Source organism: Rothia mucilaginosa ATCC 25296, assembly GCF_000175615.1.
Taxonomy (GTDB): domain Bacteria; phylum Actinomycetota; class Actinomycetes; order Actinomycetales; family Micrococcaceae; genus Rothia; species Rothia mucilaginosa.
Genome location: NZ_ACVO01000015.1, coordinates 115344 through 173014 on the forward strand (window position 1 = coordinate 115344; position 57671 = coordinate 173014).

Genomic DNA, 57671 nt, shown 5'->3' on the forward strand with positions numbered 1-57671 from the left:
ACCCGCGGCAATAGCCGACGTGACCGGGTGCGCGGGGGTGCCGGTCTGGGCGGTAATACCCGCGCCGGTGGCAGGACTGAGCAGAACGTACATTCTTCCATTATCGGTGACTGGGTGCGAAGGCGTGCGGTTTGCGGTCGCGGGCGGGCGGTTTGCGGAAGGGGTGGGTTCGGGGCGCGTGCGAAAAGTACGGCGGGAGGGGGCTGAATGCGCCGCGGTTTGTCATAAAAGCGCCGGATGCGTGCGTTTTGTTCGTTTGAGGTGCGTGCATCGCGGATATATCGGGGTGCGCGAGGAGTTATCCACAGAACGATCATTCTCTTAAGCATTTGGGGCGGGCGCAATGCTCTCCTAGAGCCATGAACCCCGCCATGAACCCCTCCAGCAATCCCGCCGGGCACCCTGCCAACAATCCCGCCGGGCACCCTGCCAACAATCCCGCCGGGCACCCTGCCAACAATCCCGGCAGCCCCAACGGTTGCCCGCTGCGTGCCGCACAGGGCGTGAATCAGCCGGGCGCACAGAATACGGGCGTCCAGAACACCGGCGCGCACTCGCTACCCGCCCTGCTCATTCCCGAAGACTATCGCGCCCGCGCCGTCGCCCTGCACGCCCGCGAGCTGATTCTGCGCTCGCCGCAGATGAGCGCTATCGCCCTGGGCGGTTTTAGTGGCGGGTTCAGCGCCGGGTTTGAGAAGGCAGAGGAGCGACCGCCCGCAGAGGGTGTAGCTGCCGCGGGCAGTGCAAACGCTGCGAGTGCCGCGGGTGGTGGGTTACTCCAAGAATCCCAGCCCCTCCGCGAGATTCTCGAAAACGCCGTGGACGAGGCAATCTGCGCCATCGACGGTGGACACCTGGGGAACACGAACGCAGAAGGAACGGGCGCAGGCGGAACTAATGTGATGAAGCCCCGAAAATTCCGCACCAAAACGGTGCAACCCGCGCCCGCCTCCTGGAGTTACCCCAGCGTGGAATACGTGCCCGTCAACCGGCAGACCGCGCTGCGCTACCTCGCCGCGGAACTCTACGGTCTCGGCGCCCTCGACCTGCTCCTTGACGAGGGGCAACGCGCCGGAACCATCACCGATATCTACGTGAACTCACCCTGTGATATCTGGGTGGGCATCAACGGAACCACCCGCCCCGTGGCGCTGAGCCTCGGCAATGAGCGGCGCGTGCGTGACCTCGCCGAGCGGCTCATCCGCAGGCACGGCGGGCAGCTGGATGCCGCGCATCCGGCGGCTGACATTAGCGATGAGCACGGCAGGCGTATCCATGCGATTATCCCGCCGCTGAGCGAACGCACCCGGCTCTCCGTGCGCCTACCCGCCCGCGAGCGCCCCACCCTGGCGCAGCTGCAGGCTGCGGGGCTGTGCGATGAGGCGACCGCCGCCTACCTGCGCCGCATGATTGCCGAACGCCGCGGATTCCTCATTAGCGGGGGCACCGGCACTGGCAAAACCACCCTGCTCAATGCCCTGCTGGGGCTGTGCACGCCGCAGGAGCGCCTCATTTTGCTCGAAGACACCCCGGAACTTGCACCGCAGCATGAGCAGGTTATTGCCCTCAAAACCCGCGCCGCCAACTCCGAAGGCGCCGGCGAAATCGGGCTGGGTGAGCTCATTGTGCAGGCGCTACGCATGGGCCCGGATCGGCTCGTGGTCGGTGAGTGCCGCGGCGCGGAGGTGGTGCACCTGCTGACCGCCATGAACACCGGTCACCGCGGTGCTGGAACGACCCTGCATGCCAATAGCGCGCAGGCGGTGCCCCTGCGTTTGTGCGCCCTGGGTGCACTCGCCGGGCTGGATAGTAGAACGGTTGCTCTACATACGGCGACTGCTTTTGAACGCATTATCCACCTGGAACACCGGGATGGTCGCCGCCGCATCGAGGGTATCTACAGTCTGCACCCCGCCACACAGGGGAGTGAAGAGTACCTGCAGGTCAGGCGTATTTCTACTGGCTCTGAAGTTGGGTACTAGCCACCCCGAAATGGGGAAGCAGAAAACGTGAAAGGAGGAAGTAATGCAGCAGAACGAGAAGAGCAACGGAAGCCTTCGCGAACGCTGGGCTGAGCGTCTAGCTGGGCGCATCGCCGGAGCAGCCAGCGCCGAGGAAATGCGCATGTGGCCGCTCATGCTACGCACCCTCGCCCTGAACCTACGCGCCGGTATCCCCCTGCAGGAGGCGGTGCACGCCGACCCGGGCTCCGGGCAACTCAGGGAGTCCGGGCAGTTCGGGGAGGGCGAGCTGGTGCCGGGTACGGGGAAAACGCGCGCGAAGAAAACAGCCGCCCGGAAAAGCGCCCGACCCCGACGGGCACGAGGGTCCCTTTCCGAAGACTACGGGCACAAGCGGTGCGCCGAAGATATCCGCCGCTTCACGCAGGCTCTCGCCACGGTTACCTCCTGGGGTGCCCCCGCGCACCTCGCCTGCGTCCAGCTACTCGAAAACAGTGCCCGGATGCGCCCGCACAGCCGCGAGCGCCTGCACGACCTGCAGCTGAGCCTGCGCATGAGCGAGAGCGCCGGTGCGCCGCTCGCCACGAGCCTGGAACGCGCCGCCGAACACGCCGAAGAACGCATTGACGCGCTCCTGGGTAGGCAGAGCGCCCTCGCCGCACCGCGCGCCACCGGCAGGATTCTCTCCTGGCTACCGTTGCTCGGCCTCGGGCTGGGTGTGCTCATGGGAAGCGACCCCGTGGGCGTGCTGACCGGATCCATTCTCGGGGCGCTCACCGGTTTGCTCGGGCTGGGGCTTGCCTTCGCCGGGCGCCGCTGGACCGCCGCGCTCGTGCATCGGGCGGAGGTGGAGAGCGCGGCAAGTAATGGAGCCGAACAAACCTCGAATATGCCGCCCGTTGATACCGCCCTCGTGCTGGAACTACTCGCCGCGCAGTTGAGAGCCGGGCTCGCACCGCTCGCCGCACTGGGCACCCTCGCCGAGGCGCTCAACAGCCGACCCTTGCACACGGTCTGCCAGCGCCTACAGATGGGTAGCAATTGGGGGAGTGCCTGGTCGGGGTCCGCGGCGGGAACCTTCGGTGAGCTGCGGGATGCACTCGCCCCCGCCTACACGGGCGGCGCACCCAGCACGGCGCTACTGCTCTCCCTAGCCGATGCCCACCGCCTCAACGAACGCCGCGCGGCAGAACGCGCCGCCGGAAAGCTCTCTGTAGCGCTCGTAGTACCCCTCGGGTTGTGCTCGCTACCCGCCTTTATCTGCCTGGGCATTGTGCCCATCCTCATCTCGCTACTACCCACGCTGACCGGCTAAAGAACCAAGCCCATAAGCACTGTCGACTAGCCGAAATGCTGAAAAGTTTAGACCTTCGCTTTAGACCTTCGTCCATCTGCAGCGAACGCGGATGGGCACCCACCCCGCCCCGAATGAACGGGGCACAACGAAAGGAAAACCAATGACGAACACCCTCTGCGAAGCAATCCGCCACGACCTGCACACTGTCGACGCTCCGGTCAACGCCCCGGTCGGTGCTCCGCGTGAAATTCAGCCCGCCGCGCTCGGTGCCGTGCAGGGCGCTGAAACGCAGACCATTCTGGGCCCCGTGCCGCTGTCCGTTGCCATCGCAACCACCATGAAGCAGCTGCGCGAAGAATGCCCCGAGCTCTTCACTGATACCGAACTTTCCACCGGCGCTGAGCAGAAGCATGCCGGCCCCAGGATTGACCCTTGCGAAATGGAGATTGATATGAACACGGACCGCCTGAACCCCGAGCAGGCATTGACCATCGCCCGCGCGCTCGCCGAGGGCTGCACCCTGGACGAATGTGGCGCCACCTGCCGCAGCCTGGGCGAGCACGCGCCCGGCTGCACCGAATATGTACCCGCTGAGGGGCACGAAAAGGCGCTCGAAGGCTACGCCCCGGCGGGTGACCCGGAGGAGGGTGCCTCCACCGCGGAGTACGGCATTGTGATGCTCGCGGCGGTCGGTTTCGCGGGCCTGCTGGTACTGATTCTTAAGTCGGATGAGGTGCGTTCTATGCTCCTGGATATTGTGCGTAACGCCCTGTCGATTGCGGGTAACACGGGGTTGCTCTAGAACCTTTGGGGAATCCATCGTAGGGTTTGATTCTAGGTTTTGGGAACCTCGGAAAATCAAGTCAGAAAGGAGGAATAAAGAATGAACGCTCATGTGAATTTGGGTTCTTTGTGGCATACTCACCCCGCAGGAAAAGCTGGGGCGGAACCGGCACCCTCGACCCCGCACAGGAGCCCAGCAGAAGAGGGTGTGATTACCGCCGAATTTGCGGTCGCCCTACCCGCCGTGACGGTGGTGCTCGCCCTCTGCCTGGGCGCCGCCTCCACGGGGGTTGCACAGCTGAAAGTGGAGGAGTCCGCGCGAACGGCCGCACGAGCCGCCGCCCGCGGGGATTCCGAGGCGCAGATTCGCTCCACCGTCAGCCGCATCGACCCGGCGCAGAGCGTGCAGATTTCCGTTTCTCCTGATGCTGTCGCTTCTGATGGTGCGGTCGCCGCGGATGCGGGGCGCGCCCGGGAAGTGCACGTGCGGGTGAGCCGTCCCGCCCCCGGTGTAATCGGCTCGGCAACCGGCTGGGTGCTGCGGGCGGACGCCCACGCCCGCGTTGAAGGCGGTGGCAAAAACAATGCTGAAAACGGTGCGGGACATGAGAGCGAGTAGAGCCGCTATGTGCCCCGCCCTGAAAACAGCCTCCGAGAATCAACGCCCCGAAGAGGGTAGCGGCACCGTCCTTGCCCTCACCATTATTGCCGCACTACTGGTGCTGACCGTGGTGATTGCCGGGCTCATCGGGGTGGTGTCCGCGAACCGCCGGGCTTCCGCAGCCGCCGATTTGAGTGCGCTCGCGGCGGCGGATGCCTACCGCGGGCTCACCGAGGGCGACCCGTGTGCGGTCGCGGCGGATCTTGCCGCCCGCCACGGTGCGCACCTGGAATCCTGCACGTTTCCGGATCGACCTGAAACGGTGGAGGTGACGGTCGCCGTCCCCGTCGCAGGGCCCATGGGGATGCTGGGCCCGGCGAGGGTGCGTGCCCGCGCCGGGGCTGAGCACCCTGAAGAAGAGTACGCCGAAGAAGAGCATGACGCGGTGGGCAACGCGGAGGAGCTGAGCCCCGATGAGGTCGCCGAGCTGGAGGAGGAGCTGGAAGCTGGGCAGGATTCGGTGCCCGAACCTCCTGAGCCGGAAAGCCCTGCCGAGCCGGAAAAACCCGCCGACTAGGTTATTTGCGCTCGCCGGGAGTTGTTATCTCAGCCTGCACAGCTTATCTCCCTGCGCCTCCTGCAGTAACCTACGCCTCCGCCATGCTCCGCAGCATTGCCTGCAGTAGCGCCCGCGCGCCGTGCTTGCTGAGCGGCTCGTTGCGGTTGCCGCACTTGGGTGAGTGCACGCAGGAGGGGCAGCCGTTGTCGCATCCGCAGCTTTCGATGGCTTCGAGGGTGGCGCTCAGCCACTGCGCAACCGCGTTGAAGCCGCGCTCGCTAATGCCCGCGCCGCCGGGTGCGGCGTCGTAGACGAAAATGGTGGGCCTTCCGGTGTCCACATGAAGTAGCGTGGAGAGCCCGCCCAAGTCCCAGCGGTCGCTGGTGGCGATGAGGGGTAGCAGTCCGATGGCGGCGTGCTCGGCGGCGTGCAGGGTGCCGGGGCCGTCCTCTTCGGTCACGCCCGCGCCGAATAGGTAGCTGGGTTCGAAGGTGAACCAGACCGCCTCGGTCATGAGTACTTCCGGTGGCATGGGTTGTGCCTCTTCGCCCAGGTATTCGCCGCCGTAGACGGAGAATCGCTGGTAGCCGGTGACCTGGTCGGTGACCTGAACCTGCCCGCGGTGCATGGTGAGCGGGGCGAGCTGCTGCGCGTCGGTTTCGGGTGCAGACTCTCCGGGAGTAGGCTCGCCAGGAATAGCAGCTCCAGCTGGCGCACCGTAACTGACCCGCGCACGCTCCGCCAGAATACGCACCTCAGTGCTCTCAATGGCGCGCGTGTAGTAGTCCGGGTAGACGCGGCTGAGCAGAATCACGCGCTCGCCCTCGCTGAGGGACTCGACCACATACTGCGCGTTCTGGTGAATATAGATTGCGCCCGGGTGCCCCTGGCTCATGGCGTGCGCGGCGTCCATGGTGCCAACCAGGGTGCCGTCTTCGGCGTCGATGAGCTGGTAGGGTCCGCCGCCGGTGCCGCGGATATCGACCAGCTCGGCGGCTGATTCGGCATGCGTCCAGTACCAGCCGTCCGGGCGGCGACGCAGGTACCCCTGCTGTACCAGTCGATCCAGCAGGGTGGCGGTGTGCGGACCGAAGAGGCTCAGCTCTTCGGCACGGATGGGTGCCTCCTGCGCGGCGGCGCACAGCTGCGGTGAGAGAACGTACGGGTTCGTTGGGTCGAAAACGGTCGCCTCAACCTCCCGCCCGAAAATCGCCTCCGGGTGGTGCACCAGGTAGGTGTCGAGCGGGTTGTCGTCGGCAATGAGTACGGCGAGCGCGTCCTGACCGCTTCGACCCGCGCGGCCCACGCGCTGCATGAAGGAGGCGCGGGTACCCGGCCAGCCCGCCACGAGTACGGCGTCCAGTCCGGAGATGTCGATGCCCAGCTCCAGTGCGGAGGTGCTCGCCAAGCCGAGCAGTTCGCCGTTGCGGAGTTTGCGTTCGAGTTCGCGGCGCTCTTCGGGGGTGTACCCGGCGCGGTATGCGGCGACGCGGTGGGAGAGGCCCGCCTCCACCTCGTCGAGGTAGCGTTGGGTCTTCTGCGAGAGGATTTCTACGCTGCGGCGCGAACCGGCGAAAACCAGGGAGCGGGTGCGGGAAAGCACCAGGTCGGTGAGCATTTGCGCGCCCTGCTCCACGGGGGAGACGCGGCGTGGCGCCTCCTGCTCAGCCTTCGACTGAACCGCTTGCTGCTGGGTGCTGCGGGCGCCCTTGGCGAGCTGATCGTGCGCCTTGGGCGGCATGAATTCGGGCTCCCAGCGCGCGACGGTGGTTTCACCGCGTGCGGAGGTGGACTCGGTAATGGCGGTGACCGCCTGCTGCGGCACGCCAATGAGCTTGGAGAAAGACTCGACCGGGTTGGAACTGGTCGCGGAGGCACCGTAGAACACGGGCACGGTGCGGTAGAGCGCGCAGACGCGGCGCAGGCGGCGCAGCAGGTTGGCGATATGCGCACCGAAAACGCCGCGGTAGCTGTGTGCTTCGTCGAGCACCACGTAGCGCAGCCCGCGCAGGAAGGATGCCCACTGCCGGTGGTTGCTCAGGATTGAGTAGTTGAGCATGTCCGGGGTGGTGAGGATGAAGTTGGCGTGTTCGCGGATCCAACGGCGTTCGCCGGTGGGGGTGTCGCCGTCGTAGCTTGCCGCGTGGAGTCCTGGCAGGTTGTAGGAAGTGAGGGCGGTGAGCTGGTCGGCGGAGAGCGCCTTCGCCGGTGAAATGTAGAGAACGTTCGCTCTATTATTGAGGTTTTTTGCCCCGGAATACGCGGAAGTTGAGCTCACCGGCTCGCCGCAGGATGCACGATAAATAGCGTCCAGGGTGGGCATCAGGTAGCTCAGGGTCTTGCCCGAGGCGGTACCAGTCGCCACGATCACGTGCCCGCCGCTACCGATGCTCTTCGCGTCTTCGGCGCGCGCGGGGACCGCCTCCTCAACCCGCCCAGCCTCAATCCGCCCCGCCTGCCAGCCGTAGCGTGCCGCACTCGCCGCCAGTGCCGCATCAAGACCCGCGTGGGCGGCGTTCGCCGCCTGCACCTGGTGGGCGTAGGGCTCGGCAATGCCGAGCGATTCGAAGGCCTCCACCACGCGCGGATGCAACCACTGCGGCCACGGCGCGTAGCTCGCCTCCCTAGCGGCAATGGTGTGAATATGGGTCACCTGCTCGGGTAGGGTTCCGGTGCGTTCCGCCTCCGGCAACAGGGATGCCAGCACCTGCTGTGCGCTTGCGGGTAGCTCGCGGTAGCGTAGCGTTTTTGGGTGCGCCGCAGACTGCCCCTGCGGCTGTTCGGGCTGGTGTACAGACTGGTGCGTGGGTTGCTGTTCGGGGTGCTGGTTGGCGTTCTGCGGGGAGGTGCTGTGCGGCATGGGTTCCATTGTAGAGCGGCGGGCTACACCCCGACCTGCCGCCGGTCACGCGCTACCCTGAATGCCGGCTCCGAACCCGCTCGGATCCCGCCCCGACCCCGAGCCTAACCCCTGAGCCTAACCCCGCCCCGGCACCGCCTCTGCGCCGCCGACCCCGTAGCCAGCGCGCACATATCAAAAAATTTGCATGCTTTAGACGTATATGACGATAAAATAGTTTCGTGGCTCAAAATAAGATTATTCTGTATTACCAGTTCGCCCCCATCGCCGACCCGCAGGCGGTCATGCTCTGGCAGCGTGCCCTCTGTGAGAAGCTCGGCCTGCGCGGGCGCATCCTCATTTCCAAGCACGGTATTAACGGCACCCTCGGCGGCGAAATCAACGCGGTCAAGGCGTACACCAAGGAAACCCGCAAGTACCCCGGCTTCAAGAACATGGAGTTCAAGTGGTCCGAGGGTGGCGCGGAGGACTTCCCCCGCCTGTCCGTGAAGGCACGCGACGAGATTGTGGCTTTCGGTGCTCCCGACGAGCTGCAGGTGGACGAGAATGGCGTCGTTGGTGGCGGCGTGCACCTGAAGCCTGAAGAGGTCAACAAGCTCGTTGAAGAGCGCGGCGACGAAGTGGTCTTCTTCGACGGCCGTAACGCGTTCGAGGCGAAGATCGGCAAGTTCAAGAACGCTATCGTTCCCGACGTGCGCACCACCCACGACTTCATCCGCGAGATCGAGTCCGGCAAGTACGACCACATTAAGGACAAGCCGGTCGTCACCTACTGCACCGGCGGTATTCGCTGTGAGATTCTCTCCGCGCTGATGAAGAACCGCGGCTTCAAGGAGATCTACCAGATCGACGGCGGCATCGTGCGTTACGGCGAGAAGTACGGCGATAAGGAACTGTGGGAAGGCTCGCTCTATGTCTTCGACAAGCGCATGCACATGGAGTTCACCCCGGACACCGTCACCATCGGCAAGTGCGAACAGTGTGGCGCCCCCTCGAACAAGTTCGAGAACTGCTCCAACGATTCCTGCCGTGAGCTGGTTCTGCTCTGCCCCGAGTGCGCAGCTGATGATGCGAAGCGCCACTGCGTGCCCGAGTGCTCGGTGGACCGCGAAGCAGCTGAGGCGAACGCCTAATGGCAGCCGCTAAGGGCGGCGCGGTTCAGATCTCTGAACCTCGCATTGAGGAGCACCCGGCGATGGTCGTTGCCGGCGTTTCGCAGGTGTTCCCCCTGGATGGCGACTTCTCCTCGCTGTGGGATGAGCTGAATCAGAAGGCGTCCCCGGCGATGCTGGATGTTCTGAAGGTGACCCAGTACCTGGGCGTGTGCACTCAGCCGAACCCGAAGGGTCAGGTCCGCTACACGGCGGGCTTCCTGGTGTCGGAGCCGGCGAGTGCGGCGAAGCTTGGTCTGGGCGTGCTGGAACTACCTGCGAGCACCTACGCGGTGGTTGAGGTGACCGGCCCGATTTCGGAGTCCATTCCGGCTGGCTTTGCGAGCTTTGAGGAGGCGTTCTTCGCGAAGAATCCGCAGTACCGCCCGGTTGGTGGTCTTGAGGTGTACGGTCGCGGCGATATGCAGGCGGCTGATTACCGTATGGAGCTGTGGGTTCCGCTGGTGAAGCGTTCCTAGGGCAGTTTGTTTCTGTCGTTTTAGTTGCAGTTTTAGCTGTTGAATAGAAGGGCCCGGTGGTGCGATGTGTTCGTGCCGCCGGGCTTTTCTGGGCCCTTTTTCGGCTATATTTTGTGCCAGCATTTTGTGGCGGTATGTGTGCGCCGGGTGGGTGGGGTGTGCAGGCGGGTGAGGCGTGCGGGTGGTGTGTGCGGCGAAAGGGGAGCGGTGCTCTGTGCGTAATACCCCCGAAACAAAATACTTGACATGTAAAGTATTTGGGTTTAGATTTAAACCACCAGCCCGGCACTACACGAACCCGAGCGCAACTCGCTAAGGAAAAAACCATGAGCACCAACCCCAACAGCACCCCGCAGCTCGACGAGTCTATCCGCATCAGCCACCTCGAACCCATGCGCGGCGACGAGAAGAAGCTCGGCTTCCTCTCCTTCGGCCACTGGGCTGAGGTCCCCGGCTCCCGCGTACCCTCCGCCGCAGAATCTCTACACCAGGCAATTGACCTTGCCGTAGGTGCCGAAGACATTGGACTAGACGGCGCGTTCTTCCGCGTGCACCACTTCGACCAGCAGCAGGCGACCCCCTACCCGCTACTCTCCGCAATCGCCGCCAAGACCGAACGCATCGAGCTCGGCACCGGCGTGATTGACATGCGCTACGAAAACCCGCTCTACATGGCAGAACTTGCCGCCATGGCAGACCTTATTGCGGCGGGTCGACTGCAGCTGGGTGTCTCCCGCGGCTCGCCCGAATCCGTTATCCGCGGCTTTGCGAGCTTCGGCTACTACCCGGCAGAAGGCGAAAACGAGAGCGACATGGCGCGCCGCCACCTCGACATTTTCCTCAAAGCAATTGAGGGTGAGGGCATGGCGCCCAGCGCTCGCGTGGCGGGCAAGTACGCCCCTGTCCAGCCGCAGTCGCCGGGTCTGCGTGAACGCATCTGGTGGGGTGCAGGTACCGATAGCACCGCCGTGTGGACCGCGCAGAAGGGGCTGAACCTCATGTCCTCAACCCTGATGCTGGAAGATAAGGGCATTCCCTTCGATCAGCAGCAGGCGCAGCAGATTCGTCTTTTTCGCTCAGAGTGGGTGAAGGCGGGCAATTCGGGTGTTCCGCGTGTTTCGGTGTCCCGCTCGGTGCTGCCCATTATTGATGAAACCTCGGCGCGCTACTTCGGTCGCCGCGCCGCGGAGGACTCGCAGGATTACACCGGCATTATTGATAACAGCTTCTCCCGCTTTGGTCGCAGCTACATTGGTGATCCGGCGGATATTGCCGAAGAGCTCGCCCGTGATGAGGCGGTCCAGGCGGCAGATACCGTGCTGCTGACGATCCCGAACCAGCTGGGTGTGGACTTCAACCTGAAGATGCTTGAGGCAATCGTGAAGGAGATCAAGCCCGCGCTGACCACCAAGTAAAGGTCCTGGGGTAAAGACCCCGTAGCACCTTCTGTGCCAGCTGGGTTTCGCGCCAGCGTGCCGCCGTCGCTTCCGTGATGGGCGGTGGTCGCTGATGAGCGCGAACTCTGCCGCCTCCTGAGGGCAAGGGTGCGGAGCACGTGCGGCAGCCCGCACAAGTGGACAATCGGTCAGTTATCACTGTATAGTCATCGTATGCTGACTATTGCTTCACACCTCGACGTCATGAACCGGCTCGGCCGCGCCATGGCCGACCCGACACGTTCCCGGATTCTGATGACCCTCCTCAGCGGCCCGAGCTATCCAGCCGTGCTCTCGCGCGAGCTGGAGCTGACCCGCTCGAACGTGTCCAACCACCTGACCTGCCTGCGCGATTGCGGAATCGTCGTCGCCGAGCCCGAGGGCCGCCAGACGCGCTACGAGATCGCCGACCCGCACCTCGCCGCGGCGCTGACGTCCCTGATCGACGTCACGCTCGCGGTGGACGAGGCCGCGCCGTGCATCGACCCGGCATGCTCGGTGTCGGGCTGCTGTGGAACGGCGGCGGGAGCATGAGCGAGACCCTGACCACCGCACGCCGCGCGATGCTGCACCGGCGCGTCCGCTTCATCGTCGGCTTCACGATCACGTACAACGTAATCGAGGCAATCGTCGCAGTCTGGGCAGGCGTCCTCGCCTCGTCCGCGGCGCTCATTGGCTTCGGGCTCGACTCGGTTGTCGAGGTACTCTCGGCCGCGGCCGTCACCTGGCAGTTCACCCGCAAGGACCCTGAGCGGTGGGAAACGGTCACCGTCAAGGCCATCGGCATCGCGTTCTTCGCGCTGGCGGCCTACGTCTCGATCGACGCGGTGCTGGCCCTGGTCGGCCAGGAGGGCCCCGACCGCAGCCCGCTGGGTCTCGGTATCACCGCGCTGAGCCTGGTCGTCATGCCTCTGCTGGCGTGGATTGAGGTCCGCACCGGGCGGGAGCTGGGCTCCAAGAGCGTGATGGCCGACGCCAAGCAGCTCATCCTGTGCATCTACCTCTCCGGTGCGGTGTTCATCGGCCTCGTCCTCGACAGCCTGTTCGGCTGGTGGTGGGCTGACTCGGTCGCGGCGCTGGTCGTGGCGGTGCTCGCGGTGCGCGAAGGCCTGGAGGCCTGGCGCGGCGACGTCGAGTCGCCGTTCGAAGTGCTAGAGGACCTCGAAGACGAGGACGACTGACCCGTCGCCCGACGTTGAAGAGCCAGTGCTGCAACCCAGACATGCGCTACAAAAACCCGCTCTACATGGCTGAACTTGCCGCCATGGCCGATCTCATTGCGGCGGGTCGACTGCAGCTGGGTGTGGACTTCAACCTGAAGATGCTTGATGCAATCGTCAAGGAGATCAAGCCCGCGCTGACCACCAAATAAAGACCGCATGCCAAGCTGTTTCCGGCAATCTATGATGCGCTGAGATGTTTGTTCCCATACAGCTTGAGCCACACATACAGCAATGCCCCGGCAGGCACCCGCAAAGGTTCCGCCGGGGCATTACTATGCTCACGTTCTTAGAAATCCTTCTGTCTAAAAGTCTTTCGTCTTTTCCCAAGGCTCAATAGCGCCCGGAACCACCTCAAACAGCGGATGCGCACACGCCGCCAGCTCGCCGCGCGCCGTCAGGCGCTCGCTCAACCGATGCTCCCACTCGGGGTCGCGCCCAGCCACCTTGTGCCGCAGAAAGGCGAGCTCGTACTCCAACTGACCCAAAGGAACAGGAATACGCGCGACCGAAGCATAAGGGTTTTCTGACTTGTCAGCGCAGTTTTTATCGGTGTCGTTTTTGCCTACGCTATTTTCGTTTGTGCTATCTTTGCCCGCATCATCTTCGCCCGCACCAATCAGTGCGCGGTTGAACGAATAGCCGCGGGCATCCGCCTCATCCGCCAGCCTGGACAGGTAGGCAGTAACCGCCTCCAACGGCTGCGGATGCGCGCGAAAACGAATCAGCTGCGGGTGGTTCGTGTACCCGCGAGTCAGACCCCGCAGCACCTTCTGCGCCAGCAGGGTTTCGCGCCAGCAAGCGACCAGGGCACGGCGGTCAAGCAGGGAGGGGTGAAGGGACCAAATGCGCACGCTTAGCCTTGCTCGTCTGCAGTGTTTTCGCCAGCCGATTCAGCGCCCGCGTGCTCGTCGCTAAAGTGCAGGAAGCTCTTGAGCACCAGCTCACGCACCGCATGCAGCAGGGTATCGCGCGGATGCTGCTCCTGCGTACCGCGTGCCGCGGCGGCAGCCTCATCGTATTCGGGCCAGGACAGCAGCATGGCAAGAGCCGCCACAATCTGACCCACGGCAAGCTCACCATCGCTCGCCGACGCAAAACCCGCCGTCTCGGTGGAGAGCAACTGGGTGCGGCACAGACCCGAACCGGCACGCAACAAAATGACGCTGGGGTGCTCGGCGCCAGGGCGGCCGTGGCGTTCCTCGGTGACGTCCTCGGCGACTTCCAGGTGCGCGGCGAGCAGCGCCTCATCGTCCATGGCGGCGAGACGGTCGTAGCGGCGCACGGACTCGGTGAGGGCGCGGGCGATGGGCTGCTGAATCGGGTAGGTGATCTCCTCGAAACGCTGCAGGGGCTCGGTCACGCCTGCCGCGGTCGCCTCGGTCGGGCGGCGCAGCCAAATCATGCCAAAACCAATAGAATGAACGTTCCGGGAAGCGAAGTCGTTCAGGTATGCCACGTAGGTCTGCTCGTAGTGGCTGCGGTCGCGGTTCTCGCTCGCATCCTTCAACCAGGTCTCCGCGTAGGAGGCGGGGGTCAGCGCCTCACGCTGAATAAACCACGCCTCCGCGCCGCCGTCGGCAACCCAGGCGCGCGGACGCTCATCCCACGGACGCGGTGCATCCGGATCCGCCGAATCGCGAATAATCTCCCAGTTGCCCAGCATCTGCGCGCGACCACCGGGCACCAGCACCGACGGCAGCTGACGCACCATCGTGCTCACAATTTCGTCACCGGGCAGGCCGCCGTCGCGGTAGGTAAACTGCTCCTCGGCGCTCTCACCGGCAACGCGCGGGGTAATCACGAACGGCGGGTTCGACACCACCAGGTCGAAAAGCTCACCGGCGACCGGCTCCAGCAGGGAACCCTCACGCAGGCTCACGCGCGCCTGCGGGTTCTGAGGGTCAATATTGAGCGCCTGCGCGTTCAGCAGCAGGTTAAAACGGGTGAACGCCAGGGCACGCTCCGAAATATCGGTAGCGGTCACGTGCTCGGCGTGGGCGAGCAGGTGGAAGGTCTGAATACCGCAGCCGGTGCCCACATCCAGGGCACGCTTGACGGGGGTGCGCTCGGTAATCTGCGCCAGAGTCAGGGAGGCGTGACCAATGCCGAGCACGTGATCCTTACGGAGCACTCCGGGGCGCTGATGCGCACCCAGGTCGGCGGCAACAAAGATTTCGGTGCCGTCATCGGCGGCGTGCGGGCGCAAATCAACGCTCGCGGACCAGCGGGTAGAATCCGCAGCGTCGCGCTCAATCAGCGCGGCGTCCGCGAAGTCCTGCAGGGTCTCGCCGAAGACCTCTGCGGCCTCCGCCTCGGTGAGCGGGCGAGCCAGCAGGAAAAACGCCAGCAGACGCGCCAGGTTCTTCTCACCCACACTGTAATCGTCGCGCAGAATGTGCTCCACACGCCATAGGCCCGGAACTACTTGGTCGCGAGCCATCGCCTCAGCCGCCTCAACACCGAGCAGCTCCTGCACAGCGTCATAGCTGTAGTTCAACGCCAACAGGCGTTCACGGATGCGGGTCAGGCGGGCGTAATCATCGCTGCGGGGAGCATCCGCAACGGCGGCGTACTCGGGAGCGAAAGAGGCGGCAGAAATAGTCATGCACACCATTCTACGCACCCGCCGCATCTGCCCGGGCGCGCCCACCGCGTATAGGCGGCAGCGCAATGACACAGCCCCGACCCACCCACTGACCAAAACCGTCATCTGCGCAAGAGCGCCCACCCCATCGCATACACTGAAACCATGAGTAACCTGTACCCCGATGAAAGTATCAGCGTCGACAAGTGCTGGGAGCGTCTGCACGCAAACACTCTCGGCCGCCTCATCCTCACTGACGGACAGCACGTCGATGTGCTGCCCGTGCTCTACGCCGTCGCCAGCCAAGACGACAAGCAGGAAATCTACATCCGCACCACCCGCGGCAACAAGTTCTCCTCCGTAGTGGTCAGCCGCCGCGTCGCCTTCGAAATCGACGAAACCCTCGAAGACGGCATCCGCTCCGTCATCGTGGTCGGTATCGCCCACTGGCTGCCGCCGGAAATGACCCCGCAGATTGTGCGCACCTTCGACCTGCCCGACTCCGAAACCCACGAAATGCAGTGGGTGCGCATTGCGCCGCAGACCGTGTACGGCCGCGAGTACCCGCTGCTGCCCGCATACCTGGACGGCACCCACCCCAACTCTGATACCCTCACCAGCTAGAAACGCAGGTGAGCGGGTGCGGCGCGCCCCAGCACCCGCCCCCATGTACCCCGTGCACACACCACCGCTCCGGTACCGTATGATGTACCGAGTACCCTGCGCACTCATGCAAGCTCAACACGCCCGGTCCTCATCAACTAGAACCGTGCCAGCTCGCCCAGTGCCGGGCCACCGCGCGCTCGCCGCATGAAACGCACCGAACGCACCACATCAACCCAACATAAACTACACCCCCACCGATCACCTCACCCCACGTACACCACACCCTGTCGGCGCCCACAAGCGCCAGCGTAGGTTATGGTTGAATACGTAGCTTTTCAACACACAGATAGAGGAGTGCCGTGCCCGCTCAGGCAAAGACCGGAAAAGCCCTGCTGATTGTGGAGTCTCCCTCCAAGGTCAAAACCATTAGCAGCTACCTCGGCGAGGACTACCTTGTCGACTCGTCCATGGGCCATATCCGCGACCTTCCGCAGCCCTCCGAACTGCCCGAAAACCTCAAAAAGAGCCCCGTCGGCAAGTTCGCTGTCAACGTTGAAGAGAACTTCGAACCCTACTACGTGGTCAACCCCGACAAGAAGAAAAAGGTCGCCGAACTCAAGCGCAAGCTCAAAGAAGTAGACGCGCTCTACCTGGCAACCGATGGTGACCGCGAAGGTGAAGCCATCGCATGGCACCTGAAGGAAGTCCTCAAGCCCAAGGTACCCGTCTACCGCATGACCTTCCCCGAAATCACCCGGGAAGCCATTCAGCGTGCCTTCGGCGAACTGCGCGACATCGACCTGCACCTGGTCGACGCGCAGGAAACCCGCCGCATCCTCGACCGCATCTACGGTTACGAAATTTCCCCCGTACTCTGGCGCAAGGTCGGCCGCGGCCTCTCCGCAGGCCGCGTGCAGTCCGTCGCAACCCGCCTCGTGGTTGAGCGCGAACGCGAACGCATGGCATTCGTCGCCGCCAACTACTGGGACCTGACCGGACGCTTCCTGACCGCAGCCTCCGAAGGCTTCGACGCCAAGCTGGTCGCCGTAGACGGCAACCGCATCGCCACCGGCAAGGACTTCGCCGACAACGGCACCCTCAACACCTCCAAGGTCACCCACCTGAACGAGGAAGCCGCCCGTGCGCTCGCCGCAGCCCTGCAGTCCGCCGCGTTCTCGGTACGCTCCGTTGAGACCAAGCCGTACAAGCGCCGCCCGGCAGCGCCGTTCACCACCTCCACCCTGCAGCAGGAAGCCGCACGTAAGCTGCGTTTCTCCTCCCGCGTGACCATGCAGGTGGCGCAGCGCCTCTACGAAAACGGTTACATCACCTACATGCGTACCGACTCGGTCGCACTGAGCGAGCAGGCGATCTCCGCCGCACGCCGCCAGGCATCCGAGCTGTACGGCGCAGAATTCGTGCCCTCCGCACCGCGCGTGTACACCTCCAAGAGCAAGAACGCGCAGGAAGCCCACGAAGCAATCCGCCCCGCCGGTGACACCTTCCGCACCCCGGACGCTGTGCGCGGCTCCCTGTCCAACGACGAGTTCCGCCTCTACGAACTGATCTGGAAGCGTACCGTCGCCTCCCAGATGGCTGACGCGACCGGTTCCACCGCCTCCGTGCGCCTGGGCGCCGTGGCATCTAACGGCCAGGACGCCGAGTTTGCTGCATCCGGTACCGTCATCACCTTCCGCGGCTTCCTCGCCGCCTACGAGGAGGGCGTTGACGCATCCCGCGTGGCTGAGCGTGAGGCGAAGGACGCTGAGAAGCGCCTGCCGAACCTGACCACCGGCGAGGCACTGACCGCCGAGGCGATTGAACCCGCCGGCCACGAGACCCTGCCGCCTCCGCGCTACACCGAGGCGTCCCTCGTGAAGACCCTGGACGAGCTGGGCATTGGCCGCCCGTCCACCTACGCGGCGGTTATTTCGACCATCATGGACCGCGGATACGTGAACGTTCGTTCTGGTTCGCTGATTCCGTCTTGGATTGCTTTCTCCGTGGTGCGCCTGCTCGAATCCAGCTTCGGCCCCTACGTGAACTACGAGTTCACCGCCCAGATGGAAGAAGACCTCGACCGCATCGCACGCGGCGAAGAATCCCGCGTCGAATGGCTGGGCGAGTTCTACTTCGGCGGCGGCTCCAAGCGCGGCCTGAAGCCCATCGTCGACAACCTCGGCGAGATTGACGCCCGCAGCATCAACTCCATCCCGATCGCGGACGGCATTGTGCTACGCGTGGGCAAGTTCGGCCCCTACCTGGAAGCCGAAGGCACCCTCGACACCGAGACCGGCGAACTGACCGAACCGATCCGCGCGAACGTACCCGCCGACCTGGCACCGGACGAACTGACCGAAGAGAAGGCACGCGAACTGCTCGAACAGGGCAAGTCTGACGGCCGCGTGCTCGGCGTTGATCCGGTCTCCGGCAACCAGATTGTGGCACGCGACGGCCGCTACGGCCCCTACGTCACCGAAGTCATCGAAGAGATGACCGAGGAGCAGATTCAGGCGTACCTGGACGCGCAGCCGACCGAATACTACAAGAACGGCAAGCCCAAGCCGAAGAAGAAGCCGAAGCCCGCCAAGCCGCGCACCGCGTCCCTGTTCAAGTCCATGGACCTGGCGACCGTGACCCTGGAGCAGGCACTGCAGCTGATGAGCCTGCCGCGCGTGCTCGGTACCGACGCTGAGGGCGTGGAAATTACCGTGCAGAACGGCCGCTTTGGCCCGTACCTGAAGAAGGGCACGGACTCCCGCTCGATTGGCAGCGAAGACGAGATCTTCACGATTACGCTGGAACAGGCGCTGGAGATTTACTCCCAGCCGAAGCAGCGCGGTCGTGCGGCGGCTAAGCCTCCGCTGGCTGAGCTGGGCGTGGACCCGGTCAGCGAGAAGAAGATCGTGGTGAAGGACGGCCGCTTTGGCCCGTACATCACCGACGGTATTACGAACATTACGGTTCCGCGTGCGGAGTCGGTCGAGTCGCTGACCCACGAGCGTGCGGTGCAGCTGCTTGCTGACAAGCGTGCGAAGGGCCCGGTCAAGCGTAAGACCGCCGCGAAGAAGACCACCACGGCTAAGAAGACGACTGCAAAGTCTACTACCGCGAAGAAGACGACCACTCGTAAGACCGCGGCGAAGAAGACCGCCGAGTAACGCTTCTACCTGAAGGCGCAGGATGCGTCCCGAACCCCTTAGTGGGGTGGGGCGCCTCCTGCGCCTTTTGCGTGCTCGGGCTTTTGCGTGCCCGAGGAATGGGTGCCCGGCGCGTTTTTGTGCCCGCGCTGCGTTTTTTAGGCTTGCGCTGTGTTTTTATGCCCTCGCTGTGCTGATGCTGGGCATCCGCCCGGATTGTTTACGGTACGCGGTTGTTCCCAGATATTTTGTAAAATTAAATATGTATCTGAACTGAACGAGAGGTGAAAATGATAGAAAATTATTCTTGGGTTCCTTTGAGCATCCGGAACGGGGAAAGGGAGCCTTTTACTTTATCTGATACGATTCCAGAATCAGTAAAATCTATTATTAATAAGAATATAGATAATCTTCTGCGCGATATATCTCCAAATTTTGATTTCTTTTTTGCGCAAATGAGAATTTCTCCCGGTTTAAAATCTCATTCAATTCAAACGTTTTATAGTTACATGAGATCTAGTGAAGAAGCGTATCTGGATGGATTAGATTATATTTTGCACAGTGCAATGGATGAAAGTATCCGGAGTCTTCATTCTTATGAATCAGATATATTGAGAAAACTGATTAATATGAAAGAAATATTGCGACGTGCAAATGTAAACTGGGATATTTTAATGACCTCCGACAAAACTATAGTATATTTGGAGCGTCGAGTTATGCCTGAGGTTCAGGAACGCTACGATATAGTTGCTGAATCTGTTCCAGAGCTTGCTGGAAGCCATCTAAGGAATAGTTGGAAAAATGCATATATGCACGGTGGAAGCTACAAAGAGGCGTGGGAGTATGCACGTAAAGCCGTGGAGTGTATGCTGACCCCTATTGTTAGTCCGAATAACCGAAGGGCTACCATATCATCTCTTATACGAGATTTGGCGGCGAAGCCTGAAAAGTGGGTATGTACAATACCAGCAGACAGCAATGAAGAATCTGTTGGAAAATTTATATCTCTAGTAAAGATGATGCCCTACGAACCAGGACATCACGGTCAGGAACCTACTGAAATATCGGAAAAGGAAGCGCAACTACAGGCAACCATTGCAATAACAATTTGTCAGATTCTACATGATGGAGGTCTGGTTCTTAAAAGCGAAGAAGAGCAATCAGAATAATTGAAAACTTTGATTAGCTGTTTTGCGTTTGCCTAAAGGCGCAGGATGCGTCCCGAACCCCTTAGTGGGGTGGGGCGCCTCCTGCGCCTTTTGCGTGCCCGAGGAATGTGTATGCCTGTGCTGATGCTGGGCATCCGCCCGGATTGTTTGCGGAGTGAGCCGCGCCTCTGACAGACTGGAAGAGGCGCCGCACCTGCGGTACCGCACACAGACGATATCCCGCCGCGCGGCGGGGGAGGGGAGCGCATCGTGCGCCTGGGAGTTCTGGATGTCGGGTCGAATACGGTCCACCTGCTACTGATTGACGGCAGCCCTGGAGCGCGCCCCGAACCGTACGCGTCGCACAAGATTCCGCTGCAGCTCGTGCAGTACCTCGACGCTGAGGGCAACATTTCGCAGGAGGGCGCGGACGCGCTGACCCGCTTCGTGACTAGCGCCCGCGACTTCGCGATCGAGAATGAGGCGGAGGACCTGCTGGCGTTTTCTACGAGCGCTATCCGTGAGGCGGGTAATGGTGCGGCGGTGCTGCATCAGGTGCGTGAGCAGACCGGTGTGAGCCTGAACGGTATTTCGGGTGATCAGGAGGCAGCGATTACGTACTTTGCGGTGCGCCGCTGGCAGGGCTGGGGCGCGGGCCGCATCCTTGATTTTGATATTGGTGGCGGTTCTTTTGAGTTTTCGACGGGTACGAATGCGTTGCCGGATGCGGCGATGAGCGTGCCGTTGGGGGCGGGCCGTCTGACGCGTGAGTTTTTTGATGAGCAGCCGCCGAAGCCGAAGCAGGTGAAGCGTCTGCGTAAGTATGTGCGTGAGCAGATCGCCCCGGTTGCGGAGAATCTGCTACGTTATGGTGCGCCGGATATGACGGTGGGTACGTCGAAGACGTTCCGTTCGTTGGCGCGTATTTGTGGTGCGGCGCCGTATTCGGCGGGCCCGCATGTGAAGCGTGAGATGCATTTGCAGGATTTGCGCCTGTGGACTCGTCGTATGGAGGCGATGACGGTGTCTGAGCGTAGCGATTTGCCGGGTGTTTCGAAGGCGCGTGCGGAGCAGATGCTGGCGGGCGCTATCGCTGCGGAGGCGGCGATGGAGGCGTTTGGGGTTGAGACGATGCGTGTGTGCCCGTGGGCGCTGCGTGAGGGCCTGATCCTGAAGCGTATTGAGCACCTGGCGGAGGGTACGGGTACTCCGGTCAACCCGAAGACCCTCCTGGGTGAGTAGAACATGATGATGAACCCCGCAGGCTGATGCGTAATGGGCACCGGCCTGCGGGGTCACCGCTTTTCTTTTGTATATAACCCGCCGACAAAGATGTAGGAAAGGAAAATTCGTTGGAAGTTCAAGATGTAATCGACAAAGTTAATGCTTCTTACAATATTGATAAAGTAAATAAAATATGGGGAGAAAACCATGAAGAGAAACGGAAGGAAATATTCTGGAGGAATGTTTTAAGAATTCCATTGCGAGTATTTCTTGGATTTTCCATTATGTATTTTTCTCCATTTATTTTTAATCTTCTTACTATTATCAAATCGCCGGAAAAGGTAGATAGTGTTTTATGGGCATTAATTCGGGTATTTTTTAATTCCCCATATTATATTTTCGATTTAAGGATTGGCATTATTGCGTCAATTGCGAGTTTGCTTCTGAGTCTTTTTGTTAGTGTTGGGAAGTTTGCGGATGGTGCGGGCGGTATTAATGGTGAAGCCCGACGTGCCGCATATAGGCAGTTTGCTAGAGTTGTGGGCTATATTGTTTTTGGCGTATTTGTAATTGTTTTTTGGCACGGTCTTCTGGCCGGGTATCTCCAGGGGGTATCTTACGCGCCTGAATTTTTTGGTGATTGGGCTAATGGTCCAGGATGGGGGAAACAGATTGTTTCGCCGGATATAAAACTTGAAAGATATGCCGATATTCCTTTATGGACATTGATATTTTTTGCATGGTTTACCCTGTCATCTTCCTTAATGTTAACGTATAACGAAAATGATATCTTGATAAAGTATGCATCAATTTTGCAGAGAGTTAAATATGCTTCTGAGGTTCAAGGTGTATCTGTTGAGTTGGCTTATAGAATTATCGATAAAGAACGTGTAGGCAGTAATCATAAATTAAACTTTATGAATCAAAGAATCAGTGCGAGTGAGCAAGATGTTTCCAGGTCTAATAACGAAGTGGTCTATGAATTTAACCGTATAGTTTCTCGAAATAGGGGTTACACTGGGTTCGATATCAAAGACGCCTTTTGGATTTATTTTTCTGGTGTTGAATGGGTAAAGATTATCGTACCCTGGCTGGCTTCGCTTCTCTTTGCTCAAACTATGCCTAGGGAGAGCGGTTTTATATTCGTAACTTTTGTTACATTGCTTGTCGTTCTCTGCGTATATGCTGGCCTCAGTTCTGGAACATACTTATTCAATGAGATATATAGGTTTAATGTACTCAATATTAAGAAGGGTAAGCAGAAAGTCTTTGAATTTTTTAGGTTTTACTTCTTTAGGATATTTGAGGGTGTAATGGTGTGGATGCTAGTTTCTCTGATATCTATTTATGTAATCGAAGCTTTCGTTGTGGAGATAGCTAAGCTGATTGAGGGGCAAGAAACCTTCTGGGAATCTCATAGCGGATCAGCTATCTTTGTGTTTTTTGCGATTAGTTTGATTATTACCTGTATTATTATTTCTTATGTAAATAAGACGATTCGAAAGAGTCTTGCTCTAGCTATTGAAAGCTTTATTTCTGATAATTATTCGAATGAGATGAAAATGGTCTTAAGGGATGACGGAGAGAGCTCTCTTGAAGATAGTGTAGATTGTGTATTAGCTACATATGTATATTGCTTGGTGAAAAATAGTGGTGAAATATATTCTGAATATAAATATGAATCGGATTCTATTGGCTAGGTGTCTACCTTGCATATTGTTCTAGGTGTCATGTATTTGAGATTTTAGGGATAATTTTATTATATTTAATTAGGGGCTATTGGAAATATGAATTTTTAGCCATAGTAATTAATTGACAATACTAGGAAAGGAACAATCACCGATGACGAACCAACTACTGTTAGCGCAGGTGCTGGCTGAGGGATTCAGCTGGGACTATCTCTGGCACTGGACCCATGACCAGGAACTTGGCAAATCGTTTGTCTCTGCTTCTGCGACAGTTATTGCCGCAATTATTGCTGTCATTGGCGTCGGTTTGACAGCTCGTAGGGCGACGCAACAGATGGAACTCTCCAAGCAAGGGACGCCTCCTGAGCTAACCCGGTACAAAGAATGGCTCGAGGTCTCTGAGCGGTATATGAAACTTGTAGGAGTCCCGGATACGGGTAACCTCGTAGAAATATCGGAAGAGTACCGGGAAATTGAATCTTCGCGAAAGGAAGCTCTCACACGTGCGGTCTGGGAGAGGAGAGTTCTTTCCGCCTGCCCTAATGTACGCGGACAGAAGCGGCTCCTAAACATTCCGGCAAGTATGGTTATACATGGTGATAAAGAAATTGGTCCTCTACCAAATTTTAGATACGGTATATATCTCTGGCTGGAGATTCTAATCATTGCTCCTGTATTTGTGGGGATATTGATTACACTATTTGCCCTAACTGGTACATATATTATTTACCTTCTATCGGATAAAGGAGATAAAGCTTGGGTGACTGTATCTTTTGTTTTTCTTTTTTTGTTTTGTCTGTATGGTCTAATCTTTTGGATTAATCTAGCCGAGTCCTCACGGATGAGCCTATCAGGAGAAAGGTTTGCTGAGTATGGCTATCTCCGAATTCTTCAGGAGAACCTGCCACGCGATAAATTTGAGAATTTATTCAAATCTTCCATGAATAAAATTAATAATTCGCAGAGATATGTCTTTGCTCTCTTGGATGAGAATTATCGCAATTTTATTTATTGTCCTAAATGGATAGATTCTAAATATTTTTCTGTTATAGAACCGTTTATTCTTGGTTCCCCATATTGGCTTTTGAATATTGGGCACAGGGCTCGTGGATATAACTATGGTGAGTATAAACCGGAAATTTTTGGAATTTCAGAGAAAAATTTGAAGGATGAACAAACCGAGCAAGATGAAAATCTGAAAGGTAAAAATACTTCTATTAGTAGGCGGATGGCTCTGTGGATTTCTAAAAGGTGGGAATCTCTGAACCGTGGTTAATAAATTTTGGCTAGATTTCCGTCTTCTATAGCTTCTCTCTATGGAGATCTATAAATAGTGCAGGAAAATCAGGCGACCCCGGACGCACACGTATCCGGTGCTGACCCCTCGTTTCTTAGGGGAATTTTATCGCCATCTTGATACAATTTCAGAGGAGGTAATTAGCAGACAGAAGGGTTGGAGCATGTTATTAATGTACGGCAGAACTTTTTCACAATAAAACGTAGCGGCACAACAAGAGAAATAATTTTACGAGAGACTATTGGAGGCATCGATGGCATTTCTGGGCTACAACAAAGACGAAAAGTTAGAATTTAACTATAAGAGGACCTGCGGGTTGTGGCTAATTGCGGTGGCGGCAGTTATCGCAATAGCCACCATGACCGGAGGAAAACAAATAATAAACATGCAAGTATTCAGCATTGGGTACGTCGTCAGCTTTTTCTCAATCAACATGAATAAAAAGGTGCTGAATAGACTAGCCGACGGCCCTTCGAGTAAATTTCAAAAGAAAGTATCTTCACGTGCCGTTATTCTATTGTTTGTCTTAATGGTTTTGCTGGGCGGCCCATTCTTCGCAACTGAAAATTGGAGATTGATCTGGTTGGGAGCGCTGATGGCAACCGCACTGCACTTCTTCCCATACTATTTTGTGCATGGAAAGTCAATGATATATCTGGGTCTTATCTGCGCCATCAACGTGTTTGCAGGATATATTTTTACCAACATCCCGTTAGAAGTAATCGCATATATCGACGCGGCGATTAAGCTCATCTTCGGAGTCTATCTGCTATTCCTTTCAAAGCCGTCAAAGCAAATTTAAGGCAGTTCTTCGGCACACCAAAACAGGGCGGCCCCGGACGCACACATGCATCCGGGGCCGCCCCTATTTCTGAAAGCTACTTCTTAGCGCCGAACACCCGCGTCCACGCCCAGCGGGTCAGCACCGCCGTACCCACCGCAACCGCCATTGGCAGCCACGCACTCGCACCCTGACCCGTAAAACCAATCAACAACGTCAACGCAGACAGCGGCGCATTCATCGAAATACCCAAAAACGCCGCCGTACCCGTCAACGCCGCAGCATACAACACCATCGACGCACCACCCGGCACCCCGCCCAAACCCGGGAACACCCACAGCACCAGCGCCGCCACACAAAACGCAGCCGCCGCACCCAACGCCAAGCCCGGCGTCAACGTACCACCATAAGAACCGAAACGCAGACTCAACACCACCACCGCAGCCTTCGCAACAGCCAACGCCAACACATACACTGCCGCCGCCGCAGTCAAACCGCCCGCCGCCGCATCCAACGACACATTAAACGTGTGCTGAGTCAGCAGACGACCATTACCCAGAATCTCTGGAAGCCACAGCGAAACCACCGCGACCAGCGCAAACGCCACAGGAATACGCCACAGAAGAGAACGATCCTTCGCCTTCAACTTCTCCGCACGCTGCGACAACGCCCTAAAACCCAACGCCAACGGAGTCAACACCACACCCGTCAGCGCCGCCACCGTCAGCGTCGTCGCATCCAACGGAAGCTGCGGCACCGGGTACGTCGGCTCATTGACAATCACCAGATTCGCCGTGACCGTCGCCGTCCACACCGTCACCGCACCCACATACAGCGACCGCAGGCTCAGACCAACAGCCATCGCCTCCACAAGATACACCACGCCACCAATCGGCACCTGATACACCGCCGCCAAACCAGACGCCGCACCCGCCGCCACCAGCAGACTGCGCTCACGAACACCCAACAGCGGGGCACCATCAGCGCCCACAAAACCAAGACGCTCCAGCAGATTCGAGGTACGGCCAGCCGCCAAAGCACCCAGCTCACGAGGAGCGACCTCCTTACCCACAGGAGAGCCCGCACCCACCGCAACAATCTGAATCAGCGAATGCGAAATCTGCCGCCACAGCGACGGGGTACGGTCCTCCTCGGTAGCACCGGCAATCTGCGACTTCACGCCAACCACACGCCGCCCACCGGACTGCAGGTAGTACCACACCAGCGCCACAAACGGGCCCAGCGCCGCCAAAACCAGGGCACGACGCGCAGGATCGGCACCGTCAGTCACCATCGGGTGATGCCCCTCAGCCTGACCGAAAGTTAGCTCCTGCATAAAGTCCAGAACATAATGCAGAGCAATCGCACCCAAGCCGCTGAACACGCCCGTGACCAGCGCGGCAAGGGTCAGCCCCAGCAGGAGGCGAAACGAAAAAGAACGGAAACCCGCAGAATTCTGCGGGCTATTCGGGGAAAAATTCGAGGAAGAACCAGTATGAGAAGACATAGAAGGGGGGGGGTGTTGCGTGCTGTGTGGTTTGAAGGCTTCATGCCCGGCACAAATTGCCACGGGCGAAGCTGTTTTCATTCTACGCCCGCAGAATTACGCCCTCCCCGGCATGCCAGAACGTGAGAAGCGGAGCCCAGCGCATTGGGTCGCGGAGCATGAGGCGAAGCCGCCGCTCAGAAAACGCGGAAGAAACAGAGCCAGGTCACATGCCCGTAGCCGCACCCGCTATGCTGGAAGGGTACGCCTCCACGCGCCCGCCGCGCACCGAACAGTAGCCCCCGGAACACACCGGCGGTACGCCTGCCGGCACCCGGCGCAGGCACCCCATTAGGAAGGATCAACGATGACCGCAACTATTGCTTTTCTCGGCACCGGCTCCATGAATGGCTCCATCGCCGCAGGTCTGCTCGCTGCAGGCCACGACCCCGCCCACATCCGCGCCACCGTGCGTAGCGAAGAATCTCGCGCCGCCCTCGCCCAGCGCCTCGGCGACAAGGTCGAAATCATCACCACCGGCGGCGAAGCCGACGGCAACCACAAGGCAACCGCCCACGCAGACGTCGTGCTGCTCGGCGTGAAGCCCTACGGCATCGTTGAGCTTGCCCGCGATATCGCACCCGCCCTCGCGCCTAATGCTGTTGTGGTGTCCGTTGCTGCTGGCGTGACCCTCGAAACCCTCGCCGCGTGCCTTCCCGCAGGTCAGCCCATTGTTCGCTGCATGCCGAACACCCCCTCCTCCGTGGGCAAGGGCGTGCTCGCCATCTCCACCACCGACACCGTGAAGGACGAGCAGAAGAAGCTCGTTGAAGAGGTCCTGGGCACCGTCGGTCTGGTTGTTGAGGTCCGCGAGGACCAGATGGATGCGGTCACCGCCGTCTCCGGTTCCGGCCCTGCATACGCGTTCCTGCTTGCGGAGGCGATGGCAACTGCCGGTGAGAAGCTCGGCCTGGATGCAGACACCGCCCTCAAGCTTGCCAGCGCAACCGTTGCCGGTGCGGGCTTCCTGCTCGACACCAACCCGGATGCGCCCGCTCTGCGCCGCGCCGTGACCAGCCCGAACGGCACCACCGAGCGTGCACTGAACACCTTTGTGGACGGTGGCCTCTTCCAGCTGACCGAGGACGCGATGCGCGCCTGCGCGGCACGTTCGGCAGAAATGAGCCAGCTGTACACTGCTGATGAGGACTAACCAGCGGGAATTAACCAGTGGAAACTAATAAGCGGAGACTATTACCGTCCGGTAGCATCCCTCTGACTAGGTGAAACTACAGAAAAACAGCCTCCTCCCGGCAGAACGGGAAGAGGCTGTTTTTTCTGTGTCTAATCGCGGGCTACTCAACTGCGGGCTCCTCAAAACCAGCAGAGCTGGGGAAGATAACCCCCGCAGCGAGGAAAAATGCGCTTAGGGCCGCGCCGCGAAACGCTCAATCAGGTCCACCTGACCGGACACGATCAGAATGTCACGCGAATGAATGCGGGTGGTTGCATCCGCGTAGGTGAAGTCCTCACCGGGGGACTTAATACCGACCACGGACACACCGTACTTGGATCGAATATCCGACTCGGCGAGGGTGAATCCGTGGGTTTCCTTCGGTGGGCGCATCTTCGCAATCGCGAAGTCGTCATCAAACTCAATGTAATCCAGCAGACGACCCGAGACGAGGTGCGCGGCGCGGCGTCCGGCGTCCGCCTCCGGGTAGACCACGTGGTGCGCGCCAATACGCTCCAGAATCTTGCCGTGCGCGGGGGTAATAGCCTTTGCCCAAATACGCTCCACACCAATGTCCACGAGGTTCGCGGTAATCAGCACGGACGCCTCCACGGAGGTACCCACACCCACCACGGCGGAACCGAAATCGTCCGCACCCAACTGGTGCAGGGTGTCGATATCGGTCGCATCGGCGGAGACCACGTGCGTCAGCACGCCGGACCACTTCTGCACCAGCTCGGGGTCCTTCTCAATAGCAAGGACCTCCTTGTTCTGCAGGCGCAGCTGGGCCGCCACCGCGGAGCCGAAGCGTCCCAGACCAATCACGAGGACGGGGGCGTTATGTGCACTAGCCAATGGTGGGCCTTTCTTCGGGGAACTTGTAGAGGCGGCGGCGTGAACGCAGCGCCAGGCCGGTCGCGGCGGTTGTGGTGCCCACACGGCCAATGAGCATCAGGCCGCTGAGCACGTAGATACCCGCCGGCGGCAGGCTGGAGGAGAGACCATTCGAGAGGCCGCAGGTAGCGAAGGCGGAGATGACCTCGAAAATGACTTCCTTGAGGTCCGCGCCGCTAATAATCAGAATCGACGCGGCGCCGACACCTACCACGGTAGCACCCATAACAATCACGGAGATAGCAATACGCAGGGAGGACTCGGGGATGGTGCGGTTGAACGCGACGACCTTCTGATCGCCTCGCGCCTCAGCAAGGATAGACAGGGCAATCACGGCGATGGTCGTGACCTTCACGCCACCCGCGGTCGAGCCGGAGCCACCGCCAATGAACATGAGCATGTCCGTCAGGAGCGTGGAGACGGGGGTAATGCTGCTCATATCGACCAGATTGAAGCCGCCCGAACGCATCATTACAGAAGCAAAAATGGCGTTCAGAACCTTGTCGCCTGCGGAGTAGTCGCCGATGGTGGCGGGGTTGTTCCACTCGAAGAGACCCCAGAAGAACGCGCCAAAAGCAAAGAAAAACAGGGTCGTCACGGTGGTCAGCTTCGCGGTGAGCGACCAGTGGCGGGGGCGGAAAGGATGATGCTGAATCGCAATGAAAACAGGGAAACCGAGCGAGCCCAGGAACACGGCAATGCAGATGGGCACGAGCAGGAAGAGATCATGGCCGTAGGGCACGATGCCGTCTGAGTGCGGGGTGAAGCCTGCATTGTTGAAAGCTGAAATAGCGTAGAAGATGCTGTGCCAGATGGCTTGGAACGGGTCTTCGCCGAGGGTCAGGAAACGAGGAATCAGCACAAGCGCAATGATTGCCTCGATGGAGAACGAAGCATAGGAGACGCTCTTGATGATGCCACCGACCTCGCCAAGACGGCTGATGTTCAGGTCTTCCTGTGCGATGAGCTTGGTGCGCAGACCCATCTTACGGCCGATAGCCAGCGCCAGCAGGGAGGTAATGGTTAGAGTGCCCAAACCACCGACCTGACAAGCCACAAGAATCATTGCCTGACCGAAGGTGGACCACTGCTCGGCGGTGGAGACGGTAGTCAGGCCGGTCACGGTCACCGCGCTGGTAGAGGTAAAAAATGCGTGGTGGAAAGGCGCGGGCTGCCCATCATTGGAGGAGATGGGCAGTAGCAAGGTGAGCGTAAAGAAGATGATGACCAGCAGAAACGCAGTGATTGCGGTGCGCGAAGGCGAGGCAAGAACGGTCACGTCAATAAAGTCACGGAACCGTTCGAGGGTCTGCAGATTGAACCCCATGGGGGCGCGCTTACGCTGAACCTCGGAGGTTTCGCTCACGTGGTCGCGTAGGGCAAGCAGACGATCGAGGTCAATACCGGGCACACTCGTGAGGATGCTAAGGTTTTCGGCCTCGAGACGGTCGCGTCGACTACGGTGAACCTGCTGCTTTTGGGGTTCGGATGTGGTGCCGCTGAAAGTGTCCCAGCGGCGGTTGAGCTGGCCCTGGGGGTGGTGGTGTCGGCGCCGGGTGCGGCGGATGATGCGTCCCATGCGCCTCCTTCAGCGGGTGTCTGGGTGTTGGTGTGTTGGGTGGCGGATATGTGCCTGTTTTGACGCCTTCTAGTGTATCGCGCCGGGTGCCTACTGAGGGGGTTGAGGCTCTGGTGGTTTGGGGGTAAATATGTGAGCTTGGAGAAGGCGTGCGGTTGGTTTTGTGGGTGGAACCACGAAAACTATATATTCTGAATTAGCTATATAAGTATTGAGGGTCTGGGTGGCTCGCATATGCCTAGGATGAGATACAGGAAATCTCCACGAGATGTGATAGGCACTTCATGCTTTTCTCCCCTTCAGTGCTTCATATTGAGGTAGCATTCAGCGGTCTTTCAGAATTTTTGAAGGTAATTTCCGTATCAGCCTCATTCTAAGCTTGAGGCGTCACTTTATATGTCATAATCGCTATATGCATTCTGATGTTTTTTCTGTCATCGCGGATCCGACTCGCCGCCGAATTGTGCGTATTCTCGCTGAGCAAACCCACACGGTGGGTGCAGTGGTTGAAAAGCTGGGCATGAGCCAGCCGACCATTTCGAAGCACCTGAAAGTCCTTCGCGATGCAGATGTGGTCTCCGTGACCGTGGAGGGGCAGCGTCGCCTCTACTCCCTGAACCCGGATGTATTCGCCACTGTGACCGAGTGGATTAACGAGACCGTTCAGATTGCACGCCAGTCCAATGAGGCGCACGCACCCGTGGCACTGCCCGGTGGCGTGACTGCATCTGCCTCCGACAAGACGGCAGCTGAGAAGCCGGTCGAGAAGACCTCCGAAAAGAGTGCTCCGAAGCCCGAGGCGACCGACTCCGAAACTCTCACCGTTGAGGCACCCACCTCCGAGGAAATCGAGCAGGCTCGCATTCAGCGCGCCCGCGCACAGTACCTGACCCCCAGCGCGCGCATCTACTCGCGCCCTGCGGAGCAGGCTGCTGAGAGTGCCGCTTCCGAAGCTGTCGCTGAGAAGGCAGGAGCTACTGAGCCTACCCCGCAGGAAGAGGCAGTGGATAGCACCCCGATGCGTCCCTTCACTCCCGCAGCCTACGGTTACGACGCTGGGGTGACCCCCGCGGCGTCGGCAACCCCCGCTCAGGCCGCTACCCCTGCGGCACCTGCTGAGGCTAAGCCTGTTGTAGCGCAGAAGCCGGTGGTATTCCCTCAGCCTGCGGCTGTGGTGTCTTATGGCACCGACCCCGCTGCGGTTGTGGGTGGCTCGATTCAGCCTATCCCTGTGATCCCCGAGGCTGTTGTGCTTGAAAAGATTGCCGAGGAAAAGGCTACCGACGAAAAGGGTGCAGCTGAGAAGCCTGTTGCACCCGCTGAATCCGTCAAGGAAGAAGCAACCCGCAAGGAATTTGCAGCTGAGGATTCTGCCGCTGAAAAGTCTGTGATTGAGAAGAACGTAGTGGATGAAGCCGCGGCAGAAGAGCCCGTGAAGGCTGAATCTGTTGAGGCTGAGTCTGTTGAGGCTGAGTCTGTTGAGGAAGCAGCTTCGCCCGCAGAAGCTACTGAGATGGCTGAACTCGGTGAGGGTGAGCCTGCCAATGATGAGCTCACCAAAGATGAGCCTGTCGAGGGTGAGCCTGCTAAGGCTGAAACCTCCGCTGAGGAGCCCGAGTACCAGACCATGCCCGCCTACGATTCGGTGTACCGCCCCAGCACTGAGACGACCAACACCGAGGCGAAGGACACTCATCGCGGTGGTCTCTTCGGCTTCCTGCGTGGCCGCCGCCGCTAAGGCGCGCCCTGACGCCGTTCAACCTCCGGCATAACTCATCGATAAAGCACACACACTCTCACTCACCTTTATCTAACCGAAAGACGCATTCACGTGGCTATTCATCGTAAAATTCTGCGCTGGCTCGAGAACGAACTGTTCGAGGGCAATATTCAGCTGGGTCAGGACCTGCCCAGCGATAGCGAGATTGCGCGCGCTATTGGTGTGGGTCGTTCCCGCACTCGCGAGGCTCTGCGCACCCTGGAAGATATGGATCTGGTGCAGCTGTACAACGGCCGCGGCAAGGAAATGCTGGTACACCTGAGTGATGAGCCTGCTTCCGCCGCTAGCGCTGCTCTGCGCCTGCACATGTCCAGCTCGCGTTACCCGACTCGTGACCTGGTGCAGACTCGTATTCTGCTGGAAAGCTGGGCGATTGCGCGTATTGACCCGAAGACCGCCTCCTTTGTGGAGATGGACGAGGTCCTGGAGCAGATGGAAGATTTCGATCTGTCGATTCGTGACTTCCTGGAGCTTCTGTTGACGTTCCACCACCAGGTGATGCGTTGCGGTGGTAATGAGTTGCTGGTGGGTCTGCTCGCGTCGGTGCGTCAGCCGAGTTTTGAGTCGATGCTGTCGCTGGTGGGCCGTATGCCGCTGTGGAGTAGCGCTGTGGAGCGTCTGCGTGCTGAGAGCCGCGCTATTGCGGAGGCTCTGAAGGCTGGCGACGCTGCGACTGCGCGTGCCATGGTGATTGGTCAGCTGCGCGGCATGTATTCCGATGCCGGTATTGACCTGGAGCAGGAGGCGACCTCTGCGAATGGTCTGCCGGGCGAGCCGATTGCGTCTGAGTTCGCGCCGGTTGATGTGGATGAGTTCGCCGCTGATGACTTTGACGATTTGCTGCAGGATGACCCGTCCTTCGCTGATGCGGAGGCTCTGCCCGCCGCAGATGCACCCGTTGCGGCACCCGCTTCTGTGGAGCCTGCGGCTGAGCCTGTTCAGGTTTCTGCTCCGTCTTCTGTCGTGGAGTACACGGTGCCTGAGGGCGATATTGTCTACATTGAGGAGACTGCTGCTGAGACTCCTGTGGAGCGGGTTGATGAGCCTGCTGAGGTTCTTTCTAGCTCTAACGCTTCTGGCTCTGACAAGGTAGAACGTTCCATCCCCGCTGTTGCTCAGCCCGCACCTGCTGTAGCTCCTGTTGCTCCCGCGCAGCCTACCGCTCATTCGGTGAGCGCGGATGTGCCGCTGAGCTTCGGCACCCCGCGCGGCTTCAACCCGTCTGCTCAGGCTGCCCCGGTCGCTCAGGCTACCCCGGCTGCTTCTGTGGCTCCGGTGTCTGGCGCCCAGACCCTCAATTCGCAGACTCTCAGCTCCCAGACCCCCAGCGGTCATCTGCCGAGCGTCCCTGCCGCGTACGCGCAGGAAGAGGCTGAGGGTCCCGCGAAGGTTCTGCGTGCTTCTACGGCGGCTCCGCGTCGTCGTAGCGGCCAGATTATTTCTCCGGTGCGTGCGACCATCATTAAGCCGGTGGACCGTAGCCAGGTGCTGACTGCGCCTGCTCGTACCGCGCGTCCTGCGGTTGTTGCGGCTACCTCTGCGTCTGCTGAGTCGGCGTCCTCTGAGAAGGTTCTGCGTGCCCCGGCGCGCCAGGAGGAGCCCGCTACTCAGGCGGCTGAGCCTACCCGTCTTGAGGCGGCAGCGACCATTCACGATACTTACGAGAAGCTTCCTCATGAGGAGCCGGTGCAGGAACGCCGCGGCATCTTCTCGAAGATGAAGCGTTTCTTCGGCGTAGATGTGTACGAGCCTGAGCATGACGAAGCGCAGGAGAGCGCTGAGAAGGATCAGGCAGTGAAGGAGCAGGTTCTGAAGGCTGAAACGAAGTCCGAGCCCCAGCATGAGCTCCAGCCTGAGCCCCAGCCCGTCATTGATCAGGAGGCGCTGGCTCGTGCCGAGGCTGAGCGTGCTGAGCGTTTGAAGGCGTTGCACGCGGCGGCTGAACAAGAAGCTGCTGAGAAAGAGGTAGCTGAGGAAAGCGCCGTTGAAGAACCCGCTGAGGCTTCTGACCCCGCGCAGGAATCGGCTGCGGAATCGGTAGAGGCTGCCTCCTCGGCTGAGGAGAGCACTCCTGATGCTGCTGTAGCTTCTTCCGGTTCGGTGCTGTCTCATGGCCGCGCTAAGGGCTCGAAGAAGTCGAAGAAGAAGCGCCGTTAGGGCTACCGAATCCCTGTTTTCGCCCCGAGATATCCTCGATATACCCGCGGGAAAAGCGGAAATTCAGGGAAAAACTCCTGAAAAGCCGCTCTCGAATGGTGAAAATGGGGGTAAACCTAGTACTCTAGGTAGGTAGCGCTCTAAAACGCAAGGGTATTTCTGTGCCTAAAATGCGTTTTGGATCGGTTATACCGGTATAAATATCCCCGGGTAGCTACCGAGTCGAATGGCTCGGCCGGGTACGAGTAAAGTGAGGAAATCCTATGGGTTCCGTTATCAAGAAGCGCCGCAAGCGTATGTCCAAGAAGAAGCACCGCAAGCTGCTTCGTAAGACCCGCCACCAGCGCCGCAACAAGAAGTAAATAGACTTCTTTCGCCCCGCCCTCCGTATGGAGAGGCGGGGTTTTTGCGTTCCTGTAGTTTTTGCGGGCTGGGTTTTGTACGCCGGGTTTTGTATTTGTAGAGGGTATGTGCGGGTCACCTGTTTGGGGTGCGGCGCGCTATCTGAGAGACTGGGATTATGACTGAAACTTCCACCATTAAAGTTCACCTCATGCGTCACGGCGAGGTGCACAACCCCGAGCGCATTGTGTACGGCCGTCTGCCCGGCTACCGTCTGTCCAATAAGGGCCAGCAGATGGTGCGTCTGAGTGCTGAGGAGTTCGCGGCTCGTTCTGAGCGAGGCGCCCGTTTCGTGCACCTGGTCTGCTCGCCGTTGCAGCGTACCCGTGAGTCTGCCGCCCCGGTTGAGGAGCTGCTGGGCCTGACCGCGCAGCCGGATGAGCGCGTCATTGAGGCGGATAACTACTTTGAGGGTCTGCACGTGAACGCGCAGGAGCTGCTGAGGAACCCGCGTCACTGGACGAAGCTGTACAACCCGGCGCGCCCCTCCTGGGGTGAGTCGTACCTGGATCAGATTCGCCGTATGGCGGCGGCTGTTCAGGATGCGGCGCGTACCGCCTACGAGTTGGGCGGCAAGGGTGCGGAGGCGATTATTGTGTCGCACCAGCTGCCGATTTGGATTACTCGCCTGGGCGTTGAGGGCCGCATGCTGCAGCATGACCCGCGTGCCCGTGAGTGCAACCTGGCGTCGATTACGACTCTGGCGTTTAGCACCACTGATTTTGAGCATGAGATGCCGCATTTTGTGGGGTATTCGGAGCCTGCTGCGCCGCTGTACGGTGGCGTGATTCAGCTGCCCGGTAGCTAAAACATCCGGTAGCTAGTTCCTGAAGCTGTTTTTGGGCATAGCAAGAGGCTGTGAGCCCATCCGTTACGGATGCGCTCACAGCCTCTTACTGTAAACCTTGAGGGGCGCACGAGCTGCAAACCTAGCTGTCCTGACTAGTTCTGCCCGTTATCCTGATTCGGTGTGCCGTCCTCGGGGTTCTTAAGCTCGGGGTCCTTATGATCAGAATCCTGCTTGTTGTTCGAATCTGCTTCGCGGCTGCGGCGTTCGCGTTCTGCTTTTGCCTTGAGCCAGCGCAGGTACTCTTCATCGTCGTCGGGGGAAGACACCGAGGGCGCCGGGGTGCCGCGTCGCTGACCGAAGCCGGGGCGAGGACCACCTGCTGCGGGCTGTGCCTTGGGGCGGCCCAGGATAAGCCACATGAGCGGGCCCACCACGGGGAAGAGCAAGGTAACGAGAACCCACAGCCACTTGGGCAGGGTTCGCGCCTCGTGTGCGGGGGTGCGGACGGCGTCCAAGAGGGTGTAGAGGGTCAGCCCCACGATGAGGGCGGCGCCGCCAATAATCAGCATGGCTCGAATCATAAGCACTACTATGACATACCGCCGCGTTATTGCGGAACTGTGAACCGGGTGCCCGCTAGCGGCGTAATGGCGCGGCAATCCGGCGCAGAATCGTACGTCGGCTTAGTAGCCAGTCTTAGTAGCCGGTGAACACCTGAACCTCGTGGCTAATAATGTCCAGCGAGCCCAGCCACACGGCGAGGGCAAGAATCACGGAGTACACGAGCGCCACAATACCCGCCTGCTTGAGCACGGGAATCAGGTCGCGGCCGCCGCGCGTCCACACGGTCACGCAGGAGTGGATGGTCGGGCCGACCAGCAGGAAGATCAGCAGGAACCAGGGGTTCTCATCGAGCAGGAGCACGCCCAGACCCAGTGCCAGCGCCATCTCCACGATGTAGGTGATGCGCGACCAGCGTTCGCCCAGGCGGACCGCCATGGTCAGCTTGCCCGCCTCAATGTCGGTGGGAATGTCACGCACGTTATTCGCCATGAGGAGCGCACAGGAAATCAGACCAATGCCGATAGCACCAACCCAGCCGAGCAGGGTCAGGGTGTGCGCCTGCGTGTAGAGGGTGCCCAGGGTAGCAACCAGACCAAAGTAGACGAAGACGAACACGTCACCCAGGCCCATGTAGCCGTAGGGGTGCTTGCCGCCGGTGTAGCCCCACGCCGCGAAGACGCTGGAGGCGCCAATCGCCAGGAACCACCACTGGTTCGCCAGAGCCACCAGGGCAAGACCGGCAAGCATCGCTAGACCGAAGCAGGCGAAGGCGGCGTACTTGACGGAGCGGGGGCTTGCCACACCGGAACCGACGAGGCGTAGCGGACCCACGCGGTCTTCGTCGGTGCCCTTGATGCCGTCGGAGTAGTCGTTGGCGTAGTTCACACCAACCTGCAGGAAGAACGCGACGAGGAACGCCAAGAACGCGTAGAGCGGCTTGAATTCGTTGACCTCGTAGGCAGCAGCTGAGCCGGCAATAATGGGGGCGACGGCGAGCGGCAGGGTGCGCAGGCGAGCGCCTTCAATCCATTGGGCGGCAGTTGCCACGGGGGTTCCTTCCGGGTCTAAGTGCGTATGATGCGTGGGTTTTGTGATGAGACGGGTTGTGACGGTGACGGTCAGAGCGTGCGGGCGACTGCGTGTGCGGGGTGAAAACCCGCGGATGAGCCTGCTTTAGCCCTGACGATAGTCTCTGTCCAGGATACTGTATATTTCTGCACGGTCCGGCTTACCGGTGCTGGTGAGTGGGAAATCCGGCAGGATGCTCAGCTGCTTGGGTGCGGCGGGCGCGCCGAGCTTTTCTGCGCAGCGGGCACGCAGTAGGGCGCAGAGTTCTTCGTTCAGGGAGGGACGATTCTCGGTAGATGTAGCCGCGGCACCGGCAGAAGGTACGAGCGTGACCACGGCGGCAATGGCTGTGCCCCAGCGGGCATCGGGTAGGCCGACTACGCAGGCTTCGCGTACGGAGGGGTGCTCTTCGAGGACGGTCGCCACGGCGCGGGCGGAGATTTTTACGCCTCCGCTGATGAGTACGTCGTCGCTACGGCCGAGCACCTGCAGGCGCGGCTCGCTACAGTTCTTGTTGCTGTTGGGAGCTGCTGCAGGGCTCAGCAGCCCGTAGTCGTCGGTGCGGTACCAGCGGGTGCCGTCGGCGGCGGTGAAGAAGTGCTCGGCGGTGCGGGCGGCGTCGCCAATGTAGCCGCTGGCGAGGTGCGCGCCGCTGATCCAAATACGACCCACCTGCACAGACTCTTCATTCGCCGACTTCCCCTCAATATCCGGTACGGCGGGCATACCTTCTTCGGGTACGAGCTCAACCCGCACGCCGGGCAGTACGGAGCCGGAGTAGACGCATCCGCCGGCGGTTTCGGCGCTACCGTAGGTGGTCACCGTGTTCAGCCCCAGTGCGGTGGCGGCGGCGAGCAAGTCGGCGCTGGCGGGAGCGCCTCCGAGTAGGATGCCGGTGAAGGAGCCGAGCGCCTCGTGAATTTCAGCGCCCAGGTGCGGGTTGGCGTCCGCGCTTTCGAGCAGCTTATGGAGCTGGGTGGGCACCAGGGAGATAAACCGGCGTGCCGAGCTCATATGCTCAACCGCCTGCAGAAAAACCTCGGGAGTGAAATGCACCGGCTCGGTCACAGAGCGGGCAATGACCGGGGCGGTACCGGCGAGCACGGAGCGGGCGAGCACCTGCGCGCCAGCAATATAGTGCGCCGGAAGAGCCAGAAGCCACTGCGATGCCGCATCGGAGTTTGAGGCGAAGAAGCGCTCGGTGGCTACCGCACTGGCAACAAGAGCTCGCGCAGTCAGTGCGGTGCGTTTAGGGGTTCCGGTGGATCCGGAGGTGCCCACCACCAGGGCGATAGGCTCCGTAGCCGCACCCGCATCCGCCGCGTACCCACCCAGTAGCTGCTCAAAGGCACCCAGCATGGCGTGAGGGTCGGCGGGCTGATCGGCGCGCACCTGTACCGCCTGCGAGTGCAGGGCAACCTCCTGCGGGGCGGGGGAGGGCGCGAGCCCGGGTACTGGGGTGTTCATCATGGCTAAATCCTTAGCGGCTGTTTGTAGCGGCTGCGTGCTGTTATGCGACGGTGTGATATGCCGGTGCGTCATCAAATGCGCTGGAGCCGGATTCTTAGCTGAGGTTCTCAGGGTTGAATCCGGCTCCGAGCCTATGCATCTGAAACTACTTCTGTAGAAGGGCTGTCTCTTAGAAGTAGTAGGGGTAGTTGGACCAGTCCGGGTCACGCTTCTGCAAGAACGCGTCGCGACCTTCCACGGCCTCGTCGGTCATGTACGCCATGCGGGTTGCCTCACCGGCGAAGACCTGCTGGCCGAGCATGCCGTCATCGGGCAGGTTGAAGGCGTACTTGAGCATGCGGATTGCCTGCGGGGACTGGCGGGCAATGTGCGCCGCGTATTCCAGGCCCTTGTTCTCGAGCTCTGCGTGGGGGACGACGTCGTTGACTGCGCCCATTTCGTACATGCGCTGTGCGTCGTATTCCTTGGCGAGGAAGAAGATTTCGCGGGCGAACTTCTGACCCACCTGGCGTGCGAGCAGCGCCGAACCGTAGCCTGCGTCGAAGGAGCCGACGGTTGCGTCGGTCTGCTTGAACTTGCCGTACTCTTCGGAGGCGATGGTCAGGTCAGCAACTACGTGCAGGGAGTGGCCGCCGCCTGCAGCCCAGCCGGAGACGAGGGCGATAACGACCTTGGGCATGGTGCGGATGAGGCGCTGCACTTCCAGGATGTGCAGTCGGCCTGCGCGTGCCGGGTCGATGCTTTCTGCGGTGTCGCCGCTGGCGTAGTGGTAGCCGTCGCGGCCGCGGATGCGCTGGTCGCCGCCGGAGCAGAATGCCCAGCCGCCGTCCTTGGCGGAGGGGCCGTTGCCGGTGAGCAGTACGGTGCCTACGTTGGAGGTCATTCGGGCGTGGTCGAGGGCACGGTAGAGTTCGTCCACGGTGTGCGGACGGAACGCGTTGCGGACCTCGGGGCGGTCGAATGCGATGCGCACGGTGGGCAGATCGCGTAGGATTTCGCCGTTTTCGTCGCGCTCAACCTGGCGGTGGTAGGTGATGTCGGTGAAGTCTTCGAAGCCTTCGACGACGCGCCAGTCGGCGGGGTTGAAGATGTCCGAGACCTTTTCGGGAAGTTGTGCAGTCATAGACCCTATTCTACGTTGCCCGGGCGCTGTCTGAGGCTGCGAACCAGGTTGCCGGGCATAGCGAATCAGGTTGCCGGGCATATAGGAAGGCCCGGACCGCGTGGGTGCGACCCGGGCCTTAGAAGTTGGGTAAGGAAGCTTACCCGGTCTTGGTTACCTAGGGGTTACTTGACCTTTGCGAGCTCTACCGCGCGGTCGAACTCTTCGTCAATGACCTGGTTCTTCTTGTAGGTGACCAGGGAGACGATGATTGCGATCAGCAATGCCGACGCGAAGCCGGGAACCATTTCGTAGAGCACGGACTTCATCGGGCTCTGGCCCCATGCGAATGCCACAACGGCACCGGTGATCATGGAGGCGAGTGCACCCTGGGTGGTCAGCTTACGCCAGTAGAGGGAGAGCAGAACGGTCGGGCCGAATGCCGAACCGAAGCCAGCCCAAGCGAATGCGACCAGCTGCAGAATGGAGCTGTTGGGGTTCCATGCCAGGGCACCGGCGACCAGCGCCACGATTGCCACGCCTGCACGGCCGAGCCACAGGGACTTGGATGCGCTGAGCTTCTTCGAGGAGAAGATGCCGTAGAGGTCCTCAACCAGAGCGGAGGAGCACACGATCAGCTGCGAGGAGAGGGTGGACATAATTGCCGCCAGAACCGCAGCCAGAATCAGGCCCGCAACGAGGGGGTGGAACAGAATCTGGGAGAGGTCCAGGAAGACCGACTCAGCGGTTTCGGGGTTGGTGAGGGACGCCTCGGGGTGGCGTGCAAAGTATGCGATACCCATGAATGCGCCGCTCAGTGCGCCGAACACGGTCAGGACCATCCAGCTGATGCCGATGCGGCGGCCGGACTTAGCGTCCGCGGGGGTGCGCATTGCCATGAATCGCACGATAATGTGCGGCTGGCCGAAGTAGCCCAAACCCCATGCGAGGGACGAAACGATACCGGCGAAGGTGGTGCCTGCGAAGATGCTCAGTGCGTCGGGACTTACCTGGCTGATGGACTCAACCACGGGGCCCACGCCGCCGAGGTTAATAATAGTGACGACCGGAACGGCAATGAGTGCTGCGAGCATGAGCAGGCCCTGAACCATGTCGGTGTAGGATGCGCCCATGAAGCCGCCGAAGAAGGTGTAGAACACGGTGATGCCTGCCAGCAGGAGCATACCGGTGTGGTATTCCTGTCCGAAGGAGGACTTGAAGAACAGGCCGCCGGACACCATGCCGGAGGAGACGTAGAAGGTGAAGAACACCAGAATCACGACGCCGGAGACGATGCGCAGCACGCGCTTGGTGTCATGGAGGCGGTTGCTCAGGAAGACGGGGACGGTCACGGCGTCGCCTGCTACTTCGGTGTAGCTACGCAGTCGCGGTGCCACGAACTTCCAGTTGCACCATGCGCCGATGGTCAGACCGACGGCGAGCCATGCCTGGGAGAGGCCGCTGAGGTAGACGGCGCCCGGCAGACCCATGAGGAGCCAACCGGACATATCGGAGGCGCCCGCTGAGAGAGCGGCGACGGTGGGGGAGAGCTGTCGCCCGCCCAGCACATAGTCGTCAAGACTGTTGTTTTTGCTATTTGCCCATAGGCCGATTGCGATCATGGCAACAAAATAAATCGCCAGCGCGATGACCTGGTATGTACTCGCGGCCATAATGTTCCTTCTCTCCTGGTGATAGTGTGCGCCTGTGTGTATTTATGCGCTACCCCATAACTTTATGAGTGGCATAGGATACAGTCTAGGCTTTGAGGGGCTGAAAATAAAGTCTATTTGACGTCTAGGAATGAGAAGCTATGGAATAAATATGTATTTTCTGTGTAAATTCCTTGGTCGTACACGTGGGGCAATGTGGGAGCGTGTGCGAAAAAGTGCCCGAAAAACCCCTGAAATTCAGGGTTTCGGGCACTTCGGTGCAAAAGATGTAGTTGAAAAGCAACGCAAACGCTCAATGGCATATGCATCTAAAACGAATTAAACGAAAAATTTAAAAGCCGTTCGGAGTGTTGAACTGTTACACAACAATGTCACAGAGGCTTAGAGATCCCTCACGACCCACGGCTCAGAAGCCATACGAGCCGGGTCAAAACGCTCCAAAATCGCCGCCGCATTAGGCACCGGAACATCCGCGGAATGGGCGGAGCCATCAGCGTTATACACCGGAATAGACGCGGCAATCCAACCCAAAATCGTCGGAATCTCGACACCCGCCTCACGCAGCTGCGGCAGGGTTACCGCCCCGTCACGCTTCGCCAGGCGCTTACCCTCCTCATTCAGTGCCAGCGGCACGTGAGCGTAACGCGGCTGCGCCAAACCCAAAAGCTGCGCCAAATACGACTGGCGAGGCGCCGAAGGGAGCAAATCATCACCGCGCACAATCTGCTCAACCCCCACAAATGCATCATCCACTACGGAGGTTAGGTTATAGGCGTAGGTGCCGTCATTGCGCACCAGCACAAAATCATCCACCAGGTCGGTGTAGGTGCCGTAAAAATCATCCTGCACCGTGTAGCTCGTGCGCTCGGCGCGCAGACGCAGAGCCGGCGGACGCTGGGTGCGGCGCTCCTCCCGCTGCGCTTTGCTCAGCTCGCGGCAGGTCCCCGGGTATGCGCCCGGCGCACCGTGCGGGGCACTCGAAGCCTCCTGAATTTCGCGGCGGGTACAGAAGCACTCATAGACGAGGTTTGCCTCGCGCAGCTGCGCAACCGCCTGCTCATAGGCGGCAAGGCGCGTGCTCTGATACAGTACGCCCGCCTCTTTAATCTCGGCTCCCTCAACGCGCTCTGTCGGGGCGCCAGGGCTTGCATCCCAATCCAGACCCAGCGCCACCAAGTCAGCAATCTGACGCTCCGCAGCACCCGGGCGCACGCGATCCAAATCCTCCACGCGCAGATAGAAGGGCTTGGCGCCGCGGCGAGCCATCGCCCACGCCAAAATAGCGGTACGCAGATTACCCAGATGCAAATCCCCCGAGGGGGAGGGGGCGTAGCGTCCGGTACCGCTGGGGAAAGGCAGGTTCGAAGGGGTGGAAGACGAGGTCGGGGAAGAAGTCATACTCCTATCCTATAGGGCGCGAATTTTTGGTTCGTGCCTAGAACCTCGTTGGAGGCGGGGTAGCTAGGGGAATGCGCTACCCGGCTAATCAATCTGCAGGGGTTGTCAAGCATCACGTGCCACCTGCCCGTAGAGGCGTAATTATGCGGAATGATGCACTTTTATGCCCTTAGTGATGTGCAATAGTGCAAAAATATGTTCTCCAGAAGCCCGAATAGCCCCGCAAGTACCAAAAATTACAGTAGGGTTGTATCTATGGCTCGTACTATTGAACTCGCAGACGGCGTGTACCGTATTGCGACCGACAACTACCGACTGAACACCGGACTGGTCCTCGGACTGGAACGGGCACTTGTCGTGGATACCGGCGCAGGTCCCCGTCAGGCAACCGAAATCTATGATGAGGTTCGCCGTCTCACGCGCCTTCCTATCACCGTCGTAAACACTCATGGACACTATGAGCGTTTCTTCGGTAACGATGTTTTCGCGGCAATGGGTGCCGAAGAATTCTGGGCGCATCCTCGCGCCGCGCGCGCAATTCGTAAATACGGTGAGGCGCAGCGTCCCTACGTCGAGACGCTCGAACCGGAAATGGCGCACCATCAGGGTGCCGCCACCAATATTGTTGTTCCCAACCGCCTGGTCGCCAATAGCGGTGACGGTATTACCTTCACCCCCATTGATCTGGGTGAGCGTAGCGCAACCCTCATGTACATGGGTCCCGGCCACACCGATGGTGACATTCTGGTCGGTATTGAAGATGTGCTCTTCATGGGTGGTCTGATTGAAGAGGGTACCGACCCCTACTTCGAGGATTCCTTCCCCGACCGTTGGATTGACACTCTTGGTGCCGTGCTCGAATTTGATCGTTACCGCGTGTTTGTGCCCGGTAACGGTGAGCCGGTAGACCGCACCTTCGTGGAGCGTGAACGTAACACCATGGTGACCGCTATTGAGTCGATTCGCTCCTCCACTTTGGATCGTGATGATGAGGCGACGACTGCGGCAATGTATAAGCTGCCGTACGCGCCGGGTGCTACGCGCTTCCTGCTGGATCGTTTGGCTCAGCTTGAAGGCGCGCCGGTGGCGGCATACCTCGATGCGGAGCACCCGGATACCAGTGGTTTCACGGGTCCGATTACTCTGGGTCAGGCATCGTACTAAACCCCATATTCAATATGCCTTATGAGGCATAAATACAGGTGAGGGCTGGTTTCTACAGTAGAAACCAGCCCTCACCTGTATTTATGCCCTCAGCTGCTACATGCTTTTAGCAAGGGTGATGTTTTTAGCGCTGAACGTATTGGGCGCGCATTGCCTCGCAATCAGCTGTCAAAGAGGCAGGGACCTCACCCATCGCCTCGCACAGCTGCACGAAACGGTGACGCCAATCCAGGTGCTGCAGCGCCTGACGAATCTGCTGCTCACCCTGTGCGGGGGTCCAGCGGGCGGCAGCGTCGGCAACCTGCGCGAGGCCCGCGCGTGCATCAGCGTGATCAATGTCGATGGTCGCGCCATCCCAAAGGATTTCACGTACGGTGGTGGTGTTCGGAACCTTGCCGACCACGGTCACGCCCGAAGCCAGGGCGTCGGTCCAACGGCCGGTGATGTACTCCTTGGTCGGGTGAGTGTAGGGGGCGGGGCTCACCGAGGTAGAGAAGGCTAGCAGGAACTTCGCGCGGTTCAGCGAATCCTGCAGGTGCTGAGCCGACTCGCGGTCATTTGCACCGAAGGGCGGGCGGCCCTCAAAGCTCAGACCCAGCTCGCCGGCGAGGGCGGCGGTCGCCTCGTCATCTTCGTAGGCGGCGGGCTGGCGACCCACGCGCAGCAGGTCGGTGCTCTTCGACTCCAGCGCCGCCAGACGGTCGCTGAACTTGCTCCAAACATCCGCACCCCAGGGCAGAACGCCGGGGTTCTTCACGCCCGCGGCAGTCCAGGGCTGAACGTCATCAACGTCCGCAACGAAAATACGGTCGTAGGTGGAGGACTTCGCAACGGCGGGAATACGGTCATCCCAGAAGCTATCAATCACCCAGCCGTAAATCACGCCGTAGCGGCGGAACGCGAAGGAACGCTGCGAAATGGCGTACAGCTGACCGGGATCAGAAGCAATCACCAGGCAACGCTTCGAGCCGCCCTTGAGGCGGGGCAGACGCGCCAGAAGCTTCGTTTCCTTGCTGAGGGATGCGCCCACATCCACGGTGTGTACGGTACCGCCGGTGTAGCGGGCGAGAAGCTCCGCCATAGCGTGTACGGGAACCCAACCGGCTCCGGAGGGGACGGCAACAATAATATCGAGTGAGCTCATGAGAATCCTTGGGAGCGACGTCCGCCGCATGCACCGGGCTCACCGGGGTAAAACCTCGGGTCGCGGGCGGTGTGCATCAGCGGCAAGAGCGTGAATGTCAATAAATGATAGATAGGGTGCCTTACGTCAGCAGGGGCGCAAAAAAACGCGAATGCAGCGGCGAGTGAAACCGCTACAACCGGCTAGCTTTCAGCCACGGAAGGCTATGGCACAGGTAGTTTTCAGTATATCGGTCAACCCTGCGCAGGGGGCTTAGCCTGCTGCCTTTAGAAACAGCTTTAGGGTGTGTGAATGCGCACCTCAACGCCCGATTCGGTGCCAAACCCGGCAGCCATGCGCGCCAAATCAGTATTCGGGGCGGCAGCCACCGTGAAGAAACGATCCACAGCCGCAGTGAACTGCTCCTGACGAGCCATATCACCGTGTTCAAGGGTCGTGAAAATACCGCCACCGGCATCGTCAAAGACCTCGACGCGTAGCTCGGGCAGAAGCTCAGTATTCGGCAGGTTCAGCGAGGACACATCGTGCTGGAAGGTCAAATCACCGCACAGCAGGGTCACCGGCAGGGCGGTACCACCAATGACCGGGCGGGAGTTCTCATCCACACCGGCAGGGTAGTAGCCAGACAGCGACACGCCAATAGCGGTCGCAATCGTCCCGTCAATACCGGCAAGACCGCGATTAGCAAACACGCGCGCGGGGGCGGACTCACCCAGGGCGGGGGCTGCCGCATCCAAATCACGCACCAGGTTTGAAGAACCCAGCACCATGAGGCGGCGCTGAGCCACCGCATCCTGCCAGACGCGGCGGGCGTAGGAGCGGCCAGCGGTGCGGTTGCGGTAATCGGTGTAGTCAACCGAGCTCTCAGCACCGGGGTGTTCGTAGACGGCAATGGCGCGCAGGCACTCATCCTGCAGCTCGCGGGCGGGCTCAACCCACTGCTCTAGCCAGCTCAGCTCGTCCACCAGCTCATCAGCGGCAGCAGAGGATGCGCACGCAAACTCGGCGAGCTCGTGCGGGGTCGACAGCTCCACGAAGGAGCGAGCGCCCGGCTCGTACCAGCTGGCGCGGCGCGGGGCGTAGAACGCGCACTGAATATCTTTGCGTTCCAGCAATGCGGTAATCGGGCGCGAGAGCGTCGGGTGGCCGAAGAGCACCACACGCTCAATCTGCGCGGCGGGGGCGAACGAACCATCAGCGAGCAGCTGCGGGTAGTGAGGAATGGAGGTTGCGCCGTGGCGCGCCTCGGAGGAAGGCTCCGCAAACAGCGGCAGGTTCAGCACGCGCGCGAACTCCGCCGCAAACTCGCCGGCACCGTCAGCGGCAACCACCACGGTGCGGTGCGCCGGGGTGAACTCCGCCAGGTCCGCCTGCGCCTCCAAAGAATCCAGAAGCCAACGCTGCTCGGCGCTGGAGAGCCCGGAACCCTCAGCGCGGGCGGCGCGGGCACGGCCCTCAGCCTGCGGGTCGTAATCCTCCAGCAGGCTCTGCGCCCACTGCGGCAGCATCTGCGCAAAACGGCCAGAGGGGGTCAGCGGCGTATCGAAACAAATGTTCAGGTGCACCGGGCCAATCGGCTCCGCCGACTGCTTGCGCCAATGCTCGGCGCTACGACCGGTCAGCGCATTCAGGCAGGCGGCAAAAGCCTGAGTCTGCTCGCCCTCCACCTGCTCGGGGTAGGAGGTCAAATCAGCTTCAGCACGCACAAAAGGATAGAAGAAACTCGCCTGGCGGGTCGTCTGATTCACGCCGCTACCGCGCAGACGCTCCGGGCGGTCAGCGCTCAGCACCGCCAGGGGCACACCGGCGTGGTAGGCCTCCATGACGGCGGGCATGTACTCGCCCAGAGCCGTACCGGAGGTGCACACCAAGCCCACGGGCTGACCGGACGCCTTGGCAATACCCAAGGCGGTAAAGGCTGCACTTCGCTCGTCCACGCGCACGTGCGCAATGAGGGCGCCGGCTTCAGCGGCGGCGGCAATAGCGTACGCAAGAGGTGCGCTACGGGATCCCGGAGACACGACAACATGCCGCATACCGGCACGAATCAGCGAATCGAGCACGGATACTGCGGTGAGCATGGCGGGGGTTGAGCGGTTTTCAGTCACCGTACCATTCTAATGCCGTAAGGTTTTTCATTCAGTTATGGTTACCCTTCACAGGCGCAACCTTGATAACTACAGTCTTCACAGTCCGCAGGCGCGTTCCAGTACCCGGTAGCAGGCAGTGACTCGCTCCACCCACCACTGGCGGGTCTGCATGTCGGTGGCGAGACGCTCCAGGCGCTGCGGACTGGGGGTGATGGCGCGCAGGTCCATGAACCCGTCGCGGGCGATGAGCGGCTCGTCGGTAACGTCCTTAGCCATGAGGGAGACCGTGCCCAGACCGCACCCGTACTTTAGGGTCGGTAGGGAGGCCGCCAGGGACGCACCGACACCAATGCCCACCGAAGACTCCAACGCAGAAGAAACCACCGCCGGAAGCTGCGCCTGCTCAACCAGCGCGAGCGCACGGCGTACACCGCCCAGCGGTGCCGCTTTGATAACCATCAGGTCCGCGGCGTTCGCGCGAGCCACCTTCAGCGGGTCTTCCGCTTTGCGGATTGACTCGTCTGCGGCAATGCGGGCGGGCAGCCCCTCCTTAGCAATGGCAAAGCGGAGCGCAGCCATATCCTCAATGGATGCCACGGGCTGCTCTGCGTAGATAATGCCGTACTCGCAGAGCTTGCGCAGTGCCTCAAGGGCACCGTCGAGGGTGTAGCCCATGTTCGCGTCCACCTTCAGGCGTGCATTAGGGAGGGCATCTCGTGCCGCCGCCACGCGGGCAATATCGTCAGTGAGGCTCTGGCCCTTCTCAGCCACCTTGATTTTGAGTTCCTGAATCTCCCCCTCGTACTTGGCGAGCACCTCCGGCACACGCTCCGCAGGTACCGCAGGCAGGGTCGCGTTCAGCGGGATGCGCGTACGCACCGGCTCCGGGGTGGGCAGCCACGCCGCCTCTAGCGCGCAGGCAAGCCACGCGGCAGACTCCTGCGCACCGTACTCGAGGAAGGGTGCAAACTCGCCCCAGCCGTGCGGGCCGCGAATCAGCGCACTCTGGCGACTGTTGACCCCGCGGAAGGTGACCGTCATCGGAATTTCGACCGTGAACAGGTTCTCCAGAACCTCCTGCAGCGGCGGCAGGGGAGTGTTCGTGAGGTGAAAACCGTAGCCGAGAGGCGGCACGCTCATACTGGTGTTCAAGGTATCTGCCCTTCTGTGATGCGCTATGAGCTCACCATAACATTCTGGGGGCGGGTGGGTGCGCTCGCACCCTGTCACGCATTCTCTGGAAACTCTCAGGTTGTGGTCGAAAAAACTTTAGTTTTTCATAGCTTAACCTGGGATAGTAGGTAGTTATTCGCCCGAGAACTCGGACGGTGCTTCGCATAAAACGGCAGCTTGGGGGCTACCGTTTTGAGGGGCTGGCATCGGCGGGCTCGGGTATCACTAACAGACATGAGGGCGAGAAGGTACAAAGGGTTATGAAGAAGAAAACACCGGCAAATACATCGGGTTCGGAAAACTCCGGTTGGGAGAGCTCCGAAAACCTCGATGCTACCAGTGTGCTTCACCCCGCTGATGTGCATGCGGCCGCTACTGACAATGCGCCCACTACGGTGTTTTCCTCTGATGAGACTGCGGTGCTCTCTGATTATCAGGACCCGACTGCGGTGCTCTCTGATTATCAGGATGCTACCCAGGTGCTCACCTCCCACGAAACGGCTACCCCTGCCGCTACGCACAGTGATGACCGCACGAAAGTTTTGACGGATTACGGTTCCTCGCCGGCTAACAAAACTGCGCCTGCAGGTTCCATGAATACCGGTTCCGCGAACGCTGAATCTGCGAATACCGAAGTTATTTCTTCGCACCCCGACACCTCAGAGGTTATTGGCGCGACTCGTCCTTTGCCGCGCGCTTACCGTGCCCCCATTAAGATTCCTGAGACGATTCCCTCGCCGCAGGAACGCGCCTCTCAGGGGAACTACAGCGCGGATGAACCGATGCAGGCTACGCGCCGTCTGGACCCGCCGAAGCCTCCGGTGAGCGGTTTCCCGCTGAACAATCAGATGGGTGCTTCCCCAATGGGTGCGCCTCAAATGGGTGCTCAACAGCCTCTTCCCACGCGTGCGATGCCTCCGCAGCCGGTGGCTTATCCTCCCGAGGCGTATCCTGCCGCCGCCTACCCGAACGGTGCGTATGTTCAGACCGGTCAGGTTCCCGTGGATGCTTCGGGCCGCCCGGTGAATCGTCCCGGCGAAGAGCAGGGGCACCATCTTCCGAGTACCGGTATTTTGATGCGTCACGTGATGGCGTTGCTGTTCTTGGGTCTGTCTCTCTACGGTGCGTTTGTGTTCTTCATTTACACAACGACTGGCCAGCAGGTTGATGAGCAGGCGTACACCGAGTATGCGCATCAGTTCAAGAGTTACCGCGGTCCGACCCTGACGGCGCTGGATTCTTTGCCCACGATTGTTGGTGTGATTGCGGTGCTGGGTCTGGTTGCGGTGCTGATTTGGAAGCACCGGTTCCTGCCTTCGCTGATTGGTGTGATGGCCGGTGCTGCGGCGGTGACGAGCACGTACCTGCTCAAGCACTACCTGATTGTGAAGCCCGACCTGGGTGTTCAGGAGGCGCTGAGCAACTCGGCGCCCAGTGGCCACACGACCTTTGCGGCGGCGGCTGGTGCGGCGCTCTTCCTGGCGGCGCCTCGTTTTTTGCGGCCCACGGTGGCTCTCTGCGCGGCGTTGGCAACCTGCCTGACGGGTGCCTCCACGATTATTAACGGTTGGCATCGCCCGGCGGATGTGGTGACCGCTATTCTGGTCACCGCCATCTGGACGGTTGTGGGTATGGGTGTGTTGCGTTATGTGCGTCCGGCAGATTTTGCGGTGCCGGCGCGTGGTGGTTTGGTGCTGGTGCCGTTGATGACGATTGCGACGCTGTTCCTGTCGTTCTGCGCGGTGATCCTGTATCTGATTGCGATTTTTGCGCCGATTCCCGGTGGTGCGTTTACCGCGGCGACCTGCATGATTATTGCGGTGAGCTTTGGTACGACGGCGTTGATGGTGAACCTGTTGCGTCCGCGTAATAGTAATCGCTCCGCCTATTCGAAGGTGTGGAGTTATCAGTAGACGTTGTTCCCCTCCCTGCTCGGGGTGTTTCAGCTCGGTGTGAGTTGAGGTATTGTCCGGGTGCGGGGAGGGGAATACAATATAAGTAATTTAGTATTTTAAATACCAATAATAAGGAGGGGGTTGCGCACCCCCTTTCACTCACCCCTGAAGAGAAAGGTGCGTACCATGGCAGGTACCCACGAAGGCCGCGTCCTCGTATTCCCCCAGCTCACCGAAGCGCTGACCCCCTTTGAAGATAAGCCCCAGGCCCGCAAGATCGTTGATGCCGACGGCGGCAACCTGACCCTCATGGAACTGGCTGCAGGCCAGTCCTGGCACGAGCACCACAGCGTCCACCCCGTCTTCGTGCAGGTGCTCAAGGGTGAAGTTATCTTCCACGTGAAGGACCGCGATATTACCCTGGTGCCCGGCAAGCCGATTCACGTGACCGCCAAGCTGCTGCACTCCCTGCGCGCTGTGAAGGACTCTACCCTGCTGGTGACCATGCTGACCGGCGAATCGCACCCCGAACCCAAGGTCAATATTGACGTCGAAGAGGTCTAATCCCCGGCCTCTAAACCCCTGACCCCAAAACCTTAGCTCGCCGCCGCATCTGCACCGGATGCCGCGGCGAGCTTTTTCTCTGTTCTCCTGCCCTCACATATGGCGGCAAGAATACCCTCAGCTACGCCCTGAGCTTTCTGCACGCTCGTACACCCCGCGCGGGCGTACCCTGAGAAGTACACTCCCGCTAACATCACAGGGAGCAACCCGAAAGGATACGCAATGCCCAAGTCACTGCAACGCCCCGTCGTTCTTCTCACCGGCGCCAGCTCCGGTATCGGCTACGACGTGGCGCCGCTACTGGTGCGCTACGGATACACCGTCTACGGTGCCGCCCGCCGCGTTGAGAAGATTGAAGAGCTCGCCTCCGAGGGCGTGAAAGCGCTCAGCCTGGACGTTACCGATGAGGCGTCCATGGAAGCCGCCGTACAGCAGATTATTGACGCAGAAGGCCGCATTGACGTGCTCATCAACAATGCAGGCTACGGATCCTACGGCGCCATTGAAGACGTCCCCATCGACGAGGCACGCCGCCAGTTCGAGGTGAACCTCTTCGGCCTGGCGCGCCTCACCCAGCTGGTGCTGCCGCATATGCGCGCACGGGGCAGCGGGCGCATCCTGAACATCTCCTCGATGGCGGGGCGTATTACCTCACCCCTGGGTGCCTGGTACCACGCCACCAAGTACGCCCTCGAGGCGTTCAGCGATGCACTGCGCATGGAAGTTGAAGAGTTCGGTATTGACGTGGTCATTGTCGAACCCGGCGGCATCAAAACCCCCTGGGGACTCATTGCGGCAGACCACCTCGAGGAATCCTCCCGAAACGGTGTCTACGCGGCTCAGGCGCAGCGCGTTGCGGCAAATATGCGCAAGCTCTACTCGCCCTCCTCCAACCTCTCAGAGCCCAGGGTTATCTCTAACGCTATTCTGCGAGCCCTGGAGGCGCGCCGCCCCAAGACCCGCTACCTGGTGGGATTCGGTGCTAAGCCCTCCGTGTTCCTGCATACCGTGCTGCCGGACCGTCTCTTTGACAAGGTGGCGCGCCGTATCTTCTAGAACCGAAATAGCGGCGAACTAGAGCATTAAAAAGCGGGCGGTGCTGCGCGAAACAGAATGTTTCGTACAGCACCGCCCGCTACGTTTTTCAAGAGCTAGTACTAGTCTACTACGGCGTGGGTCGGATCGAGCACGCGCGCCAAGAAAGCCTGAGTACGTTCGTGCTGGGGGCTGCCAATCACCTGATCGGCGGGACCCTCCTCCACGACCACGCCATCGGCCATGAAGACGACCTTATCGGCGACCTCGCGGGCGAACGCCATCTCGTGGGTCACCACGATCATGGTCATACCCTCGTCAGCAAGGTTGCGCATAATGCTCAGAACCTCGCCGACCATCTCCGGGTCGAGCGCACTGGTCGGCTCATCGAAGAGCATCAGGTCCGGGTTCATGGACAGCGCACGCGCAATAGCCACACGCTGCTGCTGACCACCGGACAGCTGAGCCGGGAAGCGGTCTTCCTTGCCCTCCAGACCAACCTTGGCGAGCTGCTCGCGGGCAACCGCCTCCGCCTCCGCCTTGGAACGGCCCAGAACCTTGATCTGAGCGATCGTGCAGTTATCCAGAATGTTCAGGTGGCCGAACAGGTTGAACTGCTGGAACACCATACCCATGTGGGTACGCACGCGGTTAATGTCTACGTCCGGGTCGGTGACCTCGGTATCGCCCACCATAATGGTGCCGTCGTTCGGCTCCTCCAGCAGGTTCACGCAACGCAGCAGGGTGGACTTACCGGAACCCGAAGGGCCGATAAGGCACACGACCTCGCCCGGCTTGACCTGCATGTCAATGCCCTTGAGAACCTGAACCTTGCCGTAGGACTTGTGCAGGTTAGAAATGCGCACCGAGGAGGCGGCCATGGATGAAGTTGAAGCAGTCATAGTATCTTCCGTAATCCGTATCTGTCGTTGCGCTTACTTGCGGCCCGCAAGCTGGGTGCGGCGCTCAAAGTATGCGGAGAGCTGGCCCAGCGGAACAGTGATAATCAGGTAGCACAGACCCGCAACCACCAGGGGAGTCAGGCCCGCGTTAGCGGCGGTCAGGCCCTCACGACCGAACTTCGCCAGCTCGTACTGAGAAACCGTCACGCCCAGCAGGTACACGAGGGAGGAGTCCTTGGTCAGCAGGATAACCTCGTTGGTCAGCGGGGGCAGAACCACGCGGAACGCCTGAGGAATAATGATCGAAATCATCGCGCGGGTGTGGGACATACCCAGGGAGCGTGCCGCCTCCATCTGGCCCTTCGGGATCGCCTGCAGACCCGCACGCAGAACCTCACTAATGTAAGCAGCCGAAACCATGCCCAGGGACAGGGTCACCGGAATCAGGTTATCCACGAAGCGAATCTTGAACGCCAGAGGAATACCGTAACCGAACGCGAAGAAAACCAGCAGCGCCGGGATGCCGCGGAAAAGCTCCACGTACAGGGTCGCAATCCAACGGTAGGGGGCGATAGAGGAAATACGCATGAGCGCCAGCAGTAGACCGCCGGAGAGGCCCACGATGAAGCCCAAGGTGGTGTACAGCAGGGTGTTCTTCAACGCCACGGTGATGACGTCGGGGAACTGCTGCGCCGCAACGTCCAGGTTGAATACCTGCTGGCTGAGGGTCTTCCAGTCAGCCAAAAGAATGGCTGCCAGGGCGATAACTGCCAGAAGGGCGTACTGTGCGTAGCGGAAGAGCTTCTGCTTCTGACGGGGTGAGAGTTTAGAGGACATGCGCTTTCTTATCCGTGTGCTGTTCGGTCAAGAGCGTTTTATACGCTCACAAGGGTGAAGGCCGGAGAATCCCCCAACCCAAAAGTAATAAGGGTACTCCTGAATTGGGGGAGAGGCTAACCGGCTAGACGCTTAGGAAGCGGAGGAAGAGGCGCTCGCGGAGGTGGAGGAAGTAGCACCAACCCACTTTGCCTTCATCTTGTCGAGCTCGCCGTTTTCCTTGAGCTTGGCGATGGTGGCGTTTGCCTTGGTTAGCAGTGCCTTGTTGTTGGAGGAAACTGCTGCGGCAATCTGCTCGGTGTTCTCGGAATCCTGGTAGGCAATCTTGAAGGAGTCCGGGTCATTGGTCAGCGCCTCGGACACCACGGAGAGGTTCGCTGCGACTGCCTTGACCTGACCGGTCTTCAGGGCGGAGAACATGAGGGAGGTGTCTTCGTACTGGATGACCTCTGCACCGTTTTCCTTGGCGTAGGTTTCACCGCTGGTTGCCTGCTGCGCACCAACGCTCACGCCCTTCAGATCTGCGGCAGAGGTGATGGAGGAACCCTTGGGAACCAGGATTGCCAGGTTGTCGTCGAAGTAGACGGTGGTGAATTCCATCTTGCTCTTACGCTCATCGGTTACGCCGATACCCGCAAGGGCGATATCGCACTGACCGGTGGCCAGGCCGGTACCGGAGTCCAGGCCCTCGAAGCTGATGGAGGTCAGCTGAGCCTTCACGCCCAGGTCGGAGGCGATAGCGTTGGCGATGTCTGCATCCAGGCCGACGATGGTGCCGTTTTCTTCGTATTCGAAGGGCTTGTAGGGGGTGTTGGTGCAGACGCTGAGGGTGCCGGACTTGACGAGGCTGACCTCGCCGTTGGCATCGGAGTTCTCGTTGGCGGTGGAGACGCAGCCGGTCAGTGCCAGGGGCAGTACTGCCAGTAGTGCGAGGGGCTTGAGGGATGCCTTCTTGAGGGATGCGGTGTTCATTGGGATGCTCCTGTGTGGGGTGTGCTCTATAAAATCTATGGTCTATTGTGCGCGCCTATGTTAAAAAATGCAAGTATATACATAAATATTCATAAATTTTTGCTGAATATGCATAATTCACACCCCCAAAAACTGAATAAAACCCCGAATTTGCGACTCGAAAACCACTTCAGAACGCACCTTAACGCACCGTGCGACACTACTACGGTTTACCCAACTATCGAATCTAGTAACCTCCATGCCACAATTGAGAGCGTGAACGCAGAGAAGAACACCCGCGCAACCCGCGCAACCCTAGACAAGAAAACCAGCGACATTGCCGCCATGTTCGATACCGTAGCCGAACGCTACGACCTCATGAACGGCATCCTCTCCCTCGGCCAGCACATCTACTGGCGCAAGCAGGCAGTCGCAGCCGTCGACGCACACCCCGGCCAGAAAGTGCTGGACGTAGCCGCAGGTACCGGCGTCTCCTCCGAGCCCTTCGCTGACGCCGGCGTGGACGTCATCGCAGCAGACCTCTCCGAAGGCATGCTGGATGTGGGTCGCCGCCGTCGCCCCGACATGACCTTCGTGCAGGCAGACGTCACCGCCCTACCCTTCGATGACGAAACCTTCGACGCGGTCACCATGTCCTACGGCCTGCGCAACGTCGCTAACTACCCCAAAGCACTGAGCGAAATCTACCGCGTACTTAAGCCCGGCGGACGCATTGTCATCCTCGAGTTCTCCACCCCGACCTTCGCCCCCTTCGGCGCGGTCTACAAGAACTACATCATGAAGGCAATCCCGCCGATTGCCCGCGCAATCTCCTCCAACCCCGAATCCTACGAATACCTCGCCGAGTCCATCATCACCTGGCCCAACCAGCAGGAATTGGCGCAGAAATTCAAGGAGGCGGGCTTCACCTCCGTGCAGTACCGCAACCTGACCGGCGGCATCGTCGCCATTCACCGCGGTTTCAAGCCCGAAGCACACAACGCATAGACACCGCGTTCACACACCACCGAAGACACCAACACCAAGAAGATAGAAGACACCGTGAGCAACGCAGAGCAGCCCATTGCCGCAACCGACCTGCTGGGAGACCTCGACCTGAAACTTCCCGCAGGCTTCGAACTCATTGCCGCAGACCCCAAGCTGGGTCCGCAGATTCTTTCCTCCCTCGCACGTATTGAGGAGCGCCTGGCCGAGGCGATCGCCCAGACCGACCACCTTGCGGACGTCGCATCCCGTCACCTGCTCTCCGCGGGCGGCAAGCGTGTGCGCCCCCTGCTGGCGCTGCTCTGCGCAGCCGTAGACGGCGAGATTAACGACGAGGTGATTGAGGCCGCCGTGGTGGTGGAGCTGACCCACCTGGCAACCCTCTACCACGACGATGTTATGGACGACGCTCCCAAGCGCCGCGGCGTGGACAGCGCCCAGATGATTTGGGGCAACTCCGTCGCAATTCTGACCGGCGACCTGATCTTCTCCCGTGCATCCCTGCTGGTGTCCGAGCTGGGCACCCGCCCCATGAAGATTCAGTCCCAGACCTTTGAGCGTCTGGTGCTCGGTCAGCTCTTTGAGACCACCGGACCCCGCGAGGGCCAGGACCTGCTCGACCACTACATCGCGGTCATTGAGGGTAAAACCGGCTCCCTGATTGCCGCAGCCGGCGAGTACGGCTCCCTGCTTTCGGGTGCTTCCGAAGATATTATCTCCATGGTCAAGGCGTACGGCGAGCTGGTGGGTGTGGCATTCCAGCTGGCTGACGACGTGATTGACATTGTGAGCGACGGCAAGACCAGTGGTAAGACCCGCGGCACCGACCTGCGCGAGGGCGTGCCCACCCTGCCGACCATCCTGCTGGACCGTGCGGTAGCTGCCGGTGACGAATCTGCTATTGCTGTTCGCGCCCTGCTGGATGCCGACCTCAGCTCCGACGAGGCTCTGGAGACCGCTGTGGAGGCACTCGCCGCCCACCCGGTCACCCAGGAAGCATGGCAGATTGCCTACGACTGGGCGGACCGCGCAATCGCCGCGATTGCTCCGCTGCCCGAGTCCACCGCGAAGGCTGCGCTGGAGTCCTTCGCTCACGCTGTGGTTCACCGCGAGGGCTAAAATGCCTCACCACGTAACGTGTGCGCTGGCGTAAGCGCTGATGCGTCTCATACTTCAAAACCCCCGCTGAATCTGCCTGGATTCGGCGGGGGTTTTCTGCGTTATGGCTAGTCAGCACCGGTTTTCAGGGTGGGTGTGAGCGGGTGCCCTGTCCCGCATAGTTCCGTATGCTGGGGTCTCCTTGACCGCTATATGCCTTTAAGGTAATCCTTATAGGCATGCCTGAGGCGCACATCCACCCTTCAGACGTTTGACGGCTCCCACACCCAACCCGTGTTGGAGAGCCGTTTACTATTTCTGGACGCGAGCAGAGCCCAAACACCCCGACGGGCTATTCTCGCACCAACCATCCGCGTCCCCACACATTCGAGGTTTACAACTATGGGAGCATCTACCCCTAAGGCGCCCACGAAGCGCGAAGGCTTCTCTAGCCGTCGCGTCTTCATCTTTGCCGCCATCGGTTCTGCTGTTGGTCTGGGCAATATTTGGCGTTTCCCCTACATCGCATTTGATAACGGCGGCGGCGCCTTCATGATTCCCTACATTGTCGCCCTGCTGACCGCCGGTCTGACCTTCCTGTTCTTTGACTACGCTATCGGTCACCGTGCGCGTGCGTCGTCCCCGCTGGCTTTCCGCCGTCTGAACCGTAAGACCGAGTTCATCGGCTGGTGGCACATGGGTATTAACTTCGTCATCGCTATTTACTACGCCGCTATTGTGGCGTGGTCGCTGCGTTACATGGTTTTCTCCTTCACCAATGCGTGGGGTGATAACCCGAAGGCGTTCTTCCAGGGCGAGTTCCTGAAGGTTGCAGAGACCCCCGGTGTCTCCCTGGACTTCAACATGGATGTTCTGGTCCCCATGGTGCTGATCTGGGGTGTGCTGCTCGCTGTGATGGCTCTGGGCGTTCAGAAGGGTGTGGGCGCCGCCAACGTTGTCTTCATGCCGATTCTGCTCATCATGTTCGTTGGTCTGGTGATTTACTCCCTGACCCTGCCCGGTGCTGTGGACGGCTTGAACGCTTTGTTCACCCCCAGCTGGGACTCCCTGGCTAACCCCGATGTGTGGGTTGCTGCTTACGGCCAGATTTTCTTCTCGCTGTCCATTGGCTTCGGCATTATGGTCACCTATTCTTCCTACCTGAAGCCTAAGACTGACCTGACCGGTTCTGGTGCTGTGGTTGGTTTCGCGAACTCCGGCTTTGAGCTTCTTGCTGGTATTGGTGTGTTCGCGGCTCTGGGCTTCATGGCTCACGTAGCTGGCACCCAGGTCAGTGAGGTTGCGACCAGCGGTATTGGTCTGGCGTTCATCGCGTTCCCGACCATTATTTCTCAGGCGCCCGGCGGCGTGCTGATCGGTATCCTCTTCTTCGGCTCC

48 protein-coding genes and 1 pseudogene (2 of these 49 cut by a window edge) are annotated in these 57671 nt (G+C 60.1%); 30 read left to right on the plus strand and 19 right to left on the minus strand.

Features of this window, described 5'->3' with window-relative positions:
• On the minus strand, window positions 1–93 hold the 5' end (the start) of the coding sequence (locus ROTMU0001_RS03985; protein WP_005508260.1) for a bifunctional 3'-5' exonuclease/DNA polymerase. Its footprint begins 1914 nt before the window's first position; 93 of the gene's 2007 nt are visible here — the first part of the coding sequence; its start codon is at window positions 91–93; its stop codon lies off the left edge, out of view.
• Between the two features lie 266 nt (window positions 94–359).
• Here ROTMU0001_RS03985 and ROTMU0001_RS03990 point away from each other — a divergent pair, with 266 nt between their 5' ends.
• The 5 genes from ROTMU0001_RS03990 to ROTMU0001_RS04010 all read left to right on the plus strand — a co-directional run bounded on the left by ROTMU0001_RS03990 (window position 360) and on the right by ROTMU0001_RS04010 (window position 5219).
• Window positions 360–1982 (plus strand): TadA family conjugal transfer-associated ATPase, encoded by a 1623-nt coding sequence (locus ROTMU0001_RS03990; RefSeq protein ID WP_005508261.1) that lies wholly within the window; start codon window positions 360–362, stop codon window positions 1980–1982.
• Window positions 1983–2025: 43 nt separating this feature from the next.
• Window positions 2026–3276: a type II secretion system F family protein gene (locus ROTMU0001_RS03995; protein ID WP_005508263.1), complete on the plus strand. Its 1251-nt coding sequence runs from the start codon at window positions 2026–2028 to the stop codon at window positions 3274–3276.
• 142 nt (window positions 3277–3418) lie between these two features.
• Window positions 3419–4060 carry a DUF4244 domain-containing protein gene (locus ROTMU0001_RS08965; RefSeq protein ID WP_005508266.1) on the plus strand — a complete coding sequence of 214 codons (642 nt, stop codon included), beginning with the start codon at window positions 3419–3421 and terminating at the stop codon, window positions 4058–4060.
• A 189-nt stretch (window positions 4061–4249) separates the two neighbouring features.
• The gene (locus ROTMU0001_RS04005) at window positions 4250–4660 is read left to right on the plus strand and encodes a TadE family type IV pilus minor pilin (RefSeq protein ID WP_245534281.1); all 411 of its coding nucleotides are present in this window, start codon (window positions 4250–4252) and stop codon (window positions 4658–4660) included.
• A gap of 7 nt (window positions 4661–4667) precedes the next feature.
• A complete protein-coding gene (locus ROTMU0001_RS04010; protein ID WP_005508268.1) occupies window positions 4668–5219 on the plus strand; it encodes an Rv3654c family TadE-like protein in 552 nt (183 codons plus the stop codon).
• Window positions 5220–5289: 70 nt separating this feature from the next.
• On the opposite strand, the gene ROTMU0001_RS04015 is transcribed toward ROTMU0001_RS04010, so the two are convergent.
• Window positions 5290–8070, minus strand: coding sequence for a DEAD/DEAH box helicase (locus ROTMU0001_RS04015; protein ID WP_044142313.1), 2781 nt, complete (start codon window positions 8068–8070; stop codon window positions 5290–5292).
• Between the two features lie 212 nt (window positions 8071–8282).
• On the opposite strand from ROTMU0001_RS04015, the gene trhO reads away from it, so the two are divergent.
• From trhO to ROTMU0001_RS09265, 6 genes and pseudogenes are all read left to right on the plus strand, one after another.
• Window positions 8283–9194: an oxygen-dependent tRNA uridine(34) hydroxylase TrhO gene (trhO, locus tag ROTMU0001_RS04020; RefSeq protein ID WP_005504694.1), complete on the plus strand. Its 912-nt coding sequence runs from the start codon at window positions 8283–8285 to the stop codon at window positions 9192–9194.
• Window positions 9194–9691: a GyrI-like domain-containing protein gene (locus tag ROTMU0001_RS04025; RefSeq protein ID WP_005508270.1), complete on the plus strand. Its 498-nt coding sequence runs from the start codon at window positions 9194–9196 to the stop codon at window positions 9689–9691. Before trhO ends, ROTMU0001_RS04025 begins: the two co-directional genes overlap by 1 nt.
• A gap of 326 nt (window positions 9692–10017) precedes the next feature.
• Window positions 10018–11106, plus strand: coding sequence for an LLM class flavin-dependent oxidoreductase (locus ROTMU0001_RS04030; protein ID WP_005508272.1), 1089 nt, complete (start codon window positions 10018–10020; stop codon window positions 11104–11106).
• A 195-nt stretch (window positions 11107–11301) separates the two neighbouring features.
• A complete protein-coding gene (cmtR, locus tag ROTMU0001_RS04035) occupies window positions 11302–11661 on the plus strand; it encodes a Cd(II)/Pb(II)-sensing metalloregulatory transcriptional regulator CmtR (protein WP_005508274.1) in 360 nt (119 codons plus the stop codon).
• Window positions 11658–12308, plus strand: coding sequence for a cation diffusion facilitator family transporter (locus ROTMU0001_RS04040; RefSeq protein WP_005508275.1), 651 nt, complete (start codon window positions 11658–11660; stop codon window positions 12306–12308). Before cmtR ends, ROTMU0001_RS04040 begins: the two co-directional genes overlap by 4 nt.
• Window positions 12309–12346: 38 nt before the next feature.
• Window positions 12347–12433 (plus strand): annotated as a pseudogene (locus ROTMU0001_RS09265) (luciferase); the annotation flags it as partial.
• 219 nt (window positions 12434–12652) lie between these two features.
• Here ROTMU0001_RS09265 and ROTMU0001_RS04050 read toward each other — a convergent pair.
• A complete protein-coding gene (locus ROTMU0001_RS04050; RefSeq protein WP_005508277.1) occupies window positions 12653–13201 on the minus strand; it encodes a pyrimidine dimer DNA glycosylase/endonuclease V in 549 nt (182 codons plus the stop codon).
• Window positions 13202–13203: 2 nt separating this feature from the next.
• Entirely contained in the window at window positions 13204–14955 is a 1752-nt protein-coding gene (locus ROTMU0001_RS04055) for a DUF7059 domain-containing protein (protein ID WP_005508279.1), read from the minus strand.
• 144 nt (window positions 14956–15099) lie between these two features.
• Here ROTMU0001_RS04055 and ROTMU0001_RS04060 point away from each other — a divergent pair, with 144 nt between their 5' ends.
• The 7 genes from ROTMU0001_RS04060 (at window position 15100) to ROTMU0001_RS04085 (ending at window position 24839) form a co-directional block, all read left to right on the plus strand.
• Window positions 15100–15558 carry a pyridoxamine 5'-phosphate oxidase family protein gene (locus ROTMU0001_RS04060; RefSeq protein ID WP_005508281.1) on the plus strand — a complete coding sequence of 153 codons (459 nt, stop codon included), beginning with the start codon at window positions 15100–15102 and terminating at the stop codon, window positions 15556–15558.
• 341 nt (window positions 15559–15899) lie between these two features.
• Window positions 15900–18701 carry a type I DNA topoisomerase gene (gene topA, locus ROTMU0001_RS04065; RefSeq protein ID WP_005508282.1) on the plus strand — a complete coding sequence of 934 codons (2802 nt, stop codon included), beginning with the start codon at window positions 15900–15902 and terminating at the stop codon, window positions 18699–18701.
• A gap of 269 nt (window positions 18702–18970) precedes the next feature.
• On the plus strand, window positions 18971–19849 hold the full coding sequence (locus tag ROTMU0001_RS09095) for a hypothetical protein (RefSeq protein WP_155115046.1): 879 nt from the start codon (window positions 18971–18973) through the stop codon (window positions 19847–19849).
• 249 nt (window positions 19850–20098) lie between these two features.
• A complete protein-coding gene (locus tag ROTMU0001_RS04070) occupies window positions 20099–21070 on the plus strand; it encodes a Ppx/GppA family phosphatase (protein ID WP_005508285.1) in 972 nt (323 codons plus the stop codon).
• 110 nt (window positions 21071–21180) lie between these two features.
• Window positions 21181–22752, plus strand: a complete 1572-nt coding sequence (locus ROTMU0001_RS04075) for a hypothetical protein (RefSeq protein WP_005508286.1) — start codon at window positions 21181–21183, stop codon at window positions 22750–22752.
• Between the two features lie 142 nt (window positions 22753–22894).
• Window positions 22895–24016, plus strand: coding sequence for a hypothetical protein (locus ROTMU0001_RS04080; RefSeq protein WP_005508287.1), 1122 nt, complete (start codon window positions 22895–22897; stop codon window positions 24014–24016).
• 274 nt (window positions 24017–24290) lie between these two features.
• A complete protein-coding gene (locus ROTMU0001_RS04085; RefSeq protein WP_005504717.1) occupies window positions 24291–24839 on the plus strand; it encodes a DUF6609 family protein in 549 nt (182 codons plus the stop codon).
• A 76-nt stretch (window positions 24840–24915) separates the two neighbouring features.
• On the opposite strand, the gene ROTMU0001_RS04090 is transcribed toward ROTMU0001_RS04085, so the two are convergent.
• A complete protein-coding gene (locus tag ROTMU0001_RS04090; RefSeq protein WP_005504721.1) occupies window positions 24916–26325 on the minus strand; it encodes a chloride channel protein in 1410 nt (469 codons plus the stop codon).
• A 346-nt stretch (window positions 26326–26671) separates the two neighbouring features.
• Between ROTMU0001_RS04090 and proC the strand changes: the two genes are divergently transcribed.
• Window positions 26672–27517: a pyrroline-5-carboxylate reductase gene (gene proC / locus ROTMU0001_RS04095; protein ID WP_005504723.1), complete on the plus strand. Its 846-nt coding sequence runs from the start codon at window positions 26672–26674 to the stop codon at window positions 27515–27517.
• Window positions 27518–27730: 213 nt separating this feature from the next.
• On the opposite strand, the gene ROTMU0001_RS04100 is transcribed toward proC, so the two are convergent.
• Window positions 27731–28393: a potassium channel family protein gene (locus ROTMU0001_RS04100; RefSeq protein ID WP_005504725.1), complete on the minus strand. Its 663-nt coding sequence runs from the start codon at window positions 28391–28393 to the stop codon at window positions 27731–27733.
• Window positions 28386–30011, minus strand: coding sequence for a TrkH family potassium uptake protein (locus ROTMU0001_RS04105; protein ID WP_005508290.1), 1626 nt, complete (start codon window positions 30009–30011; stop codon window positions 28386–28388). Before ROTMU0001_RS04105 ends, ROTMU0001_RS04100 begins: the two co-directional genes overlap by 8 nt.
• A gap of 412 nt (window positions 30012–30423) precedes the next feature.
• Between ROTMU0001_RS04105 and ROTMU0001_RS04110 the strand changes: the two genes are divergently transcribed.
• From ROTMU0001_RS04110 to ROTMU0001_RS04120, 4 genes are all read left to right on the plus strand, one after another.
• Entirely contained in the window at window positions 30424–31749 is a 1326-nt protein-coding gene (locus ROTMU0001_RS04110) for an ArsR/SmtB family transcription factor (RefSeq protein WP_005508291.1), read from the plus strand.
• 93 nt (window positions 31750–31842) lie between these two features.
• Window positions 31843–33948, plus strand: a complete 2106-nt coding sequence (locus tag ROTMU0001_RS04115; RefSeq protein ID WP_005508292.1) for a FadR/GntR family transcriptional regulator — start codon at window positions 31843–31845, stop codon at window positions 33946–33948.
• A 263-nt stretch (window positions 33949–34211) separates the two neighbouring features.
• Window positions 34212–34310, plus strand: coding sequence for a 30S ribosomal protein bS22 (locus ROTMU0001_RS09015; RefSeq protein ID WP_005504750.1), 99 nt, complete (start codon window positions 34212–34214; stop codon window positions 34308–34310).
• Between the two features lie 158 nt (window positions 34311–34468).
• A complete protein-coding gene (locus ROTMU0001_RS04120; protein WP_005508293.1) occupies window positions 34469–35158 on the plus strand; it encodes a histidine phosphatase family protein in 690 nt (229 codons plus the stop codon).
• 134 nt (window positions 35159–35292) lie between these two features.
• Here the strand turns inward: ROTMU0001_RS04120 and ROTMU0001_RS04125 are convergent, their stop codons facing one another.
• The 6 genes from ROTMU0001_RS04125 to gluQRS form a co-directional block, all read right to left on the minus strand.
• Window positions 35293–35721, minus strand: a complete 429-nt coding sequence (locus tag ROTMU0001_RS04125) for a PLD nuclease N-terminal domain-containing protein (protein ID WP_005508294.1) — start codon at window positions 35719–35721, stop codon at window positions 35293–35295.
• A gap of 115 nt (window positions 35722–35836) precedes the next feature.
• The gene (locus ROTMU0001_RS04130; protein WP_005508295.1) at window positions 35837–36751 is read right to left on the minus strand and encodes a 1,4-dihydroxy-2-naphthoate polyprenyltransferase; all 915 of its coding nucleotides are present in this window, start codon (window positions 36749–36751) and stop codon (window positions 35837–35839) included.
• A gap of 126 nt (window positions 36752–36877) precedes the next feature.
• Complete coding sequence (locus ROTMU0001_RS04135) at window positions 36878–38242, minus strand: AMP-binding protein (RefSeq protein ID WP_005508296.1); 1365 nt, start codon at window positions 38240–38242, stop codon at window positions 36878–36880.
• A gap of 169 nt (window positions 38243–38411) precedes the next feature.
• Window positions 38412–39365 (minus strand): 1,4-dihydroxy-2-naphthoyl-CoA synthase, encoded by a 954-nt coding sequence (locus tag ROTMU0001_RS04140; RefSeq protein ID WP_005508297.1) that lies wholly within the window; start codon window positions 39363–39365, stop codon window positions 38412–38414.
• Window positions 39366–39529: 164 nt separating this feature from the next.
• Window positions 39530–41017: a sodium/proline symporter PutP gene (gene putP, locus ROTMU0001_RS04145; RefSeq protein ID WP_005508298.1), complete on the minus strand. Its 1488-nt coding sequence runs from the start codon at window positions 41015–41017 to the stop codon at window positions 39530–39532.
• Window positions 41018–41398: 381 nt separating this feature from the next.
• Entirely contained in the window at window positions 41399–42415 is a 1017-nt protein-coding gene (gene gluQRS, locus ROTMU0001_RS04150; protein ID WP_005508300.1) for a tRNA glutamyl-Q(34) synthetase GluQRS, read from the minus strand.
• A gap of 255 nt (window positions 42416–42670) precedes the next feature.
• Here gluQRS and ROTMU0001_RS04155 point away from each other — a divergent pair, with 255 nt between their 5' ends.
• Complete coding sequence (locus tag ROTMU0001_RS04155) at window positions 42671–43579, plus strand: MBL fold metallo-hydrolase (RefSeq protein WP_005508301.1); 909 nt, start codon at window positions 42671–42673, stop codon at window positions 43577–43579.
• 124 nt (window positions 43580–43703) lie between these two features.
• Here the strand turns inward: ROTMU0001_RS04155 and ROTMU0001_RS04160 are convergent, their stop codons facing one another.
• From ROTMU0001_RS04160 to ROTMU0001_RS04170, 3 genes are all read right to left on the minus strand, one after another.
• A complete protein-coding gene (locus ROTMU0001_RS04160; protein ID WP_005508302.1) occupies window positions 43704–44723 on the minus strand; it encodes a glycosyltransferase in 1020 nt (339 codons plus the stop codon).
• A gap of 278 nt (window positions 44724–45001) precedes the next feature.
• Window positions 45002–46831: a 2-succinyl-5-enolpyruvyl-6-hydroxy-3-cyclohexene-1-carboxylic-acid synthase gene (menD, locus tag ROTMU0001_RS04165; RefSeq protein WP_005508305.1), complete on the minus strand. Its 1830-nt coding sequence runs from the start codon at window positions 46829–46831 to the stop codon at window positions 45002–45004.
• A 78-nt stretch (window positions 46832–46909) separates the two neighbouring features.
• Window positions 46910–47953 carry an o-succinylbenzoate synthase gene (locus ROTMU0001_RS04170; protein ID WP_044142315.1) on the minus strand — a complete coding sequence of 348 codons (1044 nt, stop codon included), beginning with the start codon at window positions 47951–47953 and terminating at the stop codon, window positions 46910–46912.
• Window positions 47954–48246: 293 nt separating this feature from the next.
• On the opposite strand from ROTMU0001_RS04170, the gene ROTMU0001_RS04175 reads away from it, so the two are divergent.
• From ROTMU0001_RS04175 to ROTMU0001_RS04185, 3 genes are all read left to right on the plus strand, one after another.
• Complete coding sequence (locus tag ROTMU0001_RS04175; RefSeq protein ID WP_005508310.1) at window positions 48247–49899, plus strand: phosphatase PAP2 family protein; 1653 nt, start codon at window positions 48247–48249, stop codon at window positions 49897–49899.
• 168 nt (window positions 49900–50067) lie between these two features.
• The gene (locus ROTMU0001_RS04180; RefSeq protein WP_005504776.1) at window positions 50068–50445 is read left to right on the plus strand and encodes a cupin domain-containing protein; all 378 of its coding nucleotides are present in this window, start codon (window positions 50068–50070) and stop codon (window positions 50443–50445) included.
• A gap of 222 nt (window positions 50446–50667) precedes the next feature.
• Window positions 50668–51501 (plus strand): oxidoreductase, encoded by an 834-nt coding sequence (locus ROTMU0001_RS04185; protein ID WP_005508311.1) that lies wholly within the window; start codon window positions 50668–50670, stop codon window positions 51499–51501.
• Window positions 51502–51602: 101 nt separating this feature from the next.
• Here ROTMU0001_RS04185 and ROTMU0001_RS04190 read toward each other — a convergent pair whose 3' ends face one another.
• The 3 genes from ROTMU0001_RS04190 to ROTMU0001_RS04200 all read right to left on the minus strand — a co-directional run bounded on the left by ROTMU0001_RS04190 (window position 51603) and on the right by ROTMU0001_RS04200 (window position 54191).
• Window positions 51603–52382 (minus strand): amino acid ABC transporter ATP-binding protein, encoded by a 780-nt coding sequence (locus ROTMU0001_RS04190; protein WP_005508312.1) that lies wholly within the window; start codon window positions 52380–52382, stop codon window positions 51603–51605.
• Between the two features lie 33 nt (window positions 52383–52415).
• Window positions 52416–53219: an amino acid ABC transporter permease gene (locus ROTMU0001_RS04195; protein WP_005504788.1), complete on the minus strand. Its 804-nt coding sequence runs from the start codon at window positions 53217–53219 to the stop codon at window positions 52416–52418.
• 132 nt (window positions 53220–53351) lie between these two features.
• A complete protein-coding gene (locus ROTMU0001_RS04200; RefSeq protein ID WP_005508313.1) occupies window positions 53352–54191 on the minus strand; it encodes an ABC transporter substrate-binding protein in 840 nt (279 codons plus the stop codon).
• 255 nt (window positions 54192–54446) lie between these two features.
• On the opposite strand from ROTMU0001_RS04200, the gene ROTMU0001_RS04205 reads away from it, so the two are divergent.
• The 3 genes from ROTMU0001_RS04205 to ROTMU0001_RS04215 all read left to right on the plus strand — a co-directional run.
• Window positions 54447–55178 carry a demethylmenaquinone methyltransferase gene (locus ROTMU0001_RS04205; protein ID WP_005504795.1) on the plus strand — a complete coding sequence of 244 codons (732 nt, stop codon included), beginning with the start codon at window positions 54447–54449 and terminating at the stop codon, window positions 55176–55178.
• 54 nt (window positions 55179–55232) lie between these two features.
• Window positions 55233–56294 carry a polyprenyl synthetase family protein gene (locus tag ROTMU0001_RS04210; RefSeq protein ID WP_005508314.1) on the plus strand — a complete coding sequence of 354 codons (1062 nt, stop codon included), beginning with the start codon at window positions 55233–55235 and terminating at the stop codon, window positions 56292–56294.
• A gap of 381 nt (window positions 56295–56675) precedes the next feature.
• Window positions 56676–57671 carry the 5' portion of a sodium-dependent transporter gene (locus ROTMU0001_RS04215; RefSeq protein ID WP_005508315.1) on the plus strand. 588 nt of this gene lie beyond the right edge of the window, so the window shows 996 of its 1584 coding nt (coding positions 1–996); it begins with the start codon at window positions 56676–56678; the stop codon falls past the right edge of the window.

Coding starts and splice junctions, on each gene's coding strand:
- ROTMU0001_RS03990 (WP_005508261.1), top strand. CDS start 360: ATGAACCCCGCCATGAACCCCTCCAGCAATCCCGCCGGGCACCCTGCC.
- ROTMU0001_RS03995 (WP_005508263.1), top strand. CDS start 2,026: ATGCAGCAGAACGAGAAGAGCAACGGAAGCCTTCGCGAACGCTGGGCT.
- ROTMU0001_RS08965 (WP_005508266.1), top strand. CDS start 3,419: ATGACGAACACCCTCTGCGAAGCAATCCGCCACGACCTGCACACTGTC.
- ROTMU0001_RS04010 (WP_005508268.1), top strand. CDS start 4,668: ATGTGCCCCGCCCTGAAAACAGCCTCCGAGAATCAACGCCCCGAAGAG.
- ROTMU0001_RS04015 (WP_044142313.1), bottom strand. CDS start 8,070: ATGGAACCCATGCCGCACAGCACCTCCCCGCAGAACGCCAACCAGCAC.
- ROTMU0001_RS04025 (WP_005508270.1), top strand. CDS start 9,194: ATGGCAGCCGCTAAGGGCGGCGCGGTTCAGATCTCTGAACCTCGCATT.
- ROTMU0001_RS04030 (WP_005508272.1), top strand. CDS start 10,018: ATGAGCACCAACCCCAACAGCACCCCGCAGCTCGACGAGTCTATCCGC.
- cmtR (WP_005508274.1), top strand. CDS start 11,302: ATGCTGACTATTGCTTCACACCTCGACGTCATGAACCGGCTCGGCCGC.
- ROTMU0001_RS04040 (WP_005508275.1), top strand. CDS start 11,658: ATGAGCGAGACCCTGACCACCGCACGCCGCGCGATGCTGCACCGGCGC.
- ROTMU0001_RS04055 (WP_005508279.1), bottom strand. CDS start 14,955: ATGACTATTTCTGCCGCCTCTTTCGCTCCCGAGTACGCCGCCGTTGCG.
- ROTMU0001_RS04060 (WP_005508281.1), top strand. CDS start 15,100: ATGAGTAACCTGTACCCCGATGAAAGTATCAGCGTCGACAAGTGCTGG.
- ROTMU0001_RS09095 (WP_155115046.1), top strand. CDS start 18,971: ATGATAGAAAATTATTCTTGGGTTCCTTTGAGCATCCGGAACGGGGAA.
- ROTMU0001_RS04080 (WP_005508287.1), top strand. CDS start 22,895: ATGACGAACCAACTACTGTTAGCGCAGGTGCTGGCTGAGGGATTCAGC.
- ROTMU0001_RS04085 (WP_005504717.1), top strand. CDS start 24,291: ATGGCATTTCTGGGCTACAACAAAGACGAAAAGTTAGAATTTAACTAT.
- ROTMU0001_RS04090 (WP_005504721.1), bottom strand. CDS start 26,325: ATGTCTTCTCATACTGGTTCTTCCTCGAATTTTTCCCCGAATAGCCCG.
- proC (WP_005504723.1), top strand. CDS start 26,672: ATGACCGCAACTATTGCTTTTCTCGGCACCGGCTCCATGAATGGCTCC.
- ROTMU0001_RS04105 (WP_005508290.1), bottom strand. CDS start 30,011: ATGGGACGCATCATCCGCCGCACCCGGCGCCGACACCACCACCCCCAG.
- ROTMU0001_RS04110 (WP_005508291.1), top strand. CDS start 30,424: ATGCATTCTGATGTTTTTTCTGTCATCGCGGATCCGACTCGCCGCCGA.
- ROTMU0001_RS09015 (WP_005504750.1), top strand. CDS start 34,212: ATGGGTTCCGTTATCAAGAAGCGCCGCAAGCGTATGTCCAAGAAGAAG.
- ROTMU0001_RS04120 (WP_005508293.1), top strand. CDS start 34,469: ATGACTGAAACTTCCACCATTAAAGTTCACCTCATGCGTCACGGCGAG.
- ROTMU0001_RS04125 (WP_005508294.1), bottom strand. CDS start 35,721: ATGATTCGAGCCATGCTGATTATTGGCGGCGCCGCCCTCATCGTGGGG.
- ROTMU0001_RS04135 (WP_005508296.1), bottom strand. CDS start 38,242: ATGATGAACACCCCAGTACCCGGGCTCGCGCCCTCCCCCGCCCCGCAG.
- ROTMU0001_RS04140 (WP_005508297.1), bottom strand. CDS start 39,365: ATGACTGCACAACTTCCCGAAAAGGTCTCGGACATCTTCAACCCCGCC.
- putP (WP_005508298.1), bottom strand. CDS start 41,017: ATGGCCGCGAGTACATACCAGGTCATCGCGCTGGCGATTTATTTTGTT.
- gluQRS (WP_005508300.1), bottom strand. CDS start 42,415: ATGACTTCTTCCCCGACCTCGTCTTCCACCCCTTCGAACCTGCCTTTC.
- ROTMU0001_RS04155 (WP_005508301.1), top strand. CDS start 42,671: ATGGCTCGTACTATTGAACTCGCAGACGGCGTGTACCGTATTGCGACC.
- ROTMU0001_RS04160 (WP_005508302.1), bottom strand. CDS start 44,723: ATGAGCTCACTCGATATTATTGTTGCCGTCCCCTCCGGAGCCGGTTGG.
- ROTMU0001_RS04170 (WP_044142315.1), bottom strand. CDS start 47,953: ATGAGCGTGCCGCCTCTCGGCTACGGTTTTCACCTCACGAACACTCCC.
- ROTMU0001_RS04175 (WP_005508310.1), top strand. CDS start 48,247: ATGAAGAAGAAAACACCGGCAAATACATCGGGTTCGGAAAACTCCGGT.
- ROTMU0001_RS04180 (WP_005504776.1), top strand. CDS start 50,068: ATGGCAGGTACCCACGAAGGCCGCGTCCTCGTATTCCCCCAGCTCACC.
- ROTMU0001_RS04185 (WP_005508311.1), top strand. CDS start 50,668: ATGCCCAAGTCACTGCAACGCCCCGTCGTTCTTCTCACCGGCGCCAGC.
- ROTMU0001_RS04190 (WP_005508312.1), bottom strand. CDS start 52,382: ATGACTGCTTCAACTTCATCCATGGCCGCCTCCTCGGTGCGCATTTCT.
- ROTMU0001_RS04195 (WP_005504788.1), bottom strand. CDS start 53,219: ATGTCCTCTAAACTCTCACCCCGTCAGAAGCAGAAGCTCTTCCGCTAC.
- ROTMU0001_RS04200 (WP_005508313.1), bottom strand. CDS start 54,191: ATGAACACCGCATCCCTCAAGAAGGCATCCCTCAAGCCCCTCGCACTA.